Raw genomic sequence first — 54,943 nt, forward strand, 5'->3', positions numbered from 1 at the left:
AACAGCCAACGGCCGCTCGCGTGCAGCGTCATGCTCCACGGCGTGACTCCCCCGCAGGGGACGCGCTGGATCTCGGTGAGCAGGCCGGTCGGCCGGACGGCCGAGAAGACGACCAGGGCGTTGTCGCCGCGGTTGGACACGTAGACGTACCGGCCGTCGCGGCTGACGGCGAGTTCGGCGGCGCTCGTGGAGCCGGTGTGTTCCGGCGCGTTCGTCATCAGGAGCTGGCGCTCCGTCAGTGTCCCTGTGTGCGCGTCCCAGTCGAGGGCCCGCAGGTCGGCGGTGAGTTCGCTCAGGAGGTAGACCGTGTGTCCGTCCGGGTGGAAGACCAGGCGTCTGGGGCCCGAACCCGGTGTGGTGGCGAAGGAGCCGGGACCGTCCGCGCCGGTCGACAACCGGTGGGTCGGCGCGTCGTAGTCGTAGACGAAGACCCGGTCCGCGCCGAAGTCCGCGACGAGGGCGAATCCGCGGCTCGGGTCGACGACCACGTGGTGGGGGTGCGGTGCCGCCTGGCGTGGGTTGGGGCCGGAGCCGGTGTCCTGCACGCTGGAGACCACCTCCCCGAGCGCGCCGTCCGCGGTGAGCGAGACGGTCGCCGCCGCGCCCGCCGCGAAGTCGGCGACCAGGAGCGCCCCGCCGTCCGCGGTGGGCGCGATGTACGACAGTCCCCCGCTGCCGGTCGGAACGGGCTCCGTCTCGATCTGGCCGGTCTGCAGCAAGGCGCCTGTGGTGTCGTCGATGCCGAAGGAGCGTACGAATCCGCCCTGTTCGGCGCCGCCGACGTACAGGACCGGGCGGTGCGGGTGCACGGTGACCCAGCTGGAGCTGGTCTGCGCGACCGCTCCGAGCGGCGTCATGGTGCCGCTCTCGGGGTCGAACCGCACCGCGTGCACCTGGTTCTGGTTCCAGGTGCCGATGTACAGAAGGTCCTCGCACGGGCCGGGAGCCGCTGCGGCGGGGCTCGCGGACAACAGCGGTACGGTCGCGGCGGCCGATACGGCGGTGAGGGCGCCGAGCACGGCTCTTCGGGAGGGTCCGCGGCCGGCGTACGGCGGCGGGGGTGGGGTTTCGTTCATCAGGATCGTCCCGTTCCTGTGCGGAGGTATCAGTGCTTGGGCTGCGGTCGGCGGCGGGCCGCCAGGCCGAGGCGCTTGAGGGCGTACGAGTCGAGGGCGGTCAGCACGCCGTTGAGGGCCAGGGTGATCGCGACCAGGACGATCAGACCGGCGAACTCGGCGGCCGCGTCCAGGTTCTGGGCCGCGGTGAACAGCTCGTGTCCGACCCCCTCGGACGAGGCGATGAACTCGCCGCCGATCACGCCGAGGATCGCCAGCGGGCCCCCGGTCTTGAGTGCGGCGAAGAAGGGCGCGGCGAGGGTGGGCAGGGTGACGTAGCCGAGGACGTGGTGCCTGCGCCCGCCCATCACCTGGACGACTTCGACGAGTTCGCGCTCCCTGAGCCTGAGCCCGAGGTAGATGTTGTAGAAGACGACGAACGCGACGCCGGTCATGGCGATGGTGATCTTCGACCACTGGCCGATGCCGAAGAACAGCAGGAACAGCGGGGCGAGCGCGATCTTCGGTATGCCGTTGACGGCGGCGACCAGCGGTTCGAGGACCCTTCCCAGGATCGGGAAGGAGCCGAGGACCAGGCCCATCACCGTGCCGGCCAGGACGCCGAGGCCGAATCCGGCGAGAACCTCGACGGTGGTGACCTTGATGTCGGTCCAGCCGCTCGCCGAGCCGAGCATGTCGGTGAGCGCGTGGTAGACGTCGGTGGGCTTGCTGACCGCGTACTCGGGCACGACGGGCCCGCTCATCGCCTGCCACAGCACGAGCGCGACGAGGATCACCAGGATGCGCAGCGCGATGATCGAGCCGGTGCTCTCCAGCCGGGCGCGCGCCCTCCCGCGGGCGGGGGCCGCGCTGCCGGGGCCGGGGTCGGGCCTGGTCACAGCCTTGTCGGCGACGGTTGCCATGGTCTGCTCCCTTCCACGTGGGTGAGGCCGTGTCACGGCAGGTAGGTGTTGGTCCAGTTGTCGGCGGAGATGCTCGCGTCGGGCACCGCGCCGATCCCGTCCTTGACGAAGGCGAGGGTCTTCTTCCATCCCTCGTCGTCCTGCTGGGCGCTGACCGGCCACTGCACCTGGCCGACGGAGGCGCTCAGCACGTCGTCGGGGGTGCCCGGCAGGGTCGTGCGTGCCGCGGCGAGGATCTTGGCGTCGCCGGAGTCGTGGGAGCTGAGGTAGGCCGTCGCCTGCTGTACCGCGGTGGCGAATCCCTTCACCACCTTCGCGTCGGACTTCACGTAGCTCTTCTTCGCCACGACGACCTGCCCGTATCCGGCTTCGGCGTAGGACCACTCGGGGACCTTGGCCGGGTCGGCCACCACGACGCCGTCGCCCTGGTGCTGGACCTGGAGCGGGATCGGCTCGGAGGTGATGAACCAGTCGACCTCGCCCTTGGTGAGGGCGGCCTTGTCGGCGGCGGGGCTGGGCAGGGTGACCCACTTCACCTTGGCCGGGTCGATGTCGTGGGCCTTGAGGAAGATGCCCGCCTCGGCCTTGGTGTTGGCGGAGCTGACACCGGCCGTCGAGCTCGCAAGGGCCTGGGCCACCTGGTCCGCGGGGGTGTCCGCGGTCAGCTTGTGCTTCTTGGCGAACTCGTCGCTGACGACCACGCCGAGCGGGTTGCCGCCGCCGTTCGTGGCGACCGAGATCTCCGGGAGCTTCTTGGAGAGCGCGGCGAGGAACCCGGTCGGGCTGGAGTTGAGGAACTGCACCGAGCCGGACTCCAGGGCGGAGGTGCCGGTGGCGGCGGTCAGCGTCACGTACTTGATCTTTATCTTCTGCTTCGCGAAGTAGCCGTTCGCATCCGCCAGGCGGATGGACAGGTCGAAGACGTTGCCGCTGACGCCCACCGAGACGGTGGTCGTGCCGTCGGAGGCGACCGAGGTCGACCCGTTGTCGCCGCAGGCGCTCAACAGGGCGGCGCCGAGCAGCGCCGCGGTGGCGGGGGCGAGACGGCGGGCGGTGGTACGGCTTCTCATGGGAACTCCTTTGTTCACCTGGTCACCAGGCCTGTTGGGTGCTGAAGAAGCGGATCCAGAAATCGGTGCGTACGGGGTCCGCGATGCGGATCGGCCCGAACCGCGCGCCGAGTTCCATGACGGAGCCGGCGCCGGGGGCGAAGGCGGGCCAGCGGGGCAGGCCCTGGCCGCCCGGGTCGCCGGTGGCGGCGAAGTTGATCCAGTAGGAGGAGAGGACGCGGGCGATGTCGTGGTCCCGTTCGGTCCACGAGGCCCTGCCGTCGGCGGGGTTGCCGAAGACGTAGTCGATCTCGGAGCCGTGCGAGGCCCGTCGGGGGCCGCCGCCCGGCACCTGGGTGCGGTGGGTCCAGAAGTAGGTGTGCAGGCTGCCGGCGGTGTGGCGGCCCCAGTCCGTGCCCCACAGGTACGTCGACAGACGGGAGTTGTCGCGGGCGGCCCGGCTGCCGGCGTCGGCAGCCTCGTCGTCCGTGGTGGCCGGGTACAGCCGCAGGAACTCCTCGGCCAGGTCCCCGAACTTGCGCCGGGCCGCGGTGACATGCTGCTCCAGCGTCACGTGGACCGGCGGCGATCCCGGGCGGACCGTGCGCCGCCCGGCCCGCAGGGCCGCGACCATCGTCGGAGGCACGGCGCCGCTCTCGTCGAGGTTGTTCCCGGTGAGGTAGTCGACGTCGTTCTGTGTGCCCTTGGCGTACGTCTCGTCGTAGCCGGCGGGGATCACCCAGCCGTCGACGACGGGTCGGAAGAGGGGAGGGCCGGCCGGACCGCCGGTCTCGACGGTCGTGTCGACGGGGTGGTGTCCGTCGACCAGCTTCCTCCAGTGCAGGGCGCGCAGTGCGCGCGTGGTGGGCGCGCCGTGCGCCCGTGCGTAGCGTTCCCCCGCCGCCTCGGCGTCGGCCGGCAGCCGGTAGGAGGTGGAGAGGTAGCGCAGTTCGGGGTCTCGCGCGTAGCGGGCGTGGCTCTGCGCGATGGCCCGGTGGAACAGCCCCCCGGCGAGCGGGGAGAGGGCGAGGAAGTTGACCATGCCCGCTCCCGCGGACTGGCCGGCGACGGTGACCCGGTGGGGGTCCCCGCCGAAGCGCGCGATGTTGTCGCGGACCCAGCGCAGGGCGGCGACGCAGTCGAGCAGCCCGTAGTTGCCGGACGAGCCGTGTCCGGACTCCTCGCTCAGCTCGGTCGTGGCGAGGAAACCGAAGGCGCCCAGACGGTAGTTGAACGTGACGACGACCAGGCCGCGCCGGGCCAGGTCCTCACCGTCGTAGCGGGGATGTGCTCCCGTGCCCTCGCGGAAGCCGCCGCCGTAGATCCACACCAGGACCGGGCGGTGTTCCGCGGTGGAGGCGGCGCCCGTCCAGATGTTCAGGCTCAGGCAGTCCTCGCTCATGGGCACGTCGACCCCGGTCGCCGCCGCGTCGGTCGGCGACTGCGGGCACATCGGCCCGAAACGGTCGGCCCGGCGTACGCCCTCCCACCGCGGCGGTGGCTGCGGCGGCCGCCATCTCAGCTCGCCGACCGGCGGGGCCGCGTAGGGGATGCCGCGGAACACGGTGACGGACCGGTCCCGGCAGGGCACTCCCTCGACGGGGCCCGCCTCGGTGTGCACGGCATGGGGCATGTCGTCCTTTCCGCCCCGGCCGTGCGTCAGCTGACGGGCGGCTCCGGGGACTTGTCCAGCAGCAGCGCCCTGCGGGCGGAGCCGACGTGATGGCGCATCGCCGCGACGGCGGCGTCGGGGTTGCGCGTGAGGATGGCGAGGAAGATCGCCTGGTGCTCCTCCAGCGACCCGGATCGCGGGTGCTGTGCGGAGAGGTTGCGGTACTGCCGCATCACGAGCGGGTAGAGCAGGGTGTCGTAGGCGCGGGCCAGCGTCGCCTGGTGCGCCGCCTGTTTCACCTGCTGGTGGAAGCTGCGGTTGCCGCGCGAGTAGGAGGCCTGGTCGCCCCGCGCCTTCGCCTCCTCCATGTCCTGGAGGGTGCGGCGCATGCCCTCGATCTCGTCGGGTGTGGCCCGCTCCGCCGCCTTGCCGGCGAGCGCCGACTCCAGCGTCTCGCGGGCCTCCAGGATGTCCGCGGCCTCCTCGACGGAGAAGCTGCGGGTGCGCACGCCGCGGTTGACCTCGCTGGTGACGTAGCCCTCCTGCGTCAGGCGCGCCAGCGCGGAGCGCATGGTGCTGCGCGACACGTCGAACATCCGCGTCAGGTCGGCCTCGGTCAGCCGGGTGCCGGGCGGGATGCTCCCCGACATCAGCAGGGAGCGCAGCCCCTCGTAGGCGTGGCTCTGTCTGGTACCGGACGCTCTCGCCTCGGAGGGTGCACCGTCGCCGTCGTAGTCCACCGTGACCGCCTTTTCTGTTCGTGGGGTTGGCATCCGAGGCGGGAACCCTAACCGACTCCATGGCAGGTCAGCCTCTACCTGGTCAGAGAGGGGTAGAGGCGCCGCGCGGTTCCGGCGAAGATCTCCGCCCGGACCGCCTCGGGCAGGGGGGCCAGCACCGTGCGCGCCAGGTCCACGAGTTCGGGCAGGGTCTGCTCGGCGGCGGGGAGGTTGGATCCCCAGGCGATGCGCCCGGCGCCGAACGCGTCGACCACCGGGGTGAGGAACTCGACCGCCTCCTCCCCCGCGGCGTGCAGCGGTTCGAGGTTGCGGTGGGTGAGCTTGAGGTACAGGTTCGGGTGGGCGGCCAGCTCGGCGACCTCCTTGCCGGACCGGGCGGGCGAGCCGGCGATGTCGGGGTATCCGATGTGGTCCAGGAGCACCCGAACGCCGGGGAAGCGCTCCAGCACGTCGGCGAGTTGCCGGTTGGCCGGACCCAGGCGCATCTGGAGGCAGACGGTGACGCCGAGTTCGCCGGCCGCGCTCCAGAAGTCGTACGACTCCGGCGCGGCGAACCACTCGCCCTGGACGGGGACGGTGCTGCCGCTGGTGAACAGCCGTACGCCCGAAAGGCCCTGCCCGGTGACGGCGGTGGCCAGCCGGGCCGGGGCGTCGGGGGCCAGCGGGTCGAAGGTGCCGACCGCGATGAACCGGTCCGGGCGGGCGGCGCTCGCGTCCAGGACATAGGCGTTGTGGTAGCCGTAGGCGGTCGTGGCCTGGACGAGGACGGACCGCCCGATGCCCGCGAGGTCCATCTGTACGGCCATGTCCTCGGCCGTGACCGGGCGGGTCGTGGCCCAGGCGGAGGCCTTCCCGCCGATGGGCGACCAGGGGTAGCGGTCCTGGTCGGCGGCGATGATGTGGCAGTGGGTGTCGATGATGTCCACGGTGGGGGCTCCTGTCAGGCGTCGGGGTAGTCGCCGTCGGCGAACAGCGCGTGCGGGTCGGCCGGGGAGTCCGCGTCCAGCAGTCCCTGGCCGCGTGCGTAGCGCACGAGGGCGTGGAGGCTGGGCTCGTTGGCGGCCACGCCGTAGGGCACGGGGTCGCCGTCGACGAGGGCGGCCTGGCGGGCGAACCGGGGCAGCCGGGTCCAGCCCGGGTCGCCGGCCGTCTCGCGCCGCTTGGCCTCGGCGCACGCGGTGTACAGCACGGTCGGCAGGGCGGGGTCGCGGGCGACGAGGTCGGCGCGCAGGGCGATCAGGGAGTGCAGCGGGTAGACGCCGGTGCGCAGGTAGTGGTCGGCGGCGAGGATCTCGGCGTCCGGGAACAGCGGGTAGGGAGTGTCGGCGTCGCCCGGCCGCGGCTCGGCGGTCGCGGTCCAGCCGCTGCGCGGGGCGCCGGCCCGGCCGGTGCCCGCGTTGCCGGTGAACGCGGCGTCGATCTCGCCGGCCCGCAGCAGTTCGCCCAGTGAGCGGCCGTCGGTGACGCGCTCCACGTTGGCGGGGACCCGGCCCTCGACGTGGTCGTCGTCGTCCACCACCCAGGTGATCTTGTCGACGTCGACGCCGTACTCCTCGGTGAGCACGCCGCGCGCCCACACGCCGGTACTGACCGAGTAGGCGCGCACGCCCACGCGGCGGCCCTCCAGGTCGCGCGGCACGCGGATGCCGGAGCGGGCGCCGCACTGGATGTCCCCGTGGTGGAAGCGGCGGTTGAGGAAGACGGGGATCGCGGTGAGCGGGACCCCGGCCTGGCGGGCCATCAGGTAGGAGACCGGCGCCAGTTCGCACACGTCGAACTCGAGGTCGCGGATCATCCGCCGGTAGGCGCCGATGACCGGCCTGACCTGGATCTCCTCGATCGCGTAGGTGGCCGTGTCGGTCACCGGGGCGGGTAGGTCACGCGCGTGCGCGTACTCCCCGAGGACGGTGGAGAGCTTCTCCATTGCCTGCCTTTCGTGTTGTGGTGTTCGGTGGGGGCCGTCCTGGGGTGCGGGACGGCCTCCGGGTGACGGGTACTGCTGTCGGGCTACGGGGCGGTCAGCCGCCCAGGCGGGACGCCGGGACGCCCAGGGCCGCGCAGGTGCGGTCGACGATCTCCTCGAAGTCCACGGCGCGCGGGATGACCTCCTGCTCCAGGGCGTAGGCGGATGCCCTGGTGAAGGGGGCGCGCAGGCCCGCGAAGCCGGCCGGGTCGATCGCGGCGGTGGGTGCCGCGGCCGCCGCCGTACGCAGCGCGTCGAAGGCGGCGAGGATCGCGGGCGCGTGCTCGCGGGCCGCCGTCTCGCGCACGCCGAGGACGTGGTTGACGGGGGTGAAGCCGGTCCTTGCCGCCCAGGCGGCGGCCACCTCGCGGGCGTCGGCGATCGCGGTGCGGATACGGTCGTCGCCAGGCAGCTCGTTGCCCATGATCCCGAAGTCGATCCGTCCGTCGAGGAAGTCGGCGGGCAGCTTGGCGCCTTGGGGTGCCCGGGTGACCCAGGAGGGGTCGTCGAAGCCGTCGACGTGGGCGCCCTCATAGGTCCGCCAGTCGACCTTGCGCAGGTCGACGCCGTACTGCTCGGTGAGGAAGCCGCGCACCCACACGCCGGTGGTCTGGCTCCAGGCGCGTACGCCGACGCTGCGGCCCTCGATGTCGTCGACCGTGAGCCGGCCCAGGGTGACGAGGGTGTGGTGCTGGTCGCGGCCGAGGGCGGTGATCGGCAGCAGGAGCACCTCGCGGCCCTGCGCGATCGCCTGCAGCAGGGTGACGATGGCCAGTTCGCACAGGTCGGCGCCAGTGCCGTCGACGAAGCCGCGGGATGCCCTGTGGACCGGCTTGATGTCCAGCCGCTCGTACGGCGTCCCGGTCTCCGCCACGGCCGCCGCGGCCGCCTCGGCCAGGTCGTCGCGGCCCAGAACCACCTTCATCATTTGCTCCTCGGTCCGTCGTGGGGGTGGCGTGCGTGGTGCTGGCGCAGCAGGTCGGCGCCGTAGTCGCCGCCGTTGGGGGTGCGCACGATGGTGTGGATGTGCCGTCGGGTGGGGTGGTCGTTGGCGTACATCACGCCGGCCATGTGCTCGAACTCGACGAGGATCACCGGACTGTGCAGGCGGTAGTAGAAGACGCCGTCCGGGTCGCCGACCCACCCGAAGTAGGTGTCGCCCTCGTGGGCCAGGACCTCGTCCGTGCGGACCTTGGCGTGGCCGGGGCCCGCCCGGTCGGTGTAGAGGGCGATCAGGTCGAGGGCGGCGTGCCGCTGGTCACCGATGAGTTCGCTCAGGGGGAGGCCGGCGAAGTCCAGTTCCCAGTTGTCCCGGAAGGCGCCCACGAACAGCTCGTCCGGCAATTCGTCGGCGATCGTGGCCCGTTGCCGCTGGGGCACCGACAGTCCCGCGAACACCTCCTGTCCCGCGGCCTCTTCGGCACGGAAGGCGGTCGTTCCGGCGAACTTCCCGCCCTCCGCGAGAACGGGTTCTGCGCCCAGGAAGGTCGGGGTAAGGACCATGTGGTCCTCGACCAGGGCGCAGTTGACGTTCACGTGGTGGCCGTCGAGCTGCCAGCCGAAGGGGCCCTCGCCGAGCGGGTCGCCGTAGACGCTGAACCAGTACAGCCACTCGTTGAGCGCGTCGGTCTCGCCGCGGATCTCCCCGATGGTCAGGTTGAGCCGCATCAGGTCGACGACCTGCCGGAATCCGGCCCCGCTGAGGGACGCCCGGACCAGGTCGAGGGCCAACTGCCTTTTGACGTCGTCGAGTTCTTCCAGGCACAGGCCGTGGCGGAGGAAGTAGCGGGCACCGTTGTTCCAGTGGCGCCAGGTCACGTCCCGCATGGGGAAGCGCGCGTCGTGCAGTTCGTTCGGGGTGAGCGCCCTCAGGTAGGCCGCGGCCGCCTCGCGGATGCGGGTGGTGTCGACGCCGGTGCCGGTCAGCGGGTAGAGGCCGGGGACCGGTCCGTCGGAGGTGACCACTCCGCGCAGCGGCTCGTCGGCCGCCTCACGGCGCCAGTCGACCTTGGCGAGCAGTTCGGGTGTCCAGAGCTCCGGTTCGCGGGTGGGGGCCGAGGGGCGTATCCGCAACCGCGCGTCGTCCGTGCCGTCCATCGCTGCCGGCTCCTTTCTCGTGGGATGGGTCGCCGGTCCGCTCACGCGTCGAGGAACGCCACGTCCTTGTGGATGCGGTCCAGGTCGACGGGGGTGCGGACGAGTCCTTGTTCGAGGGCGTAGCGGGCCGCGATCTCCAGGCAGCGGGCGAGGGAGTCGCTGCAGCCGGCGGTGACCGCCCGGCCCGCCGGGGTGGCGGGGTCCCGCTCGCCGACTGTCTCGTCGATGCCCCGGGCGAGCGCCCGGAACAGGGCGGTGACCGCGTCGGGGCGGGAGCGCAGGACGTCGTCGCGGACGACCAGCAGATGGTTCGCGGGCACCGTGCCGTGCCGCTCGACCCATGCGGCGGCCGCTTCCTCCGCGTCCTCGATCACGGGCACCAGGGGGACGCCCTGGACACCGATGGCGCGCGGCCCGAGCACCGCCGCGTCCACGTCGGCGGCCCGCAGCAGGGCGGCGACGCCGCCGGCCGAGGACCGCCGGACGTTCGGCGGGTTCACGTAGGTGTCGACGTGCGCGTCCTCGGTCGTGACCCAGGTGACGTCCGACGCCTCGACGCCGTAGTCCTCGCGCAGGATGCCGCGCACCCACAGACCGGTGGTCTGGCCGTACGACCGCACCCCGATCCGGCGCCCGGCGAGCCGCCGCACGTCCAGCTCGGGCCCGTCGGGCAGCCGGGTCAGCGAGTGGTGGTGCGTGGCGCCGATCAGCACGGCCGGGAGCAGGGTGAGGGGGACGCCCGCGTCACGTGCCATCAGGTAGGTGGCGACGGGCATCTCGCAGACGTCGAACTCCAGCGCGCGCACCATCCGTGGGAACGCGGTGTGCAGCGGGGAGGCGGACAGGAAGCGGCAGTCGGCGCCCGCCACGGGGATCGTGCCGTCTCTCAGGACGCGGGTGTGGGGGTAGTCGCCGAGCAGGACGTCGAGCGTCTCGCCGGTCCGGACGTGCGGCTCTTCGTGGCCTTGGACGAGTGGCGTGTCGCGGTCCGCCGCAGGGGTGTTCACGGTCGCGGTCTCCTCGCTCCTGGCTCTGCTCATACGTCCTCGCCGTACCAGAGGCGCCGGTAGGGCGGGCTGAGCACCGTGCGGGTGATGCGGACGTCGATGACGGTGGGGCGGGGTTCGCGGACGTACTCGGCGAGTGCGGAACGCAGTTGGTCCGTGGTGCGCACGGTGGCGCCCGATCCGCCCAGGGCCACGGCCACGGCGCCGAGTTCCGGTGTCGGGATGACGGCGAGTTCGGGGTCGAGGTTCTTGGCCGCCGACTTGTGGTACTCGGCGCCGAGGCCCTCGTCGTTCATGACGACGACCAGCAGGGGCAGCCCGTAGCGGCAGGCGGTCTCGAACTCCGGAAGGTGCATGAGGAAGCTGGCGTCGCCCTCGACCACGAAGGAGGGCCGGCCGCCGTCCGCGACGATCTTCCCGATGGTCAGCAGCGGAGCCTGGCCGATGGCGCCGAACATCCCGTAGTTGGAGACGATCTCGCGGGAGCGCTGGAACAGCATGGTCCCGAAGTCCGTCTGGTGTCCGCTGCCGAGCACCAGGTCGATCTCGCCCGGGAGTTGCTCGTCGAGCACCGTGATCGCCTCGCGCGGGTCGATCAGTCCCGGCTCGCGGACGAGGTCGGCCGGATCGACGAGCGGTGCGGCCAGCCGGCCGCGGACCCCGGCGGTGTGGAAGCCCTCGATCCGTACGGAGCGGCTCGCGAGTTCCCGCTCCAGCGCCGCCAGCGCGGTCACCGCGTCGGAGCGGACGTAGACGTCGGCGGCGGCGCCGTTGCCCATGATCAAGTGCTCGGCGGAGTCGATCTGCACGTACGTGGCTTCGGGGAAGAGGTAACCGGCCTCGGTGGTGTAGTGGTTGAGGCTGGCGCCGACCGCGATCACGCAGTCGGCCTCCTGGAGCAGTTCCATCGCCACCCGGTTACCGAACAGCCCGGAGATGCCCACGTGGTGCTCGGTCCGCTCGCGCAGCCAGTTCTTCGCCTGGAGTGTGGTGGCGATCAGGGCGCCCGTACGCTCCTGAAGCCGCAGCACACCCTCGCCCGCGTCGGCCTGCCGGGCGCCGCGCCCCACGATGATCACGACACGCTTGCTCGCCTGCACCACGTCGGCGGCGCGTGCGATGCGCTCGGGATCGGGCAACGGCCGCTGCCGGTCGATCAGTTCGGTCGAGGGCACGTACGGCGTGTCGAGTACGTCGCCGAACTCGTGCGTCTGGATGTCCATCGGGGCGCTGATCATGACCGGGCGGGACTCGGTCCGGGCCAGGTGGAAGGCGCTCTGGACGACCTCCTGCGCCTGGTCGGCGCGGTCGAGGTGGAGGTAGGCGCACTCGATGGCGGCGGCGAAACGGCCCTGGTCGAGGTACTGGGCGGCGGCCTTGTCGCCCCAGGCGGTCTCGCCGCAGAACGCGACCAGCGGGGTGCGCGCCCGCGCCGCCACGATCATCGAGGTGGCGAGCTGGGAGACGCCGGGGCCGCTGGTCGTGGTGATGACGCCGGGCTGCCCGGCGGCCCGCGCCCAGCCGTCGGCCATGCCCAGGCCGGAGCCCTCGTGCCGCACCTCGTAGAGCCGCACACCGCGTTCGGCGAGGGCGTTCATCCAGTGCATGTTGGCGTCGCCCATCATGCCGAAGACGTCGCGGGTGCCTTCCGCGAGGAACGCCTCGGCCATGGCCTCGTAGACCTTCATCGGGTGGTCGCCTCCGGGTTCGCGCGGTGCGGGTGGTCCTTCAAGAGGTCCTGGAGGTGGTCTTCGAGGCGGGGGAACACGCGGAGCGCGTTGCCGTACTCGATGAGCCGGCGATCCGCGTCGGACAGGCCGGTGACGGAGTCGAGGATGCTCTTGGTGTCGTCGAAGTGGTGTCCGGTCTCCGGGTCGACGCCGCGGACGGCGCCGATCATCTCGGAGGCGAACAGGATGTTCCGGGCCGGGACGACGTCCGTCAGCAGCTGCATCCCGCGCGGGTGGTAGACGCAGGTGTCGAAGTGGACGTTGTTCAGGACCAGTTCCTCCAGCGGAGGGCGGCCCTGGTCCTGCATGACGCCCCGGTAGCGGCCCCAGTGGTAGGGGACGGCGCCGCCGCCGTGCGGGATGATGACCTGGAGGTCGGGGAAGTCCCGGAACAGGTCCGACTGGCACAGCTGCATGAACACGGCGGTGTCACCGGCCAGGTAGTGCGCGCAGGTGCCCTGCAGGGCGGGGTTGCGGGACATCGCGACGTGCAGCATGGCCGGGACGCGCAGCTCGACCAGCTTCTCGTACAGCGGGTAGTACACCTTGTCGGTGACCGGCGGCGCCTGCCAGTTGCCGTCGGAGGGGTCCGGGTTGAGCAGGGCCCCGACGAACCCCAACTCCCGGACGCAGCGCTCCAGTTCGGCGACGCTGTGGTGGACCGACGCCTCCAGTCCGGCACCGGGCGACTGGGGCAGTTGGCAGACGCCGACGAAGCGGCCGGGGAACAGGGCGCACACCCGGGCGATCAGGTCGTTGGTGACGTGGGACCAGTCCAGGCTGGTCCGCGCGTCGCCGTAGTGGTGGGCCATCTTCCCGGCGCCGGGCGAGAAGAGGGTGACGTCGGTGCCACGTTCGTCCTGGAGCTTGAGCTGACCCCGCTCGATGACGGCCCTGATGTCGTCGTCGCCGATGGTCAGTTCGTCGGGTGAGACGCGGGCGCCCGAGTCCTCGAAGGCGCGGATCTGTTTCTCCCGCCATCGGCCGAGGGCGGGTGGGGCGGTGGTGAAGTGACCGTGACAGTCGATGAGCATGGGGGTTCCTTGGTGGGAGGGCAGCAGGAAGCCGCACGGGTACACGGGGAGGGTTGAGCCTGCGGCTCGAGGAGGCCGGCCGGGACCTGCGCCGGCCGGAGGCGGCCGGGGCGGCTGAGGCGGACGCGCCGTCCGGGGCGGCCCGGGGACCGATGGTCAGGCGCGGCCCGGAGGACCGGCGGTCAGGCGCGGCCGGTGAGGGAACGCGCCAGGTCCAGGCCGGGGTAGGTGCGCACGGGGGCGGTCATCAGGAAGCGGTAGCCGTCGTCGAGCACCTGCTTGACGTTGTCGGCGGTGACGTGCGGGTGGCCCACCGGGACGCCCCGCTCGACGCAGGTGTCGAGGATCCGTCGCTTGCAGGCGAGCATCCGCGGATGGTCGTACTGGCGCGGGATGCCGAGTTCCTGGCTCATGTCGCCCTCGCCGACGATGACGAGCCCGATCCCCGGTACCTCGTCGAGGATGCGGGGCAGGTTCGCGATGCCCTGCTGGTCCTCGATCATGAGGGCCACGAGCACTTCGCCGTCCGGGTCCAGCGGCCAGACGTCACTGCGCTCGTAGTACTCCTGGTTGGAGATGCCCCAGAAGCGGGCGGCGGCGCTCGGGCTGTCGCCGCGCAGCCCGGCCGGCTCGTGCCGGGGCTCCCCCGGCAGCGACGGATACCGGCAGGCGGCCACGGCGTTGCGGGCCTCGTCGACGGTCGAGATGTGCGGCCACACGATACCGAACGCGCCCAGGTCGAGGGCCTGTTTGGCGTGCCACTGGGCCTTTTCGGCGCCGTTGACGGGGATCCGCACGATCGGGGTGATCGCGGGTCCCGGCTCGTCGGAGCTGCGGATCTGCCGCCGGTCGAGGAGGTACTGGAAGCTGTCGCGCAGCGCGATGGCGTCCCACGGTTTGTGTTCCGTCTCGAAGACGAGCGCGTCGTAGGAGGTGGTGGCGAAGTCGAGCGCGGCGGCGGGGTCGGCTGGGGAGAACGACGCGAAGACGTGCCGGCCCGCGCCGAGATGGGCGATGACCTTGTTGAGCCGGGCTGTCACGGACGGACTCCTCGGGAAGGGGTGGAGGTTGCCTTGCCGGGACGGGTCGGGGACGGGTCGCGGCCGAACAGGCGGGCCAGCCGCGCGCGGAGGCGCTGCCACAGTCCGGGGCGCTCGGCTGGGGCGGCGATGGGGGTTGCGTCGGCGGTGTCCGTGGGCGCGCAGCGTTCGACAAGCGCCGCCGAGAACTCGCGTGCCATCCTGGCCACCACGACACCGGCGCCCGACTCGATCAGCGGGGCGAGCTTGCCGGAGAGGTTCATCTCGCCGGTCATCGCCACCTGCGTGCCGCCGGTCACGGTGTCCTCGGTCACCCGGAAGACCGCGCCGCCGCTGAACCGGGTGGCGCCCTGGCCGTCCCTGCCGCGTGCGGTCAGCCGGCCTTCGCGCTCGTCCTGGTCCAGTTCCAGCGTGATGCGGGCGGCGAACTTGACCCTGATGCCGCCGAATCGGACGACGAGGACGCCGTCGAAGGATCCGTCGTCGTGGGACTCGCCGAGTTCGGCGCCGCCGACGCAGGACACGACGGCCGAGGGGTCGGAGATGATCTCCCAGACCCGTGCCGGCGGGCTCGGCACATCTATCTTTTCAGCGATGGATATCAAGGGGGACCTCTCTGGACGCTAGGCGGCGTCGGTCGCCTCGGCGTCGGACGTGAACAGGCTCCACAGGTCGTTGTAGAGCTCCGAGAACTCGGGCGATTCGACGAGGGAGCCGATGGTGCGGGGGCGTCCGAAGGGGACGGGGAGGGTACGGCGGACGGTGCCCGGCCCGTCCGACATCACGACCACCTCGTCGGCGAGGTAGAGGGCCTCGTTGAGGTCGTGGGTGACGAAGACGAGGGTGCCCTGCTGCTCCTGCCACAGGTTGAGGAGTTCCTGCTGGAGCTTGAGCCGGGTGATGGCGTCGAGGGGGCCGAAGGGCTCGTCCATCAGCACGATGGAGGGTTCGTAGATCAGTGCACGGGCGATCGCGCAGCGCTTGCGCATTCCGCCGGACAGTTCGCGCGGGTAGTGGTTCTCGAATCCGGTCAGCCCTACGACGTCGACCCAGTGCGCGATGCGTTCCTCGCGCTCCGCCTTGGGCACCTTGCGGAACTTGAGGGCCAGGCCGATGTTGGCCTTCACGGTGAGCCACGGCAGCAGGTCGGTCTGCTGGGTCACGTATGCGGCCTCCGAGTTGACGGCCCTCACCTCCTCGCCGCCGAAGTGGACCCGGCCCTCGGTCGGGAAGAGAAGGCCGGCGGCCAGATTGAGCAGGGTGCTCTTCCCGCAGCCGCTGGGGCCGATCACGGCGACGCATGTGCCGCGCTTGATGCGGAAGGACACGTCCGTGATGGCGGGGCGGTGGCTGCCCGGGAACTCCAGGGTCACGTTCTCGAAGCGGAGCGCTTCCGTCTCCGGGGCACGCTGTGTGGTCGACATCTTCGTCTCCTCGGCCCGCCCTTTGCGGAGGGCGGCCTGGCCCGTCGTTCGTGCGGTGGATGGGTGGCCGACGCGGTCGGCCCCGGTGGCGCTGCGCCGGGAGCCTGTGGGCGCGGCCGACTGAAGCCGCCTGTAGGCAGGCCCAGTTGAGCACGTTCTCGAAGTGGATTGTCCGACAAGAACTGCAGGGAACGTAACGCTCCCGAACCACTCCGGCAAGATGCCTGCAAGAAAAACCCGATGTGCGCCCCAACCTCAACCAACCCCACACTTAGGACTGTTGGACAATGTGATGCGCAGCCCGAGGGGCAACTCCGCAGATGAGAGCCGGGTTTGCGCGGTCGGCGGAAGACCGGCTGCCCGGCCGACCCACCTCTGGGCCGGCCGGGCAGGATTCGGATGCGGCGACCGGGGCGCCGGGCGTCAGCTCACGGGGAGAGCACGCTCTGCGGGAGATGGAGCGGCATCGAGTCCTCCCACTGGCTGTCGGTCAGCAGCTGCTTGCCGGAGCCGTCGGCGTTCATGGCCATGATCTGGCCGTAGGGCTGGAACGTGTTGTCGTACAGGGCCGCCTCCTCCAGGAACCCGTACATGCCGCTGCTCTAGAGGATGCGGCCGTCGTAACTCCACACTGTGTGGCCGTCGTTGGCGCCGCTGCTGGTCAGCACCTGCAGGTCGCCGCCGTCGGGCCGACGGCAAGGTCGGCCTGCGGTTCGTCAGATGGGTGTCGCTGCCCAGCCCCAGCGCGGACAGGACCGCCCTGATGGAGGGGCGGATCGACTGGTTCGTCACCTCGGAACCGCTGCCGTTGCAGATCCAGCATTCCGGTGACGGCATCGTGATGGCCAACTCCCGGACCGTGCCCGAATGGAGCGGCTCCTACGCCGGCTACGGGCAGGTGGTGGTCACCCGCTCGACCTATGCCAAGCAGAACTCCGACACCGTTTCAGGAACAGTCCGCGGCGTGCGCCCGGCGAGTCGATCGCTGGTTCGCCCTGCTTGACCAACTCGACGCGGAGCGATCCGGCAGCTCCTCCGACACCGCCTCACGGGTGTGCGCCCGGTGCCAGAATGGTGGGGCGGGAAGCGATGGGGAGTCGGGCGGGGCCGCTGGTGGCGGCGCGCCGGATTCCTCACGGACGAGGGGCGGGGGATGTCGGCTGAGTTGGTGGGCCAGGCGGTGACGGTGATCAGCGCGGCGACCACGGCGTACGGGGCTCGGGTGCTGACGCAGTCCGAGGAGCTTGCCGCGCAGGGGACGGTGCGGCTGGGGCAGCGGCTGGTGGCGCGGCTGCTACGGCGCGGGCGGCACACCGCCGTGGAGTCGGCGGTGCGTGATCTGGCGGAGGCGGCGCCCGAGGAGCGGGAAGACGCTCGAGCGGCCCTGCGGCTGCATCTCGGACGGGCACTGCGGGAGGACCCCGAGTTGCGGGCCGAGCTCGCCTCCCTGCTGGCCGGCGGGGCTCATGCGCAGGGCGCCGGTGCCGTCGTGGTGAGCGGGTCGAACGAGGGGATCGTCTCGACGGGCGACAACGCGATCAACATTCAGCGCCGCGACTGAGCACGATGACCGACGGCCTGGACATCGGCGTCAACAACGGTCTTGTCTCCACGGGTCCACATGCCTTCAACGTGCAGATCGGCAAAGTCACGGTCGCGCCGGTGCCGTCGACGCCGATCCGCGAGGTGACCCCGACGGCGGGACCGGTGGGCGTGCCGTGGCGGTCCCCGCTGTTCGTCGGCCGTGCGTCCGAACTGGCCCGGCTGGACGACCTGTTCGAGGACCGGACAGGCGGAGCGGTGCACGTCCTCCATGGCCTGGGCGGCACGGGCAAGTCGACTCTGGCCGCCCGGTACGCCCTCACGCGAGCCGGGCGGTTCACCCAGGTCCTGTGGCTGAGCGCGGCGAGCGTCACCGCCCTCGAGTCCGGGCTGACGGCCTTCGCCACGGCCCTGGAGCCGGCGTCGAGCCCCGGGGTTCCGGCCGAGACCCTGCGGGATCGCGCGCTCGGCTGGCTGCGCGAGCACGAGGGGTGGCTGCTGGTCCTGGACGACGTCAACCGGATCGACGACGTACGCGGCCTACTGGCCGGGGCGGTCAATGGCTGCGTGATCGTCACCAGCCGCCTCACCACCGGCTGGCACCACATCGGACAGGCCGACCGCCTCGGCCCGCCGGAGCCGGACGAGGCGAAGGAACTGCTGCTGGGCGTCCTCGGCCGAGAGGACGATGAACTCGCCGCCGAGGCCGATGAATTGTGTTTACGGCTGGGGCGACTGCCGCTCGCCATCGAACAGGCGGGCGCCTACATCGCCGAGTGCGGCATCGGCATCGGCGACTACCTCGAACTGCTCGGTCAAGCGCCGGCCGACACCTTCAAGGACGCCGCGGAGGGCACCGACTCCGAACGCACGATCGCCCGGGTCTGGCGGGTGACCCTCGACCGCCTGGCTCAGCGGCCGTGGGCGGCGCAGATCCTGCGCGTGCTGGCCTGGTACTCGTCCGAAGGCATCCCACGGCGCCTGCTGGACGGTATCGGCTCACCGCGCGAGGTACGGGAGGGCGTGCGCGCCCTCGCCGCATACAGCATGGTCGTGGCCGCGCCGGACGCCCTGACGGTCCATCCGCTGGTCCAGTTCGTCGCCCGCACGCCGGACCCGGATGACCCGCACCGCACGCCCGAGGACGTCGAGGCAGCCCGCACCCTCGCGATCGACCGGCTCGCGGCGGCGGCACCCGAGACGGAGGACCCCGCCGACTGGCCCGCATGGCGCACGCTTCTCCCGCACGTCGCCGCGATGGCGACGTACGTGCCGGTGGAGGCGGACACGGCGTCGCTGGCGCACCTCCTCGTCCTGACCGCGACCTTCCTCGAACGGCAGGGCGCGTACCAGACCGCTGCCGACCTCGGTTTCCGTGCCGTCAACAGCGCAGCGGCCGTCTTCGGTCGTGCCCACGGACGGACCCTCGCCGCCTTGGTCAACCTGACGAACGCGCTTCAGGGCGGCGGGGAGGCTCCCTTGGCGATCGAGCTCCTGGAGGAGATGCTCCCGCACTTCACGAGCAACCCGAACACACCATCGAATCCAGGCGACTTCAAGATGCTCTGCAGCGCGCGCAACAGCCTGGCGCACGCCTACCACGACGCGGGCGATCCCCACCGGGCGATCACGATCTACGAGGAGCTCGTCGCCGACATGGATCCCAAGGGACCGGCCGGCCCGCGGGCCCTGGCGATGATCCGCGGCAACCTGGGACACACCTGGCAGGACGTGGGAGAACCCGAGAAGGCGATCAGCATGATCGAAGGGGCACTTGGGGAACTCCGGCGTGCCGATGGCACCGCCGAGTACGAGGTGCTGGAGATGCGTGCGATGCTCCTGGACGCCCATCAAGCCGCCGGTCGCCACCACGAGGCGATCGCGGGCTTCCGAGCCGTACTTCCCGACCTGGAGCGGGTGCTCGGGCCGGACCACCCCACCACCCTCATGGCGGTCGGCAACGCCGCCGGCGCGTACGCCCGGGTGGGGAATCTGGTCCGTGCCGCGTCCTTGAACCGGCGTACCGTCGAAGGCTTCGCACGATCACTCGGCGCCGACCACCCGAACACGCTCCAGAGTCGCGAGAACCTCGCCCGTGTCTACGCGGCCGCCGGTAACCACGCACGGGCGCTCCCTCTGCTCACGGCGCTGCTCGCCGACCGGGAGCGGCTGCACGGCCGGGACGCCGTCGCCACGATCCTCGCCCGCCGGGATCTCGCCGCCGCGCACTACAACGCGCGCGACAAGCACCAGGCCCTCCCCCTCATGACGACGGCCGCAGGTGAGGCTCGGCGTGTGCTGGGCCGGGACCACCCCGTCACCTGCTCCCTCCAGAGGGAGCTCGACCGCATGGTGCCGCGCCAGGCCACCGTCACTCCGCTGCCGACGGATTGAGGGCGACGAGTTCGACCTCGAACCCGTCGGCGTTCTCCAGGTAGGCCGTGTAGTTCTGGTCGCCGCCGGCATGCGGGTGGCGGTCGGGGAACATCAGGCTCCAACCGTGGCGCGCAGCCTCGGAGACGAGCGCCTCCACCCCGTCGTGGTCGACGTGGAACGCCAGATGGTTCAGGCCGGGGCGGCACCGGTCGTGATGGTCGGCGGTGAGGGCGGGTGACTGTTCGAGGACGAGGTAGGTCGCCCCGAGCCGCCAGCTGCGTCCGTTGCTCCAGTTCTGGAACCGTGAGTAGCCGAGGGATTCCAGCAGCCACCCGAACGAGAGGGTGGCGCGGTGGAGATCGGGCACCCAGATCTCGACATGGTGGAGCATCCCGCCGGTCGGCCGTGTCATGGCGCTCCAGTTGCTGAACGCGCGCCTTCGCCATCGGCTCGGTGCCAGGGGAACGGAGCGAGGTCCGGTTCGACCCAGCCGGTGCGTGCCGTGTCGCCCGCCAGGGTCGAGGACCGGTAGAAGCGGGTGAGGAGCCGTTTGTCGAACAAGGCGGGGTTCCGCCCGGCGAAGGCGTCGAAGTCGCCCGCGTCCGACTGGTCGGCGTGGTGGCCCACCAGTTCGACCCAGGCCCGGCTGACGGTGGCGTTGTACTTCTGCGGGGCGCCCGCGTAGCGAGCCGTGCGCCGGATGCCGTCGCTGACGAGGTCGACCGCCGCACCGGTGCCGTAGCGCCGGACCGCCAGCCAGGTCAGATGGACGTGCTGGCGGTGCCCGAACCGCTCGGCGTTCGCCATCACCTCCCCCATCAAGGCGTCGAACGGCGAGGTCTGCCGGTCCGCGCCGTGTCCGGCGCGCAGGTGCCGTCGAAGACGCGTGAGCGGGGCGGTCAGCGTCCTGAGCAGGCCGTGGGGATGCGCCGCGCGACCGGGGCGCGGGCGGTGGTGGTCGTGCGGGGTCATGACGCCTCCGTGACGAGCGCGTCCAGAACGGCGTGGAAGCCGGCGATCGCCTCGGGCGGCAGGCCGTCCAGCGCGCGGTGCTCGATGTCGGTCAGGGTCCGGGTGATCAGGGCGGCCGCCGCGCGCCCGGAGTCGGTGAGTTCGACGAGCACCGAGCGGCGGTCCTCGGCGCGCGTGCCGCGGGTGATGTGGCCGCGGCGTTCCAGCCGGTCCAGCACGCTGGTCAGCGTCGTGGGCCGGGCACCGACGGCGGCCCCGAGCTGGGAGACCGTGCGGCCCCGGCCGTCGGCGAGGTTGGCCAGCGCGTTGATCTCGGAGGCGGTCAGGTCGAGGTCGACGAGTTCGGCGGCGATCAGGCGCAGGGTGGCGTGGGTGGCGCGCTGCAGGGCCAGCAGCGCGGGCCGTCGCGATGATACGGATTCGGACTTCACGATTTCGGATATTACGATATCGGAGTATTGAACGCAAGCAAGACGCAAGCCAGGCGCACGCAGGGCAGCCCGCGTGGGGATGGTCGTACGGGCGCCGGACGAGCGCGCACTTCCCTTCCGGCGCCGGGCGCCCTCCCCCGGACTGAGGTCGCTCAGCCCCCCGCGGCGCGGGACCACCGCTCCTCGATGACGGCCTGCTTCCGATCCAGCTCCGCATCCTTCCTGCGCTTGGTGACGGTCCCCGGAATCACCAGCGGGCGTCTGCCCACCCTGGTGACTCGAAGTTCGGTCCAGGTTCCGCTCCGCGACACGCGCTGCCGCCTCTCGACACCGGCGACCTCGCTCCAGGGAACCGATCGCCTGCGGACGAAGGTGCGGAACTCCAATCCCTCCGCGGTCAGGAGCACCCGGCCATAAATCAGGTTGATCCAACTGAGGACCACGGCCATGAAGAGGACCACGCAGGCACCGACCCACAACCGTGCACCCGACGCCGGCACGGTGAGGCCCGTCCACACCAACACCCCGGCGAAGACCAGCGCCGAGATACCGGCTCGCCACCAATACCTGCGACGGTCAGCGGAGTTGAAGCCGATCCAGATGTCCGGCATGGTCACGATGGTATTGACGTGCGCCTGAACAACGACCAGCCCGACTGGACAAGTTGCCCCGGCCCCGGCCTACTCCACGTACTCGACGCTCTGCATCATGCCCAGGTCCTCATGGTGGAGCTGATGGCAGTGGGCGATGGTTCGGCCGGTGAAGTCGTCGTAACGGACCAGGAAGGTGACCCGGTCTCCGGGCGTGCCGCCGGTCAGGCCGATCGTGTCGTGCCAGACGGGAGGATCCAGCCGTACGCCGTTGCGGTGGGTGAGCAGGATCGGATTGGTGTGCAGATGGAAGGGATGACCGTGCGCCGGCAGCGATTCGTCGGTGCGTACATTCCACCGCTCGACCGTGCCGAGGCGCAGGGTGTGGTTGGTGAAGGACGGGTCGAACAGGCCGTACGCCGGGTCGCGGGTGAGGTCGGCGCCGGGATCCGCCGCGGGGGTGGCACCGGTGCCCAGCATGCGGAAGGCGTTGGGGAACGCGCCGGCGAAGACGCCCGCGTCGGCGTGCAGGATCACTTCCCGGTCGGCGTCGGGGTCCGTGATGTCCCGCTCGTCGAGGAACGGTCTGCCCGCGGGCAGTACGGCGGGCAGGGCCATCGGCGGCACGACCGGATCGCCGGCGACCTCGACCGTCATCAGCGGACCGGGCAGCCCGGGGGCGCGCAGTTCGTACGTGCCGGGCACGCCGGCGCGGACCAGGACGTCGGCGCGGTTGCCCATCGCCAACTCCACCCGGTCCAGGGCGACGGGGCGGGGGAAGGTGATGCCGTCCTGGGCGATCTGATGCACGGTCGGGGCGCCGTCGCCGCCGGCGAGGGAAAGGCTCAGGGCGGTGAACCCGGTCGCGGCGACCAACCGCCACCGCTGCACCTCCCCCGGCCGCAGGCGCAGGGTGGGGTTGACCGTGCCGTTGACGGTGAAGGTGGACGGGACGCCCGCCGTCCAGCCGCCCGAGGTGAAGGCGGGCACCCTGCCGTCCTTGAGCTTGAGTTCGTTGATGCACACGACGATGTCGGCGGCCGCCTGGATCTCCGGGACCTCGTCGACGTCGCCCTCGACGACGATCACGCCCGCCATTCCGCCCACGATCTGCTCGGCCGTGGATCCGTGCAGGTGCGGGTGGTACCAGTAGGTGCCCGCCGGATGACCGTGCGGTACCTGGATGCTCGTCACGTACTGCGGCTCCGCGACACCGGCGGCCGCCTCCTCCGCGGTGCGCGGCGCGAACTCGCGCAGCACGTTGTCGGCATCCCCCGACGGACTGACGTGCAGGCCGTGGGTGTGCAGGTTGAAACTGTTCGCGTGGTGCGGTGTGTTGTGGCCTCCGCCTCCGCTGGAAGGTGCGTTCGGCGGCAGCCCGTTGACCTGCGTCAGCCGGAGCTGATGCCCGCCCCGTACCCGCAGCGTCGGCCCCGGGACGCTCCCGTTGTACGTCCGCGTGCGCACCGGCCCGTAGCCCGGCACGTCGATGTCCGTGAACCGCACGTCGAGCGTTCCCGCCAGGACCGGCGGTGCCGTCGAACCCGTCGCCTGGCCCGACAGCCACACCTCCGGCTGCGGAAAGGACGTGGCCGCGCGCCTCCCACTCGCCCTGCCCCGGGCCGTGCCCGTCATCGTCGCCAGCACCGAGGCGGGAACAGCCTTCAGGACCGAACGACGGCCGATCCAATGATCATCATGTCCCATAGCTGGGCAAACTAGCCCGTGAGGCGGCAAGACCCGTGGAGAACACGGCTTGCGGCCGCCGACGGTCGACGCCCCCTGAGGTGTGCCTCCCCGCGCGAGGCCGGGACCGCGTTCCGCGCAAGGGGCGTACGCCGGCGTGCCACCCAAAGGCCGTAAGCCCGCGTTAGCCTGACGCGATGCCAGCGAACACCAGCCTCGCCAGAGCCATCAGCGACACCACCACTCCACCCCTGCTCCCCCTCCCGGAACGTGTCGCCGAGCTTCTGTCGGAGCTGGGGAGTCCGCCCCGGCTGGCGGCCCACCTGCGCGCCGTCCACGACGTCGCCCATCAACTGGTCGCATGGGTCGAACAGCACTGCCCCGCGCTGGACTTCGACCGCGAGGCGGTGCTCTTCGGGGCGGCCACGCACGACATAGGCAAGACGGTGCACGTCGCCGAGCTCTCCGGGCCCGGGTCGGCGCACGAGAAGGCCGGGCAGGCCCTGCTGCTCGAGCACGGCGTCAGCCCGGAACTGGCGCGCTTCGCCGCGACCCACGCGTCATGGACGGACCCGGAGATCGGCCCGGACGACCTGTTGGTCAGCCTCGCCGACAAGATCTGGAAGAACAAGCGCGTTCCCGGCCTGGAGGACATCGTCGTGGCCCGGCTCAGCGAGGCGACCGGCCGTGCGGCATGGGAGGAGTTCATCGCGCTCGACGAGGTCCTCACCGGCATCGGCGAGACGGCCGACGAGCGCCTCGCCTTCCAGGCGTCCTTCCCTGTCCACGGCTGAGGACTCACCCCTTCCCCCCGCTTGACGTATGCCGATATGGGAATACGATCGTTGCCATGGCACGAGCAGCGACGACATCGGACGTCTTCAACGCGATAGCCGAGCCGCAGCGCCGGGACATCCTGGCGCTGCTGCGGGCGGGAGAGCGACCGGTGAACGACCTGGCCCGGACGTTGGGGATGACCCAGCCGGGGGCGTCCAAGCACCTGCGGGTGCTCCGGGAAGTGGGGCTGGTACAGGTCCGCGAGGCGGGCAAGCAGCGTCTCTACGGCCTGGACGCCCGCGGGCTGCGGCCGGTGCACGAGTGGGTCGGCGGATTCGAGCGGTTCTGGAACGAGAGTTTCGACCGGCTGGACTCCTATGTGCAGGACCTCAAGCAGACACGGCAGGAGGACTGACCGATGACAGGGGCAGGGCAGGAAACGCGCAGCGGGCCGACGACGGCCGACCGGGAGATCGTGATCTCCCGGGTGATCGACGCTCCGCGGGAGCTGGTGTTCGAGGCTTTCACCGAGGTCCGGCACCTGTCGAGATGGTGGGGTCCGGCCGGGTTCACCACCACCACGCGGTCCTTCGAGTTCCGCGAGGACGGGGAGTGGGTCTTCGTGCTGCACGGGCCGGACGGGACGGACTACGCCGAGTGGATCCGCTGGGTGCGGATCGCCCCGCCCGAACGGATCGAGCTGCTGCACGGCGAGGTGCGCGACGACCCGAACGCCTTCGAGTCGGTGATCACGTTCGAGCCGGACGGCGCGGCGACCCGGATCGTGATGCGCACCCTGTTCCCCACCAGGCGGCTGCGCGACGAGGCGGTCGAGAAGTACCACGCGGTCGAGGGCGGCGAGCAGACCCTGAGCAACCTGGCGGCCTACGTCGCCGAGACCCTGCGCAAGGAAGGCGAGAACTGATGGCCGGCAAGGTGTTCTTCAGCGTCTCGATGTCGCTGGACGGGTTCGTCGCGCCCGAGCCCGTACCCGTCGAGGACGAGCTGTTCGCGCCCGCCAGGCAGAACGACCCAGACGTCCGGCGCTGGATGGCGCAGTGGATGGAACTGCAGCAGTGGCTCCTCCCCCAGCGGTTCTTCCGGGAGAACGCGGGGCTGGGCGAGGGCGGCGAGGAAGGGCCCGACAACGACATCGCGCGGGAGACGTTCGAGCGCACCGGCGCGAGCGTCATGGGCAAGCGGATGTTCGACCTCGGCGAGCAGTCGTGGCCGGCGGAGGCGCCGTTCCACACCCCGGTCTTCGTCGTGACGCACACCAAGCGCGACCCGTGGGAGCGGCCCGGCGGCACCACGTTCCACTTCGTCGACGACGGCATCGAGCGCGCCCTCGACCGGGCCCGCGAGGCGGCGGGCGACCGCGACGTCCGCATCGCCGGCGGGGGCACGACGATCCTCCAGTACGTGAACGCCGGACTGGTCGACGAGTTCTCGGTCGCCGTGTCCCCGGTGCTGTTCGGTGCCGGCACCCGCCTGTTCGACGGCGTCGACGCGTCGAGGATCGCGCTGGAGCCGCTCCGCGCGGTGCCGACCCGGCGGGTGACCCATCTGACCTACGCGGTACGGCCACGCTAACCGCGCCACCTGGCGATCAGCGGGCCGCGGGGGTGGCCGAGGCGGACGTGCGCCCGCCGGTCAGGCGGCGCCAGACGCGGGTGAAGGGTCCTGGCAGATGCGCACACAAACCGCCGGACTGCGGAAATCCGACCGATGTCTCCTGACTCATCGCCGAAAAGAAGGACTGCCCCTGCGGGGTTTTCCGGGTGGTGCTCCATCGCACACCGGAGTGACGTGCGACAAGAGTGTGCACGAGTTCTCGCCCGAGTCCCCGGCGCTGCCATCTGTCGAGAATCCAGACGTCCAATATCAGCCCGGTACGACAGGCGGCGCATATACGGAAACGGAGCCGCCCTATGACGGCGCGCCGTGGGTCGAGGAGTATCAATTCGGTCGTGGAGCGGTGATCGGGGGACATATTCCGGCACAGTATGGGCGAGGACTGTAGATCCATGGCGCCACTTCGTTCCCACACGGCCGTGACACCTCCGAGGACCGCCATCGCTCCAATTTCCGGAACGATACTGGCCGTACGCCCCGGCGAATAGGGCGCTGCAATATCACTTTGTGTTCCCACACCGGTGTCTCACCCTTGGGCACGCCGTTTTGCGCGCCCTGCCTGCGGCCCGGTGCCGACACTCCGTCAAAAGCGGCGCAGGCTCCCCCGGTAAGCGACGCAGTCCTCGTACGCCGGGAGCAGGCCCCGCCTCTCGGCGTCGGCGAGCGTGGGCGCCTGCGCGTCCTTCGGGGACAGCAGCGGCTCGACGCCCGGCGGCCACTCGATGGCGAGGTCCGGGTCCAGCGGATGGACACCGTGCTCGCGCTCGGGGGCGTAGCCCTGCGAGCAGAGGTAGACCACCGTCGCCTCGTCCGTCAGGGCGAGGAACGCGTGGCCGAGCCCCTCGGACAGGTGGACGGCGGCATGGGTCCGGTCGTCGAGCCGGACCGCCTCCCACTGCCGGTACGTCGGTGAGCCGACGCGGATGTCGACGACGACGTCGAGTACCGCCCCGCGCACGCACGTGACGTACTTGGCCTGGCCCGGCGGCACGTCGGCGAAGTGGATGCCGCGCAGGGTGCCCCGCTTGGAGACGGAGCAGTTGGCCTGCGCCAGGTCGAGGTCGTGGCCGGTCGCCTCGCGGAATCCGGGGCCTTGGAACCACTCGTGGAAACTGCCGCGTTCGTCGGGGAAGACCTTCGGCTCCAGCACCCAAGCGCCTTCGATGCCCAGTGGTCGCACGTGTTGATCCTTACTCGTTCGGTCAGGTCACTTCTTCAGCGCGCGGCGGAGCCTGCCCGCCGCGCGGCGCAGGAACGTCGAGGCGACGAGGCGCGCGGCGGGGCTCCGCCGCCCGGGGCCCGTCGCCGCAAGGCCGGTGGCGGCATCGGCCGGGCGTCCGACCGTGGCCAGGCCGTCGGCGGAGACGTCGAGCGCCAGCGGAAGGCCGACCGGCGGGATGTCCCCGGCCGTGGGCAGGAGCAGCGCCAGCCGCCACGTGCCGCCCGCCAGCTCACCGATCGGCAGACCCACACTCAACCGAGCCCGGTCGACCGCGCCGACGGTCAGCCCGCCCCGGTCGGACTCACCGGCACTCAGCGTGCCGGGCAGATCGACGAGACGGCCGGTCGCGGCACGGGTGAGTCTCAGGCCCGCCCCGGTCTCTCCCTGGACGTGCACGGGGAGCGCGACAGTGAGGCTGTCCGGCCCGGTTGTCACCGTGACGTCGGCGGGCGCGAGTTCGGTGAACTCGTACGGGATCCTGCCGGTCTTCCCGCCGATGTCGAGCGAGAGGTTGCCGTGCGGATCGGTCCAGTACGGCACCACGACGCGGCCGGGCGGCCCGACGACGGCCGCAGCGCGCCCGCGCCCCGCCTCCTCGCGGCGCACCGAACCGAGGCGGGTCTCCTTGCTCCAGCCGCAGGAGCCGATGCGGATGAGGACATCCCAGACGCCCGCGTCCAGGGGGCCGCCGTTCGCGGCCGACAGCGGGTCGATCCGCGAGGTGGCGCGCAGCACCTGCCGGAAGCGCCCCGCCCCGCTGCCGCCCAGGGCCGCCGGACCGCCCGGACTCTCCAGGCCATGCGCCCCCTCCACGGCGACCTTCTCCCGAGTCAGCTCGACCGGCTGGAAGAACTCCGCGGCGGTCGCGCGCTCGCGCACCACGAGATCCACCCTGGATCTGGCCAACGGGGCCGAGGTGTCCGCGCCGAGCAGGGCGATGGCGTCCAGGCTGGTCCGCGGCAACGGCGGAACGAGCAGGTCCTGGTCGCCGTCGGCGCGGAAGGTGACGGGCTCGCCGCCCGAGGTGTACTCGGCGGTGAAGCGGATGGCCAGTCGCCCGTTCTCCCAGCCGAGGTGTTCCAGGACGGCGGTGGGCCTGATCCCCGCCTCCCACCGGGCGAACTCCTCGATGTCGGCGAGCCGGTCGGCCGCTATCAGGCCCGCCACGATCCGCTGCGTGGGCTGCAGACCGGCCGCGACGCCGGGTCCGAAGCGCTCCAGCACCACCTTGCGCATCTCGGCGAACAGCTCCCGGCGGTAGTCGTCGGGCAGCTTCAGCACGCGCTGTCCGCGCATCCGCTCGACCATCTCGTTGCGCAGCCAGCGGCGGAAGAGCCGGTCGCGCAGCGGGCCGGGCGCGGTGAACCTCTCGACGACGTCGAGGGCTTCACGGAGGTTCTGGAAATAGCCGACCGGGTCGAAGCGCTGGAAGCCCGCGTTCGAGGCGTCCTCGCGCTTGACGTGGTAGTAGCACAGGTAGTCGCTGAGGACGGCGACGTTCTCGGCGCGCAGGTAGGCCTCGGTGACGAAGACGTGGTCCTCCAGGCGGCGGCGCCCCTCCCGGTAGCGGAGTCCGTGCTCGTCCAGGAACGCCTTGCGGAACATCTTGTGCGGGGTGAGGCTGTCGATGAGCGGGGCGTTCTCGACGTTCGCGTGCGGGCGGTTCCTGCGGAACAGTTCGCGCGGGACCGGGCGGCCCTTGCCGGCCATCTTGCCCACGATCACGTCGGCGCCGTTCTTCACGCCGTAGTCGTACATGCGCTCCAGGGCCTCGTCGCCGAGCCAGTCGTCGTTGTCGACGAACTGGATGAACTCCCCCTGGGCGGCGGCGATGCCGACGTTGCGCGGCTTGCCGGACCAGCCGGACCCCTCCTGGTGGACGACGTGCATGTGGGGGTGTTCGGCGGCGAGCCGGTCGAGGCGTGCGGGCGTCTCGTCGGTGGAGCCGTCGTCGACGAAGATCGCCTCGTACTCGTCGTCCGGCAGGCTCTGGCGCAGCAGCGAGGCGATGCAGTCCTCGATGTACGGGCCCGGGTTGTAGACCGGGATCACCACACTCACTTTGATCGGCACGTGACGTCTCACTCCTCCGTTGCTCACTGATGTCGCGAGGACCCCCTCGGGCTCCGCGGTCGGCCCCGGAGCGTCGGCCGGGGGCTCTCGTGGCCGGTGGAAGGCGGGAGGGAACGGCCGTCGGCGGGGTTCCGGCGTCTCGCACGGCTCAACCTACTACATGTTGTAGAGTGCAGCTCCCGGGCCGCCCGGCGCCGGAGGACGCACTCCGCCGACCGGGCCGAGCGCCATCACATCAAAGTGACGCCATACCGGGCTCTTACTCGTAAGAAGTTCACAAAGCGCCCGTAAGGACGCGGCGCACCGTGACCCAGCAAACGGAGGCCGACTTGACAGGACCCAGCGTGCCGCGCATGAAAGCCCTTGTTCTCTCGGGCGGTTCGGGCACCCGCCTGCGCCCGATCACCCACACGTCGGCCAAGCAGTTGGTGCCCGTGGCCAACAAGCCCGTGCTGTTCTACGGACTGGAGGCCATCGCCGAGGCCGGCATCACGGACGTCGGCATCGTCGTCGGCGACACGGCCGATGAGATCCGGCAGGCCGTGGGGGACGGCTCGAAGCTCGGGATCGACGTCACGTACATCCCCCAGGACCAGCCGCTCGGCCTGGCCCACGCGGTGCTCATCGCACGGGAGTTCCTCGGTGACGACGACTTCGTGATGTATCTCGGCGACAACTTCGTCGTCGGCGGCATCACCGGCCTCGTCGACGCGTTCCGCGCGGAACGGCCCGACGCGCAGATCCTGTTGACCCGGGTGCCCGATCCGACGTCGTTCGGTGTCGCCGAACTCGACGCGCACGGACGGGTCAGGAGCCTGGAGGAGAAGCCGCGGCATCCGAAGAGCGACCTCGCGCTGGTGGGGGTGTATCTCTTCACCCCCGCCGTCCACGAGGCCGTCCGTGCCATCGAGCCCTCCTGGCGCGGCGAGTTGGAGATCACGCACGCCATCCAGTGGCTGATCGACCAGGGCAAGGACGTCCGCTCGACCACCGTCTGCGGCTACTGGAAGGACACCGGGAACGTCTCCGACATGCTGGAGGTCAACCGCTCCGTCCTGGAGACACTCCGGCCCGGCGTCGAGGGCACCGTCGACGAGTCCAGCGAGATCATCGGCCGCGTGCGGATCGAGGCCGGTGCCGAGGTCCGTGGATCGCGCATCGTCGGCCCCGCCGTCATCGGCCCCGGTTCGGTGATCCGCGACTCGTACATCGGCCCCTTCACCTCCATCTCCGAGGACTGCCGGATCGAGGACAGCGAGGTCGAGTACTCCATCGTGCTGCGCGAGTCCTCCATCACCGGCGTCCGACGGATCGAGACCTCGCTCATCGGCCGCAACGTCCAGGTCACCCCCGCGCCCCGCAACCCCGCGACCCACCGCCTCGTCCTCGGCGACCACAGCAAGGTGCAGATCTCCTCATGACCAGCAGCACGACCAGCACAATGACCAGCACAGCGACCAGCAGAATCCTGGTGACCGGCGGCGCCGGCTTCATCGGCTCCCACTACGTCCGCACCCTGCTCGGCCCTCAGGGTCCCGGCGACGTGACGATCACCGTCCTCGACAAGCTCACCTACGCGGGCAATCCGGCCAACCTCGACGCCGTACGCACCCACCCCGGCTTCGCGTTCGTCCAGGGCGACATCTGCGACCCCCGGCTGGTCGGGCAGCTGATGGCCGAGCACGACGAGGTCGTCCACTTCGCCGCCGAGTCGCACGTGGACCGATCCATCGACGGGGGCGCGGAGTTCGTCCGCACGAACGTCGTGGGCACGCACACCCTGATCGACGCCGCGCACCGGGCGGGCGTCAGGACGTTCGTCCACATCTCCACCGACGAGGTCTACGGCTCCATCGAGGCGGGATCCTGGCCGGAGACCGACCCGCTGCGGCCCAACTCGCCCTACTCCTCGGCCAAGGCGTCCAGCGATCTCATCGCGCTGTCGTACCACCGCACCCACGGCCTCGACGTGCGGGTGACCCGCTGCTCCAACAACTACGGGCACCACCACTTCCCCGAGAAGGTCGTCCCGCTGTTCGTCACCAACCTGCTGGACGGCAGGAAGGTCCCGCTCTACGGCGACGGCGGCAACGTCCGCGACTGGCTGCACATCGACGACCACGTCCAGGGCATCGAACTGGTGCGCACCAAGGGCCGGGCCGGCGAGGTCTACAACATCGGCGGCGGCACCGAGCTGTCCAACAAGGAACTCACCGCGCTGCTCCTCGAAGCCTGCGGCGCCGGCTGGGACAGCGTCGAACACGTCCAGGACCGTAAGGGCCACGACCGCCGCTACTCAGTGGACTGCACCAAGATCCGCACGGAACTGGGCTACGAACCCCGCAAGGACTTCGCCACCGGCCTCGCCGAGACCGTCGCCTGGTACCGGGACCACCGCGACTGGTGGGAGCCCCTGAAGGAGCGGGCGGCGCTGTGACCTCCACGTGGCTGATCACCGGCGCGGGCGGAATGCTCGCGCAGGACCTCCTGGCCCGGCTGGCGGCGGACGGCGAACGAACCGTCGGCCTGACCCGCGGGGACCTCGACGTCACGGACCCGCGGGCCGTGCACGCCGCCGTCGCGGAGCACCGGCCCGACGTGCTGGTCAACTGCGCCGCCTGGACGGCCGTCGACGACGCGGAGACCCGGGAGACCGAGGCCCGCCGGATCAACGCCGACGGCGCCCGCAACCTGGCGGCGGCCTGTGCCGGGACCGGCACCAGACTGCTCCAGGTCTCCACGGACTACGTCTTCGCGGGCGACGCCGCCTCGCCGTACGCCGAGGACGCCGCGACGGCCCCGCGGAGCGCCTACGGCCGCACCAAACTGGCCGGCGAGCAGGCGGTGCTGACCACGCTCCCCGATGCGGGATACGTGGTGCGCACGGCATGGCTGTACGGCGCGGGCGGCGGCAACTTCGTCCGTACGATGATCGCGCTGGAGCGCGTCAGGGAGACCCTCGACGTCGTCGACGACCAGCGCGGCCAGCCCACGTGGACCGCCGACCTCGCCGACCGCCTGCTGCGCCTCGGGCGCTCCGCGACGGCCGGTGCCGCCCCGGCCAGGATCTACCACGCCACCAGCGGCGGTGACACCACGTGGTACGGCCTCGCCCGGGAGGTCTTCCGGCTGCTCGGCGCGGACCCGGACCGGGTCCGCCCGACCACCGCCGCCGCCTACGCCCGCCCGGCGCCCCGGCCCGCCTACGGCGTCCTCGGCCACGACGGCTGGGCGGCCGCCGGGATCGAGCCGATCCGCGACTGGCGCGAGGCCCTGCGGGAGGCGTTCCCGGCACTGCTCGCCGCCGAGCGCCGGTGACCCGGCACGCCGGGTCCCGCGCGGTGCGGGCCGCGGCCACCTCCGTGGCCGGCCGCCGGGCCGGAACCGGTCAGGGGCCGGTTCAGCCCTGTGCGACACCGGTCAGGGTCCGCTCTCGCCCTGGGCGATCTCGACCCGGTGGTGGAAGTCGGCGATGCCGACCGTCCCGGCGGTGACGGACAGGAGTGTGCAGGCCACCAGGAGGCACGCGGTCCACCGTCCGGCACGCGGGCGCTCCTCCTGAGGTGCCAGGAGGGCGGCGACGCGCTGCGGCACGGGGCCGGTCGTCGCGGCGAGAGCGCCCTCCGGGCGGGTCGAGGGGGCGGCATGGCCGGCGAGAGCGGCGCGGGCGATGGCCGTGGCGAGCAGCCGCCGGTCGCCGACGGTCTCCGCGGCGGCCTCGTCGGCATCGCGCTCGGCGGCGAGGCGGACGGTGTCGCGCATCCCGCGCAGCGCGGGATGGCAGTGCGCGGCGAGTTCGGCCGCGGCCAGGAAGTAGTGGTGGCCGGCCCGGTTGTGCGCCCGCTCGTGGGCGAAGAGGGCCTCGCGTTCGGCGGGTGTCAGGCTGCGCAGCATCGCGGTGGTGACGACGATGCGGTGGGGCCGTCCGGGCAGGGCGTACGCGTCCGGGTGGGGTGATTCGACGACGCACAGGTCACCGGCTGCGGGCCGGCGGCCGGCCTGGGTGCGGGCGCTGCGCAGGGCGCGGGTCTGCCGCAGCGCCGTGCGGGCGAGGGTGAGCGCGCCGAGGGCGAGGACTCCGGTCGCCGCCGCGGCGGCGGGCAGGACGAGGTAGTCCGAGGGGGTGTGCAGGGGGTGGACCAGCTCGCCGAGGGCGGCCAGGGCGGGAATCTTGAGCAGTCCGGTCAGGACGAGGGCGCCGAGGGCGGCGACACAGGCCCCCGCCAGAGCGAGGGCCGAGGCGGTGAGGACGCGCAGCGCGCCGACGGGCGCGAGACGGGCGAGGGTCCGGCGGGCCAGCGGCGGCGCGAGGAAGGGCAGGATCAGCGGAAGCAGCAGCAGGGCCGTCATCGGCCGTCACCGTCCAGGAGCTGGCGCAGGACCTGTTCGTCGCCGCGGCTGAGCTGGGCGACGAAGCGGGCCAGGACCGTCTCCCGGTCGGCGTCCCGGTCGAGCTCGGTGTGCATGCGCCGGGCGGTCAGGCCCTGGGCGTCCTGCACGGGGACGTAGGCGTAGCCGCGCCCCTGCCGCTCGCGTCTGACGACGCCCTTCTCGTGCAGTCGGGCCAGTGCCGTCGCCACCGTGGTCCGCGCCAGGTCCCAGCCGAGTTCGCTCTGCACCCGGCCGGGCGTGAGCGGGGCCCCGGCCGCCCACAGCGCGGCCATGACGGCGGCTTCCAGCTCGCCCGCAGGCCGCCTCTCGTCCCGTGCGTCGGTCATGGGAACGTCCCTCACTCCACCGTCGTCTACAGTGACGTAGACCGTCTACAGGATTGTAGTCGCTCGTCGGGTGCCGCCGTTGCGCCGCGCCCGACGCTCACGAGGAACGACGAAAGGGCTCCCGACGATGACCACAGCCGTACACCTATCGTCGCAGCTCGCCGGAAACGTCCTGGACGCGCGCGCGCCGCTGCCGGCCTTGGGCGCGCTGGACGTGCCCTCGCCGCTGTCGGCCTTCGGCGTGCCGGGCGCGGGGGTGGTGACGCTCGCCGCGACCGGCCCGCCCTCCGGATCCCTCCGGCCGGACGACGCTCCCGGGACGCGCGCCGGGATCGCCCGCACCGCGTGGTGGGCCGCGGCGGCGAAGGCGGCCCGCGGATGATCCCCGCCCTCGACGGCTCGTCGGTCGACGGCCCGGCCTACACCGACGTGGTGGACCTGGCCCGGCACGCTCCCACCTGGCTCGACGACACCGTGTCGGCGTGGTCGACGTACGGTCTGGCCCTGTTCGCCGTCCTCATGGCCGTCGCCTGGTGGCGGGCCCGGCGGGCGAGCGGCGCCGCGTCGGTGACGGCCCTCGCCGTGCCGTTCGTCGTGGTCGTCGCCTACGGGGCGGACGCGGCGCTGAAGCTGCTGGTGCGCGAGGACCGACCCTGCCGCAGCCTGCGGGTGGTCACGCTGGAAGCCTGTCCGGCACCCGGCGACTGGTCCTTCCCCAGCAACCACGCGGCCGTCGCCGCCGCCGCGGCCGTCGCCCTGCTCTTCGTCTCCCGCCGCCTCGGCCGGGTCGCCCTGATCGCCGCCGGGGCGATGGCGGCCTCGCGGGTCTGGGTCGGCGCCCACTACCCCCACGACGTGCTCGCGGGAGTCCTGACCGGTGCCCTGACCGTGCTGCTCGTCATGCCGGTGGTGCGCAGGCACGCCGGGGCGCTGGCCGACCGGCTCGCCGCCACCCGGCTGCACAGGCTGCTGGCGGCGTCGTGAAACGCGGGGACGTCACCGAACTGGCCGGCAGCTGCGGCCTCGGCGCGTGGACGGCGTTCGCCGTGCTGACGATGGTCGAGGTGGGCCACGCCGGCGCGCCGCTGTTCGCCGACCACGACCTGTCGGCCTGGTCCGCCGGTCGTCGTCCGGACGTGGCGGTGGCATTCGCCCACGGGCTGACCGCCACCGCCACGGGTGTCGTCCCGTACGCCCTGGCGGCGCTCGCCGGGATCATCGCGGGCCGCACCCCGCGCCGACGCGCGCTCGCCGTCGCGCTCTGCCTGGCCTACCTCGGCACGGGCCGGCTCCTGGAGTACGCGGCGACGGCGTCGGTCGCCCGGCCGCGCCCACCGGCGGCGGGCTGGGACGCGCATGCCTCGGGCTGGGCGTTCCCGTCCGGCCCCGCCACCACGGCGGCCCTCACCGCGGGACTGCTGATATGCGCGGTCTGCGTGCGCCGCCCACGGGGCAGGATCCCGCTGGCCCTCGCCATCGGCGGATGGGGCGCGCTGGTCGGGCTGACCGGCGTCTACCTCGGCGTGCACTGGTTCACCGATGTCGTCGGCGGCTGGCTGTTCGCCCTCGGCTGGCTGGGCGTGTGCCTGTGCGCCGTCGTGAGGTGGCTGCCAGAGCCGTGGAACCCGGGCACGACGGAGCCGGACGCGAGGCACGCAGGAGCCGACGGCCTCCAAGCCTCCTGCTGAGCAGGGAAACAGAGAACTGTCGGGGTACTAGCAAGGATCTGCCGGTGGCTTTCATTGTGGTGTGCGAGGACGATCACGCCGTCCGTGACGTCCTCAAGCGCGCGCTCGAACACGACGGGCACTCGATCGCGGTCACCGCCACGGCGGACGGTCTGCTGCGGCGCCTCGATCCGGCCCCGCACCTGATCGTCCTGGATCTCGGACTCCCGGACGCCGACGGCCGCGATGTCTGCCTGGCGCTGCGGGCACGTGGCATCGACAGCCCGGTGCTGATGCTCACCGCGCTGGACGGCGTGCATCACAAGGTGGGCGGCTTCGAGGCGGGAGCCGACGACTACCTGACGAAGCCGTTCGACATCCCCGAACTGCTGGCGCGGGTCCGCGCCCTGCTGCGCAGGACGACCGCGACGACGCCGCCGAGAGGCGTCGTCCTCGATCCGGCGAGACATGTCGTGCTCCACGGTTCGACGAGCAAGAGTCTCACGCCGACCGAGTTCCGGCTGTTGGGCAGGCTCATCGCTTCGCCGGGCGACGCGGTGCGCCGGCACGCCCTTGTCGCCGCCGGCTGGCCGCACGGCGCTCATGTCAGCGACAACACCCTCGACTCGTACGTGCGTCGGCTGCGGACCAAGCTCGGGGCGCTGGGCGTGGCCGAACGCCTCGGGACCGTCCGCGGGGTGGGCTACCGATGGGAGTGACGGGCTTTCGCGAGCGGGTCGTCGCGCTCGCGGTGCTGATCGCGACGGCGGTGGTCGCGGTCCTGGTGGTGGTGTCGCACGTCTTGCTGAGCCAGGTGACCGACGCCGACGCGAGCGCTCTGGCGCACTCGCGTGCGGAGGCGGTGGCGGCGAACGTGGCCGAGCGCCACGGCCACGTCGTACTGATCGAGGGCGGCAACGAAGCGCTGGACACGGTCTCGTGGGTGTATGCCGACGGAACCCTCGTCGACGGGATCGTGCCGCACGGCGTGCTCGACCGGGTCGAGGCGCTGGCCGGCTCCGAGCGGTCCCGGACCACCACGGCCGGACGGTACCTTCTGCATGCCGAGCCGGTCCGGCTGGCGGGCCACCGCGTCGTGGCGGTCGTACGGGTGGATCTGACGCCGTACGAGACGTCGGAGCGGCGCAGCCTGACCCTCTCGCTCGTCCTGGGCGGCATCTCGATCCTGCTCGCGGGCGTCGTCGCGCATCTCGTGGTGCGCCGGGCGCTGCGGGTGGTGCACGAGATGGCCGCGCTCGCCGACGACTGGGGCGACCACGAACCCGGGCGCCGCTTCGACCTCGGCGTTCCCCGCGACGAGTTCGGGGAACTCGGACGAACCCTCGACCGGCTGCTCGACCGCGTGGACAACGCCCTCGCCGACGAGCGCCGGCTCACCGACGAGATCGCCCACGAGCTGCGGACGCCGCTGACGGTCCTGCGGGGCGAGGCGCAGTTGGCGCAGCTCTCCGGTCACCCGGTGACACCGGGCTCCGTGCTGACCGAGGTCGACCGCCTCGACACGGCCATCACGACGATTCTGGGGACGGCCCGGACCCGGATCGACGGCGCGACCCGCTGCGATCTCAGGGCGGCGGCGCGCCGGGCCATCGCGGGGCGCTCGGTCGAACTCGCCGTCCCGGACGACATCGACGTCGCCGTGGCGGCCGAACTCGTCGTGGCGGTGTTGTCGCCCCTGCTGGAGAACGGCTTGCGCCATACGCGTTCGCGCGTGTGGGTCACGGCGCGGGTCCGGCCCCAGGGGGTCGTCGTCGATGTCCTCGACGACGGTCCCGGGTTCGCTCCGGCGGAGGTGGACCAGGTCTTCGAGGCGGGCGTGACCAGCGGAGACGGGCACGGGCTGGGGCTGGCGGTGGTGCGGCGCCTCGCCGCGTCCGCGGGCCTGGCGGTCCGGGCGGTCGCGGACGGCCACGGCCGCGTCGAGGTGACCTTCCCCGCGCCGGAGGCGCTCGCGCAGTCAGGTTGTGTGCAGGTTGTCCGGGCCAACCTCGGCGCATGACAACGACGAGCGAGGCCCGCACGCGCCGCGGCGGGCGTCTGATGCTGAACAAGGTTCCCGAGGTCACCGTCTGGTTCTGGGTGATCAAGATCCTCTGCACCACCGTCGGGGAGAGCTTCGCCGACTGGATCAACATGAAGCTGGGCGTCGGCCTGGTGAACACGGCATGGATCTTCACCGGCGTGTTCGTGGTGGTCCTGGCCGTCCAGCTGCGGCTGAAGCGGTACGTCCCGTTCCCGTACTGGCTGACCGTGGTCGTCGTCAGTGTCACGGGCACGCTGTACACCGACATCCTGACCGACCAGCTCAACGTGGCACTGTGGATCAGCACCGCGGTGTTCTCGGTCCTGCTCGCCGTGGTCTTCGGCGTGTGGTGGCTGCGCGAGCGGACGCTTTCGATCCACGCGGTCACGACGCCGTCGCGTGAGTCGTTCTACTGGCTCACCGTTCTCGTCACCTTCGCGCTCGGCACCGCGACGGGCGACTGGACCCTCGAACTCACCGGCTGGAGCCCCGGCGTCTCGGTCCTGCTGCCGCTGGGCCTCATCGCGTCGGTCACGCTGTTCCGGAAGTTCGGCGCGAACCCCGTGCTGTCCTTCTGGCTCGCCTACATCCTGACCCGCCCGCTGGGCGCCAATATCGGCGACTGGCTCGCCTCCCCGAAGGTCGCCCAGCCGGGCGAACCGACCGGCCTCGCCCTGGGCACCTTCACCACCAGCCTGATCTTCCTCGGCCTGATCCTGGCCACCGTCCTCTACCTGACGGTGACGCGCTCCGACGTGACCGAGACCTACGAGGCCTCCCACACCCCGCAGGCCATCGCCGACCCGCGCAGGGAACGCGTCGCACTGGCGGGCTTCGCGCTGCTCGCCGTGGCGACCGGGGCCCTGCTGTTCTGGGCGCACGGCCGGCCGCACGTCGGACCTGCGCCGGAGGAGGACGCCACCTCCACGGTGCACCTCGCGCCCGGCGTCGCCGTACAGAAGTTCCCGTCCCCGAAGGTCGACGCGCTGCGGACGCTCGCCTCGACCGCACTGAAGGACGCGCGGTCGGGGAACGCGGCCGGGGCCCACAAGGCCGCGCAGTCGCTGCGCGACCTCTGGGACGCCGACCAGGCCTCGCTGCAGCCGCTGGACAACACCGGCTGGACGTTCCTGGACGCACAGATGGACCAGGTCCTGAAGACCTTCGGCATCGACCACTCGAACCCGCCGATGTCCCCGGCACACCAGGAGGCCGAACTCCGCACGCTCCTCACCGACATGAGCTGAGGGCCCCGCCGAGCCGACGGAGACTCCCCGGCGCCTCCGAGGCCGACCGGATCGCGCTCGCCCACGATCAGCCCCCGCCCCGCCCCCGTCGTCAGGGAACCAGAACCACCTTGCCGAGGTTGCGGCGGGACTCGATGATCGCGTGGGCGCGGGCCGCCTCGGCGAGCGGGATCTCGGCGAACACCCGGGGGGAGAGCGCGCCGTCGCGGTGGAGTTCCCAGAGCTCGTCGCGCCGGCGCGCGTACGTCTCCGGCTCGCCCCGGGCGACGGCCGCCATCTGGAAGCCGATGACGGAGGCGCTCCGGACGAGCAGTTCGTACGCGTCGACGGTGCCGCCGCCCGAACTGAAGGCGACCAGACGGCCGCCGGGGGCCAGGGCGCGCACCGCGGGCCCGAGGACTTCGCCGCCGACGCCGTCGAGGACGACATCGACCGGATCGCCCCAGGACGCGTCGTCGTACCGTACGACCTCGTCGGCCCCGAGCGCGCGGACGTACGCCTCCTTGGCGGCGCTGCCGACGGCCGCGACCACGCGGGAGGCGCCGTCCGCCTTCGCGTACTGCACGGCGAGGGTGCCGACCGCGCTGGCCGCGGCGGTGACCAGCACGGCGTCGCCTGGGCGGGGGCGCCCCGCCGCGTAGGCGCTGAGCGCCACCAGGCCGCTGCGGACGAGGGCCACGGCGTCGACGGCACTCGCCCGGTCGGGAACGGCCGAGGCCATCGCCTGGTGGACGACGGCCAGTTCGGCGTATCCGTGGGAGAAGCAGAGCCCGGTGACGCGGTCCCCCACGGCGAATCCGGTGACACCGTCGCCCAGGGCGACGACGGTGCCCGCCACCTCGCCGCCCAGCGACACGGGCGCGACCGCCTCCCGCACCTTCCGTACGAGCGGGAGCGTGACCCCGATCGCCTCGGTGCGCACGAGCAGCTCACCGGGGCCGGGGTCCGGGACGGGGGCCTCCTCGATGACGAGGGCTTCGGGGCCGCCATCGGGCTGGTGCCGGACGCGACGCATGAACACCTCCAGGTGGGACACGAGGAATGGAATCATTGGGAGTTCCAACGGATGCCAGCGTAGCGCCGAACCATTGGGAAGCCCAATGGTTTCTGGGATAGCCTGCACCCATGACCCGCGCCGAACCCTCGCGCGCCCTGACGCACATCCAGTCCCTGCCGAGCTGGCTCGCCGGCCGGGTGGCGGCGCGCGGCCGCGACCTGGTCGCCCACGCGATCGCCGAGGAGGGACTGAAGCTGACCCATCACGCCGTCCTTGCCGCGGTGTGCGAACACGGCCCCGTCGCCCAGGCGGACCTCGTGCGCCGACTGGGCTTCGACCCGAAGGACGTGGTCCTCCTGGTCAACCACCTGGAGAACGCCGGACTCGCCGTGCGCGCGCCCGACCCACGGGACCGCCGAAAGAACGCGGTGACCATCACGCCCGCGGGTGTACGGACCCTGCAACGGTGCGCGGAGCTGGCCGAGCGCGCCAACGCCGAGCTGCTGGCACCGCTCAGCGAGACGGAGGGCCGGCAGCTGATGGAGCTGATGAACCGGGTGTACGAGGCCTGACCGGCCTGGGCCTGTCTGGCAATTCCCCGGTCCGGCGCGACCCGCCGCGAGCCGCCGGGGCAGCGCGCGCACACGCGCCTGGCGCCCCGTCCGGCCTCGGCGGCGTCCTACTTGCTGACGGCGAAACGCATCAGCGCGTGCTCGTCCCCCTGCTTGATCTTGCCCGTCGTGTTGATCACCTCGAGCTTCCAACCGGAGCCGACCCTCATCGCCTTGGCCACGGCGCAGCCGTTGTCCTGCGTGAGCAGGCTCGGCCAGATGTCGGCGACCTGCTGGGAGCTGCCGCCGGTCGCGTCGTAGACCTTGAAGCTGATGTTGCGCGCCATCTGGAAGGAACTGCCCTTCTTGAACGCGGCGGCGACGAACACGATCGACGTGATGTTGGGCGGTATGCGGCCGAACTCGACGGTCACCGTCTCGTCGTCACCGTCACCGTGCCCGGTCTGGTTGTCACCACTGTGCAGGAGCGAGCCGTTGCCCATGGGGTCGAGCGAGTCGAGCCCTGCGAGGCGGACCGGGTCCCCGCCCTGCATGGCGATGGCGATCAGATCGAGGTCGGTGCCCTTCTTGCGACGCAGCTTTCCCATCATCCCGCCGCTGGCACCGGCCGTGGGATCCCAGGAGACCCCGAGGGACAGGTGGGTCACTCCGTCCAGGTCCGCCGGGCCGTCTTCCTTGGTGAGCGTGATCATATGTGGCCGATCCTCATGTCATGGGGACTACAACACCCAAAGTGTGCCTGGCCCCCTCGCGGTCCCGGGTGACGGGTCCTCGTGAACGCACACGACCGGTGCACGCACCCGTTCCACGCACCCGCTCCGGGCGAGACTGCCGGTCGGCCCGGGCGTCTGTCGATGCCCCGGTCCACCGCAACCGGCCGGACCACGTACGCACGCCGTCGGGTGCCGTACTAGGTACAAGTACCGATGTCGGGCGGGCGCCTGTGGCACAGAGTGAGGCAGGGCCGCCGACGTGACGTGCGCGGCCCACGACCACTGCGAGCCGAGGCGGCGCCATGAACTCCCCGAACCCGAACCCTCCTTCTCTCCCTCCCGGCTTCGGGTCCCCTCCGCTCCAGCCCGGCTTCGGACCTCCCGCGCCTCAGCCCGGGTTCGGGCCGCCGCTGCCGCTTCGGCGGTCGCCGGCCGAGGTGACGTTCGCCGTGGTGTCGGGGCTGCTGCTGGGGGCGTCCGCCCTCCTCAACGGGGCACTGCTCTTCCTGTTCTGCTTTCTCGGCGACGGCTGCGGGAACACGGACCACCCCCCGGCCTGCGACAGCGACGGCTGGGCGAGTGTGGCCTTCTTCGGTCCCTGGGTCTCGCTGGCGGTGGCCGGGACCGTCATGGCCCTCTGCCTTCGCTGGGCCCAGCGGCGGGGCCGTACACCATGGCTGGCCCTCCTCTCGGCCGCGCTCGTCCACGGCACCGGGCTGTGCCTCGTCTTCTACAGCTTCTGGGGATAGCCAGGGACCGGCCCGTCCGGCAGTTCAGCGGCGCAGGCAGACGAACTGGGGTGTCAGCCGCGTGACGCGGTGGGCGGGATCGGGGTCAGGAGGCCTCGGGCGTGGATCGAGGGGAGGGACAGGGTGCGGTAGCCGACGCTCTCGAACAGGACCGTGATCCTGTCGCCGTCCTCGCTCATCACCTCGCCCTCGCCCCATCTGCCGTGCCCGACCCGGGTGCCGGGCGGGAAGGCGCCGTCGGCCGGCGCGGGGGCCAGGGGGTCGGGGTCCGTGCCGGAGAGGACGTCTCCGGCACGGGTGGGCACCTCGGTCGCATGCCGTGTCCGGGCGCACATGTCGCAGCCGGCGCAGCCGTCCGCCGGCAGGGTCTCTCCGAAGTAGCCGAGCAGGTGGCGCCGGCGGCAGCCGCTCGTCTCCGCGTACGCCCGCATCATCTCCACCCGGGACCGTTCGAGACTGACCCGGGCGGAAGCGATGCGCAGGGCCTCGTGGACGCAGGCGTCCCGGGACGCGCCGGGCACGGCCCGGACACCTCCGCGCTGCCGCACGCGCACCGCCCCCGCCTCCTCCAGCAGGTGCAGCAGCGACGTGAGCGGCGTCGGGGACAGCCCGGTGCGCTCGCGCAGAGCGGTCGCCGTGACCGCTCCCCGGTGCTCGCGGACCGCGTCGATCAGGTCTCCCAGCACCTCGGGATCAGGGGGCGTTCCGGTCCGGAACCGCTGCACACCGAGGTCCTCGGGCCGGTACGCGAGGATCGCCCGCGCCGGTTCGCCGTCGCGGCCCGCCCGGCCGATCTCCTGGTAGTACGTGTCGAGGGAACCCGGCACCGACGCGTGCAGCACGAAGCGGATGTCGGGCTTGTCGATGCCCATGCCGAACGCGGAGGTCGCGACGACCACGTCGAGCGCGCCGTCCCGGAAGCGGTCGTGCGTGCGCGAACGCTCCCCCGCCGACAGCCCCGCGTGATACGGGGCGCTGTCGAAACCCAGCGCGGCCAGTTCCTTCGCGTACTCCTCGGCCTCGCGCCGCGTCCCCGCGTAGACGATGCCGGGCTTGGCCTCGGCCGCCGCCCGTTCCACCACCCACCGGCGCTTGTGCGCGTTCTCCCGGTGCCGTACGACCTCCAGCGAGATGTTGCGGCGGTCGAACCCCGCCACCACCTCGTACGGCTCGTTCATCCCGAGCCGCTCCACGACGTCCGCCCGGACCGGGGGCGCCGCGCTGGCCGTGAGCGCGAGGAGCGGGGGCCCGCCGATGCGTGCGCGGACATGGCGCAGGGACAGGTAGTCGGGGCGGAAGTCGTACCCCCACGTGGACACGCAGTGGGCCTCGTCGACCACCAGGAGCGCGGGCGCGGCCGCCGCTATCCGCGCGATCACCTCGTCCTTCGCGAGCTGCTCGGGCGAGACGAACAGGAAGTCCAGCCGGCCCGCGCGCACGCGGTCCCACACGGCCTCGTTGTCCCGCGCGCCCTGCGCGGAGTTGACGGCGGAGGCGCCGCGCCCCTCGATCCGCGCGAGATGGGCGACCTGGTCGCGCTGGAGTGCGATCAGCGGCGAGACCACGACGGTCGGTCCCGTCAGCAGCACGCCCGGCACCTGGTACACGGCGGACTTCCCCGCGCCCGTCGGCATCACCACGACGGTGTCGCGCCCCTGCATCACCGCCGTCATGGCGTCGAGTTGGGACGGCCGCAGCCGCTCCCAGCCGAACACCTCACCGGCGCACCGCCGCAGGCGCTTCTTGAGGGACCTGGTCCTGAAGTATCCGGCCCTGACGTATCCAGCCCTGACGTGTCCGGCCCTGACGCGCATGGCACTCCTGACGCTGCTCTCCGGCGGGTTCGGGCGCTCGTATACCCCCGGCGGCACGGATCACGGCCCTCCGGCGACAGCGCGGTGCCGCGTCCTCGGGGCGCGGACCGATTTTCGAGCCGGGCCGGATGAGTTGGCCGTGACGGGGCACCCGATCGCCATCAGCACACCACTACGCCAGGAGGCCCCTCGTGATCGCACTCGGCATCATCCTGCTTGTCGTCGGTTTCCTCACCGGCGTATCGATCCTGTGGACCCTCGGCGTCATTCTGGCCGTGGTCGGCGCCGTCTTCTGGCTCATGGGATCCACGGGCCACGCGGTCGCCGGCCGACGCCACTACTGGTGACCGGCCGCCGTCCTCGACGGCCCTCACCGGCCTTGTCCGTCGTCGGACCCGGCGGCGGAGCAGGGCTCCCGACGCACCGTCGAGCGCGAACGGCACGCGGCCGGAGGGGAGTCGGACGCGTGCCGCGTTCGCGGCACTATCGTTCCTGCGGGGTCACCCGGTCCCGTGCGCGGTGACGCGACGCCGAACCGGGCCCGGCAGGGCGACACGCGCTGACACGGTGGCCGACGCCGACTCCGGGACCGTCGACAGCGGGATCCGCCAGGCCTCAGCGGCGGCCTTACGCTCCGCCGAGGCGTCCGGCACGGCTGCCCTTCGCTCCGCCCGCGTGTCCGTCACGGCCGCCAGCGGTGCCCGCAGGTCCGCCCCCGCCTCCTGCTCCAAGGGTGGTTCCGGCACGGCCTCGCCCTCTCTTCGTCCCTACCTCTCCCGAGCCGCTGCGATGCCGTCCGCGAGCAGAGCGACCAGCTGGGCGGCGAAGCCGTCCGGCACCGGCCTGCGCCGCACCAGCAGCCGGATCCACAGGGCGCCGGCCACCGCGTCGACCAGCAGCGCAGGATCGAGGTCGGCGGGCAGTTCGCCGCGTTCCACGGCCCGGGTGAACAGCGGCTGGTGGCGGCCCAGCCGGTCCTCCAGGAACTGGGTCACCAACTCACGCATGGCCGGATGGCGTACGGCGCCCACCAGCGCGGCCTCCACCACCGCCCGCGCCTCCGGCTCGCCGAGCAATCCCTCGACGCCTACGGCCAGTTCGGTCAGGTCGCCGGTCAGGCTCCCCGTGTCGGGCAGGTCGAAGGCGAGCGTCCCGGAGTGCAGCAGGGCGTCGCGCAGCAGCTCCGACTTGGACGGCCACCAGCGGTAGATGGTGGTCTTGTTGACCCCCGAACGCAGAGCGACCCCCTCGATGGTGAAGGCGTCGTAGCCCTGTCCGGCCAGCAGCTCCAGGCTCGCCGCGAAGATCTCCTCCTTGCGGCGGGGGCCGCTCCGCTCCCCGGTCCGCGCCTGCGCCGCTCCGCCACCCACCACTGTCGCCTCCACACCGGCCGCCACTACAAGAGACACCAACGCAACGTTGTGTTGCATCCATCCTATCCAGACCCTAGGATTGCAACGCACCGTTGCGTTGCAATCTCTGATCGGGTGGCGGTACCTGCGCACCCGCTCGGCACCCAGAGGGAACCGCATGCTCCTCGTCACCCTCGTCGCCGTCCCGCCCGGCGCCCTCCCGGCCCACCTCGACACGATCGGACGGCTCCTGCCGGCCCGCCATGTCGTCGAGGGCATCAGGTCCCTGATGTTCTACGGCTCCGGCACCCGGCAGGTGACGACCGCCTGGACGGCCCTGACGGCGGACCTGCTGACCGAGGCCGACGGCGTCGTCGTCGCCGCCCCGGTCCACCAGGCCCTGCGCACCGGGCTCCGTTCCCTCGGCGCGGCCGCCATCGTGCCCGGCTGCTTCCTGACCGAACGGGCCGCCCGCTCCCTGGACGTCCCCCGGTACGTCGGCGCCCGTGAGCAACTCGACCGCGGGACGGCGCTGTTGCGGCGCGCCACGGCACGGCTTCCCCGGCCGCAGGCGGCCGGAGCGCGGAGGCTGCCGTGACCCCGCCGGGACCGCGTCCCTTCGACGGCGGCGCGGCGGGCGCCGCCGTGGTGATGGTGCACGGCATCCGCGTCTCCTCCGCCATGTGGCTCCCGCACATCCGGCGGCTCTCGCCCGACTTCCGGGTGAGCGCCCCCGACCTGCCCGGCCACGGCACTCTGCGCGCCCGTACGTTCACCCTCGACGCGGCCGTGGCGGCGCTGGACGCCGCGGTCGCCGAGGCGCACGACGCGACCGGCCGCCGTCCCCTGGTGGTCGGCATGTCCCTGGGCGGCTTCGTGGCCGTGGCCCACGCGGCCGCCCGCCCCGAACGGGTGCGCGGGCTGCTGGTGTGCGGTTCGACCGCGCGGGCGCGGGGCTGGAAGGCGCTCGCCTACACGACCGCGGCCCGCATCGACGAGCGCCGGGGCGAGGTGCGCAGCGCCGAGGCGAACGCCCGGCTCTTCCGCCGCCACACCACGCCCGAGTGCGCCGAGGCCGTGATCTCCGGCGGCTTCGCCCGGCGCGCGTTCGGCGAGGCCGTGGGCGAACTGCGCCGCACGGACGTCCTGGGCCTCGCCGCCCGGCTGCGCACCCCGACCCGCTTCGTCAACGGCCGCCGCGACCTTCTCTTCCGCCTGGAGGAGCGGACTTTTGTCGAGGCCGTACGCGCCGCCGGCACCCCCGTCCGGCTCTCCCACGCCCCCGGCGACCACCTCTTCCCGCTCCAGGATCCGGACGCCTTCGCCGACCTGGTCCGCGCGGTCCACTCCCGGTTGCCCGAGGCCTGACGGCCGCCGCGGGCGACCGGCGTTCCCGCGGCGTGATGTCTGGCATCGCCAGAAACGCTTATGAGGGGGGCGGCGCACGAACCTACGGTGAAGGCACTCGCGAACCAGGCGAGTCGCCGCCCCACCCTCTGCGAAGGAGTCACCCATGGCCTACGTCGTGACGGCGATCTGGACCGCCCGGCCGGGACAGGAGGAGGTCGTCCGGGACGCCGTCGAGAAGCTCACGCCGCCCTCGCGCCAGGAGCCGGGCAATCGCTTCTACCAGGCGTACGAGAGCCCCGAGGAGCCGGGCGTCTTCCGCCTGTTCGAGGTCTACGACGACGAGGCGGCGTACGCGGCGCACGGCGCGTCCGAGCACTTCGCCGAGTACGGCCACGGCCAGGCGATCCCCGCGCTCGCGAACCGGGAGCGGGCGTTCTACGAGACGATCGGCTGAGCTCCGATGAGGCTCGCCGCATTCCGACGCCGTACCGAGCCGCCCGGTGCGCGCCACGTCGGGCTGGTGGTGGACGACGGTCCGACATGGCGGATCCATCCGTTCGAACCCGGCACCGAGATGGTGTCCCTGCTCGCCGCGGACGGCGCGACCAGGGCGGCGGCGGCCGACACGGCCGCCCGGAGGGACGGGATCGGCGCGCGGGACCTGGTGCTGCTGCCGCCGGTCCGGCCGGTGGCGATGCGGGACTTCCTCACCTTCGAGGCCCATGTCGACGGCATGGAGCGCGGCCACGGCAACCCCGGCCCGCCGCAGGAGTGGTACGAGGCCCCGGTGTTCCTGTTCATGGCGCCGCACGCCGCGACCGGGCCGTACGACGACATCGCCATGCCGCCGGACACCGCGCGTCTCGACTTCGAGCTGGAGATCGCGGCCGTGATCTGCCGCGACGTCCGCAACGCCGACGCCGAGCAGGCCAGAGCGGCCATCGGCGGCTACTGCGTGATGAACGACTGGTCGGCCCGCGACATCCAGAGCCGGGAGATGAAGCTGAAGCTCGGCCCGTCCAAGGGCAAGGACTTCGCGACGACGATCGGCCCCTGGATCGTCACACCCGACGAACTGGACGGCTGCCGCGACGCGGACGGCTTCCTGGACCTCGGCATGACCGTCGCGGTCAACGGCGTGCGCGTCGGCTCCGACCGGTCCGGCCACATGGGCTGGTCGTTCGAGCACCTGGTGGCGCACGCGTCGCGGGCCTCGTGGGTGAAGGCCGGCGAGGTCCTCGCCTCCGGCACCTGCGCCTCCGGCTCGCTCGCCGAGTCCTGGGGACGCAACGGCGTGCTCGAGCCCCCGCCGCTGCGGGTCGGGGACGTGGTGGAGCTGTCGATCGACCGCCTCGGCACCGTCCGCAACGAGATCGTCCAATCCGCCGAGGACGTCCCTCCCCCGGTCCCGCCGGCCCGGCGCCGCGCACGTCAGGAGAGCTGATCCACCATGGCCTTCCCCACCGACCGCGAGGTCGTCACCCGCAATCCGGCCACGGGTGAGGTGCTCGCCCGCTATCCGACGCACGACCGGGCGGCCGTCGAGGAGGCGCTGGCCCGGACCCACGCCGCCGCCCTCGTCTGGCAGGGCACCGCGCCGGCGCAACGCCTCACGCTGCTGCGCGACATCGGCAAGCTGCTGCGCGAACGCCGCGACGACTACGCGGCGTTGATCACCGCCGAGATGGGCAAACCGGTCTCCGAGTCCCTCGCCGAGATCGACAAGTGCGCCTGGAACTGCGAGGTCGTCGCCGAGAAGGCCCCCGAGTGGCTCGCCGACCACCCGGTCGAGGCGGGCCGGTCACGCTCGTGGCTGTCGTACGAGCCGCTCGGGGTCGTGTTCGCGGTCATGCCGTGGAACTACCCCTTCTGGCAGGTGATCCGGTGCGCCGCGGGCGCCGTCGCGGCGGGCAACGCGGTGCTGCTCAAGCACGGCCCGGACGTCACCGGGGCCGCGCTCGCCCTGGAGGCACTGTTCGCCGACGCGGGCGCGCCCGCCGGCCTGCTGCGGTCCGTGGTGGTCGCGGCGGCGGACGTGGCGGAGGTCGGCGAACTGATCGTGCGCGACCCGCGGATCGCCGCGGTGACCCTGACCGGCAGCGAGCGGGCGGGGGCGGCGGTCGCCGCGGTCGCCGGTGCCGCGATCAAGCCCTCGGTGCTCGAACTCGGCGGCTCCGACCCATTCGTCGTCCTCGCCGACGCCGACGTCGAGGCCGCCGCAACCGCCGCGGTCACGGCACGCTTCGGAAACGTCGGCGAGAGCTGCGTCGCGGCCAAGCGGTTCATCGTCGACGAGGCGGTCGCCGACGCGTTCGTGGCCGCCTTCGTCGACCGGGTGGGGCTGCTGAAGGTCGGCGACCCGGCCCTGCCCTCCACCACGCTCGGCCCGATGGCGCGGCCGGACCTGCGCGCGGAACTGCTGCGCCAGATCCGGGAGACGGTGCGGCAGGGCGCCACGCTGGTGACCGGCGGCGAGGCGCTGGAGGGACCCGGCTACTTCGTCGCGCCGACCGTGCTCGACCATGTCGTGCCGGGCATGACCGCGTTCGTCGAGGAGACGTTCGGGCCCGCGGCCGCGATCGTCCGGGCCCGCGACGACGACCACGCGGTCGAACTGGCCAACGACACGGCGTTCGGGCTCGGTTGTGCCGTGTGGGGCGCGACCGAGCACGCGCTGGCGGTGGGCCGTCGGATCCGGTCGGGCGCGCTGTTCGTCAACTCCGCCGTGGCCTCCGATCCGCGGCTGCCGATCGGCGGCACCGGCCGCAGCGGCTACGGGCGGGAGCTCTCGGCCGAGGGCGTCCGCGCGTTCACCAACGTCCGTACGGTGGTGGTGGCGTGAGCGGCCCGGCCACCGATGCCCGCGGGCCGTAACGGGGGTTGCCCCGCGCCCGGCAGGTCGGGCAACGGCCGTCTCAGGGACGGGGCTTCAGCACTTCCAGGGCGCCGGTCTCGGTGTCGTAGCTGCGCAGCGTGGTGAGCCGGACCGGCAACGGCGGTGCCGGGAGCAGTTCGGGGATGCGCCGGTCGGCGAAGGCACCGGCCCGCCGGGTCCGGCCGAGGGTGACGTGCGGGCTCCAGCGCGCGGGGGCGTGGAAGGGGTTGAGGGTCTCCGGCGGGCTGTCCGAGACCACCGCGTCCCACACCCGGCGGTGCACGTCGGCGAGGGCGGGGTCGAGTTCGAGGGCCCAGGCCAGCACCGAGGTGGGCCGCTCGAAGCGGACCACTCCGGTGATCCGCACCGGCAGCGGCAGTACGGCGGCCACCTCGGCGAGTTCCCATCGGATCGGGGCGGTCAGCTCCGGGCAGGCGGCCAGGGTGAGGTGGGGGCTGTTGGTCGGTGAGCGGTGACGGGCCTGACTGGGCAGCCCCGCGTCCGCGAGCCGCCGCCAGGCCTCCCGGACCACCAGGTCCGCCGCCTCGTCCAACAAGATCTCGACCGTGCGCACCGGCGCAGCCTACCCGTGTCACCTGCGGGAACGGGCGCTCTCTTCGGCGCCCGAGTCCCGCTCCGCCCGGTCAGGCCGCGCCGGGCTCACGCGGCGTCACCCGTACGCGGGAGCTCGTCGGGCCGTTCCCCGCGGCCCCTGTGGGCGCATCCGCGTGAGCCGTCGGGCGTTGCCCGCGCCCCTGGGCGCCTCCGCGGGAGCCCGCGGTCACGAGACCTGCCGATAGGCCCGTCTGCTGCCGATGGCGTCCGCGGCCGGGGTCCCGGCCGTCAGCAGCCCGAGCTCGTCCGCGAGCCGGTCGACGAAGGCGTTCACCGCGTCGGTCGCCCGGCCTTCCACCGTGGCGAGGTCGGCGAAGCAGCCGGCCAACGCCCCGTCGCCCGCCGCCCAGGCCGCTCGACTCGCCTGGTAGTCGGCCCAGTTGCGCCGGTACGCCATACGCGCCCGGTCCAGGGTCGCCTCGTCGGTCTCCGCTTGCCGCAGGTGCCCGATCGTGCGCCGGGTCGCCTGCCACCTGGCCAGGTAGTGCTGGACCGAGGCCGGTCCGAACGGGCCCGAGCGCGCCCGTTCGACCTTCGGTGCCCCCGGCCCCGCGGGCCAGGGCGAGCACAGGTCGGTCAGGACGGACGTCAGCCGTTCCCGGTCGAGGCGTCCGGTGCGCTCGCACTCCTCGACGGCCACCTGCGCGGCACGCCGCTGTCTGGCACCCGCCGACGGATGCGCGAGCTCCTCGACGACGGCGCGGGCCGTCTCCCGGCTCCTGACGGCGGTCAGCCGGCCGGCGGAACGGGCGTACGTACGCAGGGCCCGGCGCGCCTGCGCGAACGGCACCACGTCGTCGTCGATCAGCCAGACGTACAGCACGACACGGACCAGGGAGCGCTGGCCGACCCGTCCCGGCACCGGGCGTTCGCGCGCGGCCAGAAGGCGGGTGAAGAGGTCACGCTGCGACGGTGGGAAGACCCGTGGTTCCGTGCCGTTCGCGGCGGCTGGACGCGGTCTGGGGCGGTCGAGCAGTCCTTGCTCGACCCAGTCGGCCACCATCCGCGTGCCCGCCCTCGCCACCCCGCGAGCATGCGCGTCGGCGACGAGGTCGTCCGATGTGCCCTCGCTCCATTCCCGGCCCCGGTCTTCGTTCACGGCGCCGAAGCTACCGCCTGCTCGCGGACATTCGAGCATCCTGACGCCGTCCGTCACTCGCCAGGCTGAAATCACGCCCCACGCCGTGTCCCCGCCGCGACGGCGTCGATCGACCTCGTCACTCGACCCTGCTGAAGCGGCGCGCGGCCCAGAGCAGCGCGGTCACGCCGGCCACCAGCAGCACGGCGCCCTCCAGGAACGGCGAAGGCTGCCGGCCGGACCACTCGATGCCCACGACGTCCGCCTGGCCGGGCACACGGAGCGCGATGCTGCGGCGCAGCAGGTCGACGCCGTAGGCGAGCGGGTTGGCGGCGGTCAGGGCGCGGGTCCACCCCGGCATGTTCTCCAGGGGGAAGAAGCCGCCGGAGAGGAACAGCAGGGGCATCATCACGAGGCCGAGCAGCATCTGGAAGGTCTCGGGCCGGCTCAGGCTCACGGCGAGCAGCAGGGTCAGCGCGGTGATGGTGAAGGAGGCGAGCATCATGCAGGCGATCAGCAGGGCCGCCAGGAGCGGGTCGTAGGGCACGCCGACCGCGCCGCCCAGACCGAGCAGGACGGCGCCCTGGATCGTGGAGACGAGGGTGCCGCCGGCGCAGCTGCCGAGGAGCAGGGTGGGGCGGCTGACCGGGGCCATCAGGAGTTCGCGCAGGTAGCCGCTCTGCCGGTCGGTGATCAGCCGGATTCCGACAACGATGGCCGGGGCCTGGACCGTCATGATCAGAATGCCCGGGAAGAGGTACGTCCGGTAGCCGACGCCCAGCGCGGAGTGCGGGATCAGCGCGGCCAGACCACCCCCCAGGAGGAACAGGTAGAGCACCGGCTGGAGCAGCATCAGGGCGGTGTGCGTGGGCTGGGCGCGCAGGCGCAGCAGATCGCGGTGGACCAGGGCGTGGACGGCGCGCAGTTCGTGGCGCAGGAGAGGCAGGAGCCCGCGGCGGGCGCCGGCCGGGAGGCCGGGGGCTTCGCGGGTACCGGGTGCGTCCGCGGCCGGCAGGGCGGGGGCGGTCACGGGGCCTCCTCGGTTGCGGACGCGGGTGGGTCCGCGAGCGGGACGGTCGGGGTCCGGGGGGCCGCGGCGGCGTGGATGCTGCGGCCGGTGTGGTGGAAGAAGACGTCGTCGAGGGTCGGCGGGGCCGCGGACGCGGCGTGCACCGCGACGCCGTGGGCTGCCAGCGCCGCGCACAGGCGGGGAATCCACGCGCTGCCGTCGGGCAGCCGCACGGAGACTCCCTCGGTGTCGAGGGTGACGGTGCGGCCGGGCGGCACGGTCCGGGCCACGACCTGTCGGGCCGCGGCGTCGTCGCCGGTGCGCAGCGCCACCCGGTCGTCCCCGATCGCGGCCTTCATCGCCGCGGGGGTGCCCTGGGCGACGAGCCGGCCGTGGTCGATGATGCCGAGGCGGTCGCAGTGCTCCGCCTCCTCCAGGTAGTGGGTGGTGACGAAGAGGGTGCTGCCCTGCCGGTCGCGCAGGACGCGCAGGTGCTCCCAGACCTGGGCACGGGCGTGCGGGTCGAGTCCGGTGGTCGGTTCGTCGAGGAACAGCACGCGGGGCGCGTGCAGCAGACCGCGGGCGAGCTCCAGCCGGCGGCGCATACCGCCGGACAGGGTCCGGACCAGGGAGCGGCGGCGGTCGGCCAGGGCGACCGTCTCGAGCGTCTCGGTGACGCGTCGGCGGGTGTGGCGGCGGCTCAGTCCGTAGAGGCGGGCGTGGATGTACAGGTTCTGTTCGGCCGTCAGGTCCGGGTCCAGGGCGCTGTGCTGGAAGAGCATCCCGACCCGGCTCCGTACCTGGTCGGGGCGGCCGAGTACGTCGGCGCCCGCGACCGTGGCCCGTCCCGCGGTGGGGCGGGTCAGGGCGCACAGCAGCGCGAGGGTGGTGGACTTGCCCGCGCCGTTGGGGCCGAGGAAGGCGAAGGTCTCGCCTTCGAGTACGTCGAGGTCCAGGCCGCGGACGGCATGGGTGCTGGTTCCGTCGGCACCCGGGTAGCTCTTGACCAGGCCGCGCGTGCTGATGGCGTACGCCGGCCGGGCGCGGGCCGGGCGCGGGCCGGGGGTCGTGCGGCTGCGGGAGTCGTCACCGGCGGTCGGCTGCATGGTCGGCTCCTCGTCCAGGGATGTCTCGCGCGGGCCGGCCGCCCGCGGCGGGGTTGGCCTCCGGCCGGTGACCGCCACGAGCGGTCACCGGCCGGAGGGGTTCGGCTAGGCGCAGCTGACGCCCACACAGACGGTGTTGAGCAGCGTCAGCAGGCCGACGCACGCGCACGTCCCGCTGAACTGCGCCCCGTCGAAGTCGACCGGGTCCGTCTCCGGAAGGGCGTGCAGGTGGGCCAGCAGTTCGAGGGCCTGGTTCTCCATGACATTCTCCTTCTCTGTGCGGTGGCGACAGGGGTTCCTGTCGCTCAGCCCGGCTGCTGGACCATCCAGTGCCGGGAGTCTTGGTGGCGGGTCCTCAGGAGGAACGCCAGGATTCCCGCGGCCCCGTCGCTCCAGCTGGTCGAGACGTCCCCGTAGTCGTTGGGGAAGACGACGTGGCCGGCGCGGTGGGCCCGTTCGGTGACGATGAGGCGGGCGAGGTCGTGGGCCATCGCGCGGTAGGCGGTGTTCCCGGTGACGTCGGCCATGTCGAGGAGGAAGTCCCCGTTTCCGGCGAGCCCGTGGCACTGGGTGAGGCCGGCGCGTGAGGCGCGCTCCACGACGGCGTGGGCGGCGCCGTGGGCGAGGTCGGCGTAGCGGCGGTCGCCGGTCGTCCGCCAGAGCCGGATCAGGAACGAGCCGATTCCGGCGGAGCCGTGGCACCAGTACGGCGCCGTCGGCACGTCCGTGGCCTGCGCGGGCCACTGGACCGCCGGGCCGACCGTCACGGCGTGGGCCACCACGTGCTCCCCCGCCGCGACGGCCAGCTCCAGGTGGTCCACGCGCTGGGAGACGGCCGCGGCGGCCAGCAGGAAGCAGCCGATGCCCGAGCTTCCGTGCGCGAACCCCAGATAGCGTTTGCCGGCCTCCTCGGATACGGCTTCCGCGGGGACGGGCCAGCTCACCCCGGACGGTTCGGGCCGCGCGGCGGCGGCCAGCCGGTCGGCGGCGTCGACGACCAGCTCGGCCAGGCGCGGGTCACCGGTGCGGTGCCACAGGTGGGCGGCGGCCAGTCCGCTGCCCGCGCAGCCATGGGTGATGTCGTGACTGGGCGTCGCCTCCAGGGGCGCCAGCGCCAGGGCCAGGGCATGGTCCGTGAGCGTACGGTCGTCGATGGCGCGTCCCGCGTCGTACAGGGCCCACGCGATGCCGCGGCCGCCGAAGTGCAGGCCCGGACGGATGGAGCGGGTGTCGGTACGAGCGGCGATCCAGGTGCCGGCGGTGGAGATCAGTTCGGGCAGGCGCGGGTCGCCGGTGAGCTCGAAGTACCGTGTCAGGACCGCCAGTACACCCGCCGCTCCCTGCTGCACGGTGCAGGGGTCGGTCTCTCCGGCCTGGGTGGACACGGGCCACAGCCGCCCGCCGCCGACCGGGGTCATCGAGTCGACCAGGTGTTCCACGATCCCGTCCACGGCGGCCTGCGTCGGGTGGGCGGGGGGTGCGTCGGTGGCCGATACGGCAGTCGGCGCCGACGACGCTGCTCGACGCCGCGGGTGCTCCGGGGCCGGCTCCCGCAGGGCCTCGGCCGCCCTGGCGGGGTCCCAGCGTTCGCCGGGAGCGTCCCGCATCAGCCCGAGGACGATCTCCGGCAGGCGGCCCGTCAGGTGCGAGGACGCGGTACACGCGCTCAGCCAGTCGGCGAACCGCTGCTCGGCGGGCCTGTCGGCCGGCTCCTCGGGCAGCAGGTTCGGCACCTTCCCGGCGAGCACGAAGCACATCGTGGCGCCGAGGCTGTAGTAGTCGGCCGTCGGGGAGACGGGAGCGTCCACCAGGCGCTCGGGTGCGCTGAAGCCCGGGGTCCCCACGCGTGTCGGGAGCGCGATGTCGCCCTCCAGCACGGCGAGTTCCAGGTCGATGAGGCGCAGTTGCCCGTCGGGGCGGACCATGACGTTGCCGGGCGTGAAGTCCCTCAGCACGCAGCCGCAGGCGTGGGCCGCCGCGACCAGCTCCACCAGACGCCGGGCCTGGGCGAGCGCGTCGGCCCGGTAGCGTTCGCTGCCGACGTCGCGGAAGCGTTCGG

General features: G+C 72.3%; 59 protein-coding genes (2 of these 59 only partly in view). 24 read left to right on the plus strand and 35 right to left on the minus strand.

What is annotated here, in order from left to right; all coding sequences use genetic code 11:
• From WN71_RS31510 to WN71_RS42350, 16 genes are all read right to left on the minus strand, one after another.
• Positions 1-1,076, minus strand: the 5' portion of a protein-coding gene (locus tag WN71_RS31510; protein WP_063777677.1) for a lactonase family protein. It extends 157 nt beyond the left edge of the window; only the first 1,076 of its 1,233 coding nucleotides appear in the window; it begins with the start codon at positions 1,074-1,076; the stop codon falls past the left edge of the window.
• A 29-nt stretch (positions 1,077-1,105) separates the two neighbouring features.
• Complete coding sequence (locus WN71_RS31515) at positions 1,106-1,978, minus strand: ABC transporter permease (protein ID WP_240529830.1); 873 nt, start codon at positions 1,976-1,978, stop codon at positions 1,106-1,108.
• Positions 1,979-2,010: 32 nt separating this feature from the next.
• On the minus strand, positions 2,011-3,048 hold the full coding sequence (locus WN71_RS31520) for an ABC transporter substrate-binding protein (protein WP_046583846.1): 1,038 nt from the start codon (positions 3,046-3,048) through the stop codon (positions 2,011-2,013).
• A 22-nt stretch (positions 3,049-3,070) separates the two neighbouring features.
• Complete coding sequence (locus WN71_RS31525; RefSeq protein ID WP_046583845.1) at positions 3,071-4,660, minus strand: carboxylesterase/lipase family protein; 1,590 nt, start codon at positions 4,658-4,660, stop codon at positions 3,071-3,073.
• Positions 4,661-4,686: 26 nt separating this feature from the next.
• Positions 4,687-5,379, minus strand: a complete 693-nt coding sequence (locus WN71_RS31530; RefSeq protein ID WP_046583844.1) for a GntR family transcriptional regulator — start codon at positions 5,377-5,379, stop codon at positions 4,687-4,689.
• Between the two features lie 74 nt (positions 5,380-5,453).
• Entirely contained in the window at positions 5,454-6,305 is an 852-nt protein-coding gene (locus tag WN71_RS31535; RefSeq protein WP_046583843.1) for an amidohydrolase family protein, read from the minus strand.
• Positions 6,306-6,319: 14 nt separating this feature from the next.
• Complete coding sequence (locus WN71_RS31540) at positions 6,320-7,303, minus strand: ABC transporter substrate-binding protein (protein ID WP_046583842.1); 984 nt, start codon at positions 7,301-7,303, stop codon at positions 6,320-6,322.
• Positions 7,304-7,397: 94 nt separating this feature from the next.
• A complete protein-coding gene (locus WN71_RS31545; protein ID WP_240529831.1) occupies positions 7,398-8,270 on the minus strand; it encodes a hypothetical protein in 873 nt (290 codons plus the stop codon).
• Positions 8,267-9,439: a DUF3500 domain-containing protein gene (locus tag WN71_RS31550; RefSeq protein WP_052742935.1), complete on the minus strand. Its 1,173-nt coding sequence runs from the start codon at positions 9,437-9,439 to the stop codon at positions 8,267-8,269. Before WN71_RS31550 ends, WN71_RS31545 begins: the two co-directional genes overlap by 4 nt.
• A 41-nt stretch (positions 9,440-9,480) precedes the next feature.
• Positions 9,481-10,479 carry an ABC transporter substrate-binding protein gene (locus WN71_RS31555; protein ID WP_143074893.1) on the minus strand — a complete coding sequence of 333 codons (999 nt, stop codon included), beginning with the start codon at positions 10,477-10,479 and terminating at the stop codon, positions 9,481-9,483.
• A complete protein-coding gene (locus WN71_RS31560) occupies positions 10,476-12,134 on the minus strand; it encodes a thiamine pyrophosphate-binding protein (protein WP_046583840.1) in 1,659 nt (552 codons plus the stop codon). Before WN71_RS31560 ends, WN71_RS31555 begins: the two co-directional genes overlap by 4 nt.
• The gene (locus WN71_RS31565) at positions 12,131-13,210 is read right to left on the minus strand and encodes an amidohydrolase family protein (RefSeq protein ID WP_046583839.1); all 1,080 of its coding nucleotides are present in this window, start codon (positions 13,208-13,210) and stop codon (positions 12,131-12,133) included. The genes WN71_RS31560 and WN71_RS31565 overlap by 4 nt, the downstream gene beginning before the upstream one ends.
• A gap of 182 nt (positions 13,211-13,392) precedes the next feature.
• Entirely contained in the window at positions 13,393-14,250 is an 858-nt protein-coding gene (locus WN71_RS31570; protein WP_046583838.1) for an HpcH/HpaI aldolase family protein, read from the minus strand.
• Positions 14,247-14,855, minus strand: coding sequence for an SRPBCC domain-containing protein (locus WN71_RS31575; RefSeq protein ID WP_046583837.1), 609 nt, complete (start codon positions 14,853-14,855; stop codon positions 14,247-14,249). The genes WN71_RS31570 and WN71_RS31575 overlap by 4 nt, the downstream gene beginning before the upstream one ends.
• An 18-nt stretch (positions 14,856-14,873) precedes the next feature.
• Positions 14,874-15,674, minus strand: a complete 801-nt coding sequence (locus tag WN71_RS31580) for an ABC transporter ATP-binding protein (RefSeq protein WP_052742933.1) — start codon at positions 15,672-15,674, stop codon at positions 14,874-14,876.
• Positions 15,675-16,102: 428 nt separating this feature from the next.
• A complete protein-coding gene (locus tag WN71_RS42350) occupies positions 16,103-16,267 on the minus strand; it encodes a hypothetical protein (protein ID WP_206300192.1) in 165 nt (54 codons plus the stop codon).
• 170 nt (positions 16,268-16,437) lie between these two features.
• Between WN71_RS42350 and WN71_RS31585 the strand changes: the two genes are divergently transcribed.
• The 3 genes from WN71_RS31585 to fxsT all read left to right on the plus strand — a co-directional run bounded on the left by WN71_RS31585 (position 16,438) and on the right by fxsT (position 19,610).
• Positions 16,438-16,677: a substrate-binding domain-containing protein gene (locus tag WN71_RS31585; RefSeq protein WP_071369898.1), complete on the plus strand. Its 240-nt coding sequence runs from the start codon at positions 16,438-16,440 to the stop codon at positions 16,675-16,677.
• Between the two features lie 150 nt (positions 16,678-16,827).
• On the plus strand, positions 16,828-17,235 hold the full coding sequence (locus WN71_RS31590) for a hypothetical protein (RefSeq protein ID WP_046583835.1): 408 nt from the start codon (positions 16,828-16,830) through the stop codon (positions 17,233-17,235).
• Between the two features lie 5 nt (positions 17,236-17,240).
• Entirely contained in the window at positions 17,241-19,610 is a 2,370-nt protein-coding gene (gene fxsT / locus WN71_RS31595; RefSeq protein WP_052742932.1) for an FxSxx-COOH system tetratricopeptide repeat protein, read from the plus strand.
• Here fxsT and WN71_RS31600 read toward each other — a convergent pair.
• From WN71_RS31600 to WN71_RS31620, 5 genes are all read right to left on the minus strand, one after another.
• Positions 19,588-20,004: a VOC family protein gene (locus tag WN71_RS31600; RefSeq protein WP_046583834.1), complete on the minus strand. Its 417-nt coding sequence runs from the start codon at positions 20,002-20,004 to the stop codon at positions 19,588-19,590. The two genes, fxsT and WN71_RS31600, sit on opposite strands and share 23 nt — an antisense overlap.
• A complete protein-coding gene (locus WN71_RS31605) occupies positions 20,001-20,564 on the minus strand; it encodes a hypothetical protein (protein WP_206300193.1) in 564 nt (187 codons plus the stop codon). Before WN71_RS31605 ends, WN71_RS31600 begins: the two co-directional genes overlap by 4 nt.
• The gene (locus WN71_RS31610; protein ID WP_046583833.1) at positions 20,561-20,995 is read right to left on the minus strand and encodes a MarR family winged helix-turn-helix transcriptional regulator; all 435 of its coding nucleotides are present in this window, start codon (positions 20,993-20,995) and stop codon (positions 20,561-20,563) included. Before WN71_RS31610 ends, WN71_RS31605 begins: the two co-directional genes overlap by 4 nt.
• A 152-nt stretch (positions 20,996-21,147) precedes the next feature.
• Positions 21,148-21,606, minus strand: a complete 459-nt coding sequence (locus WN71_RS31615; RefSeq protein ID WP_046583925.1) for a PH domain-containing protein — start codon at positions 21,604-21,606, stop codon at positions 21,148-21,150.
• A 69-nt stretch (positions 21,607-21,675) separates the two neighbouring features.
• Positions 21,676-23,292: a multicopper oxidase family protein gene (locus WN71_RS31620; protein ID WP_079178255.1), complete on the minus strand. Its 1,617-nt coding sequence runs from the start codon at positions 23,290-23,292 to the stop codon at positions 21,676-21,678.
• A 176-nt stretch (positions 23,293-23,468) separates the two neighbouring features.
• Between WN71_RS31620 and WN71_RS31625 the strand changes: the two genes are divergently transcribed.
• The 4 genes from WN71_RS31625 to WN71_RS31640 are packed head-to-tail and all read left to right on the plus strand — an operon-like array spanning position 23,469 to position 25,641.
• The gene (locus WN71_RS31625) at positions 23,469-24,065 is read left to right on the plus strand and encodes an HD domain-containing protein (protein ID WP_046583831.1); all 597 of its coding nucleotides are present in this window, start codon (positions 23,469-23,471) and stop codon (positions 24,063-24,065) included.
• A 56-nt stretch (positions 24,066-24,121) separates the two neighbouring features.
• Positions 24,122-24,463, plus strand: coding sequence for an ArsR/SmtB family transcription factor (locus WN71_RS31630; protein ID WP_046583830.1), 342 nt, complete (start codon positions 24,122-24,124; stop codon positions 24,461-24,463).
• Between the two features lie 3 nt (positions 24,464-24,466).
• Positions 24,467-24,973, plus strand: a complete 507-nt coding sequence (locus tag WN71_RS31635) for an SRPBCC family protein (protein ID WP_046583829.1) — start codon at positions 24,467-24,469, stop codon at positions 24,971-24,973.
• A complete protein-coding gene (locus WN71_RS31640; RefSeq protein ID WP_046583828.1) occupies positions 24,973-25,641 on the plus strand; it encodes a dihydrofolate reductase family protein in 669 nt (222 codons plus the stop codon). Before WN71_RS31635 ends, WN71_RS31640 begins: the two co-directional genes overlap by 1 nt.
• Positions 25,642-26,266: 625 nt before the next feature.
• Here WN71_RS31640 and rfbC read toward each other — a convergent pair.
• Positions 26,267-26,863, minus strand: a complete 597-nt coding sequence (rfbC, locus tag WN71_RS31645; protein ID WP_046583827.1) for a dTDP-4-dehydrorhamnose 3,5-epimerase — start codon at positions 26,861-26,863, stop codon at positions 26,267-26,269.
• 27 nt (positions 26,864-26,890) lie between these two features.
• Positions 26,891-28,978, minus strand: a complete 2,088-nt coding sequence (locus WN71_RS31650) for a glycosyltransferase family 2 protein (RefSeq protein WP_046583826.1) — start codon at positions 28,976-28,978, stop codon at positions 26,891-26,893.
• A 353-nt stretch (positions 28,979-29,331) separates the two neighbouring features.
• On the opposite strand from WN71_RS31650, the gene WN71_RS31655 reads away from it, so the two are divergent.
• From WN71_RS31655 to rfbD, 3 genes are read left to right on the plus strand one after another with little or no spacing between them, the layout of a single operon-like run.
• Complete coding sequence (locus WN71_RS31655) at positions 29,332-30,399, plus strand: glucose-1-phosphate thymidylyltransferase (RefSeq protein ID WP_046583825.1); 1,068 nt, start codon at positions 29,332-29,334, stop codon at positions 30,397-30,399.
• Positions 30,396-31,415, plus strand: coding sequence for a dTDP-glucose 4,6-dehydratase (gene rfbB, locus WN71_RS31660; protein WP_420856546.1), 1,020 nt, complete (start codon positions 30,396-30,398; stop codon positions 31,413-31,415). Before WN71_RS31655 ends, rfbB begins: the two co-directional genes overlap by 4 nt.
• Positions 31,416-31,447: 32 nt before the next feature.
• On the plus strand, positions 31,448-32,296 hold the full coding sequence (gene rfbD, locus WN71_RS31665) for a dTDP-4-dehydrorhamnose reductase (protein WP_420856548.1): 849 nt from the start codon (positions 31,448-31,450) through the stop codon (positions 32,294-32,296).
• Between the two features lie 102 nt (positions 32,297-32,398).
• Here the strand turns inward: rfbD and WN71_RS31670 are convergent, their stop codons facing one another.
• Complete coding sequence (locus WN71_RS31670; protein WP_046583822.1) at positions 32,399-33,328, minus strand: M48 family metalloprotease; 930 nt, start codon at positions 33,326-33,328, stop codon at positions 32,399-32,401.
• Positions 33,325-33,696 carry a BlaI/MecI/CopY family transcriptional regulator gene (locus WN71_RS31675; protein ID WP_046583821.1) on the minus strand — a complete coding sequence of 124 codons (372 nt, stop codon included), beginning with the start codon at positions 33,694-33,696 and terminating at the stop codon, positions 33,325-33,327. Before WN71_RS31675 ends, WN71_RS31670 begins: the two co-directional genes overlap by 4 nt.
• A 127-nt stretch (positions 33,697-33,823) precedes the next feature.
• On the opposite strand from WN71_RS31675, the gene WN71_RS31680 reads away from it, so the two are divergent.
• From WN71_RS31680 to WN71_RS31705, 6 genes are read left to right on the plus strand one after another with little or no spacing between them, the layout of a single operon-like run.
• Positions 33,824-34,078: a hypothetical protein gene (locus WN71_RS31680; protein WP_046583820.1), complete on the plus strand. Its 255-nt coding sequence runs from the start codon at positions 33,824-33,826 to the stop codon at positions 34,076-34,078.
• The gene (locus WN71_RS31685) at positions 34,075-34,680 is read left to right on the plus strand and encodes a phosphatase PAP2 family protein (protein WP_046583924.1); all 606 of its coding nucleotides are present in this window, start codon (positions 34,075-34,077) and stop codon (positions 34,678-34,680) included. Before WN71_RS31680 ends, WN71_RS31685 begins: the two co-directional genes overlap by 4 nt.
• On the plus strand, positions 34,677-35,384 hold the full coding sequence (locus WN71_RS31690; protein ID WP_046583819.1) for a phosphatase PAP2 family protein: 708 nt from the start codon (positions 34,677-34,679) through the stop codon (positions 35,382-35,384). Before WN71_RS31685 ends, WN71_RS31690 begins: the two co-directional genes overlap by 4 nt.
• A gap of 44 nt (positions 35,385-35,428) precedes the next feature.
• A complete protein-coding gene (locus WN71_RS31695) occupies positions 35,429-36,082 on the plus strand; it encodes a response regulator transcription factor (RefSeq protein WP_046583818.1) in 654 nt (217 codons plus the stop codon).
• Positions 36,073-37,383, plus strand: coding sequence for a sensor histidine kinase (locus tag WN71_RS31700; protein ID WP_046583817.1), 1,311 nt, complete (start codon positions 36,073-36,075; stop codon positions 37,381-37,383). Before WN71_RS31695 ends, WN71_RS31700 begins: the two co-directional genes overlap by 10 nt.
• Positions 37,380-38,654, plus strand: coding sequence for a COG4705 family protein (locus WN71_RS31705; protein WP_046583816.1), 1,275 nt, complete (start codon positions 37,380-37,382; stop codon positions 38,652-38,654). The genes WN71_RS31700 and WN71_RS31705 overlap by 4 nt, the downstream gene beginning before the upstream one ends.
• A 91-nt stretch (positions 38,655-38,745) precedes the next feature.
• On the opposite strand, the gene WN71_RS31710 is transcribed toward WN71_RS31705, so the two are convergent.
• Positions 38,746-39,669 (minus strand): quinone oxidoreductase family protein, encoded by a 924-nt coding sequence (locus WN71_RS31710; protein WP_046583923.1) that lies wholly within the window; start codon positions 39,667-39,669, stop codon positions 38,746-38,748.
• Between the two features lie 110 nt (positions 39,670-39,779).
• Here WN71_RS31710 and WN71_RS31715 point away from each other — a divergent pair, with 110 nt between their 5' ends.
• Complete coding sequence (locus tag WN71_RS31715; protein ID WP_046583815.1) at positions 39,780-40,223, plus strand: MarR family winged helix-turn-helix transcriptional regulator; 444 nt, start codon at positions 39,780-39,782, stop codon at positions 40,221-40,223.
• Positions 40,224-40,330: 107 nt separating this feature from the next.
• Here the strand turns inward: WN71_RS31715 and WN71_RS31720 are convergent, their stop codons facing one another.
• Positions 40,331-40,915 carry a TerD family protein gene (locus tag WN71_RS31720; protein WP_046583814.1) on the minus strand — a complete coding sequence of 195 codons (585 nt, stop codon included), beginning with the start codon at positions 40,913-40,915 and terminating at the stop codon, positions 40,331-40,333.
• A gap of 458 nt (positions 40,916-41,373) precedes the next feature.
• Here WN71_RS31720 and WN71_RS31725 point away from each other — a divergent pair, with 458 nt between their 5' ends.
• Positions 41,374-41,685 (plus strand): hypothetical protein, encoded by a 312-nt coding sequence (locus WN71_RS31725; protein ID WP_046583813.1) that lies wholly within the window; start codon positions 41,374-41,376, stop codon positions 41,683-41,685.
• A 53-nt stretch (positions 41,686-41,738) separates the two neighbouring features.
• Here the strand turns inward: WN71_RS31725 and WN71_RS31730 are convergent, their stop codons facing one another.
• Complete coding sequence (locus WN71_RS31730; RefSeq protein ID WP_046583812.1) at positions 41,739-43,499, minus strand: RecQ family ATP-dependent DNA helicase; 1,761 nt, start codon at positions 43,497-43,499, stop codon at positions 41,739-41,741.
• Positions 43,500-43,690: 191 nt separating this feature from the next.
• Between WN71_RS31730 and WN71_RS41590 the strand changes: the two genes are divergently transcribed.
• Positions 43,691-43,846: a DUF6131 family protein gene (locus WN71_RS41590; protein WP_143074894.1), complete on the plus strand. Its 156-nt coding sequence runs from the start codon at positions 43,691-43,693 to the stop codon at positions 43,844-43,846.
• A gap of 420 nt (positions 43,847-44,266) precedes the next feature.
• Here the strand turns inward: WN71_RS41590 and WN71_RS31740 are convergent, their stop codons facing one another.
• Positions 44,267-44,929, minus strand: coding sequence for a TetR/AcrR family transcriptional regulator (locus WN71_RS31740; protein WP_079178256.1), 663 nt, complete (start codon positions 44,927-44,929; stop codon positions 44,267-44,269).
• 100 nt (positions 44,930-45,029) lie between these two features.
• On the opposite strand from WN71_RS31740, the gene WN71_RS31745 reads away from it, so the two are divergent.
• The 5 genes from WN71_RS31745 to WN71_RS31765 all read left to right on the plus strand — a co-directional run bounded on the left by WN71_RS31745 (position 45,030) and on the right by WN71_RS31765 (position 49,043).
• A complete protein-coding gene (locus tag WN71_RS31745; protein WP_046583809.1) occupies positions 45,030-45,449 on the plus strand; it encodes a hypothetical protein in 420 nt (139 codons plus the stop codon).
• Positions 45,446-46,219 (plus strand): alpha/beta fold hydrolase, encoded by a 774-nt coding sequence (locus tag WN71_RS31750; RefSeq protein WP_052742930.1) that lies wholly within the window; start codon positions 45,446-45,448, stop codon positions 46,217-46,219. Before WN71_RS31745 ends, WN71_RS31750 begins: the two co-directional genes overlap by 4 nt.
• 145 nt (positions 46,220-46,364) lie before the next feature.
• Positions 46,365-46,655 (plus strand): putative quinol monooxygenase, encoded by a 291-nt coding sequence (locus WN71_RS31755; protein WP_046583808.1) that lies wholly within the window; start codon positions 46,365-46,367, stop codon positions 46,653-46,655.
• A 6-nt stretch (positions 46,656-46,661) separates the two neighbouring features.
• Positions 46,662-47,645 carry a fumarylacetoacetate hydrolase family protein gene (locus tag WN71_RS31760; protein WP_046583807.1) on the plus strand — a complete coding sequence of 328 codons (984 nt, stop codon included), beginning with the start codon at positions 46,662-46,664 and terminating at the stop codon, positions 47,643-47,645.
• Between the two features lie 6 nt (positions 47,646-47,651).
• Positions 47,652-49,043, plus strand: coding sequence for an aldehyde dehydrogenase family protein (locus tag WN71_RS31765; RefSeq protein WP_046583806.1), 1,392 nt, complete (start codon positions 47,652-47,654; stop codon positions 49,041-49,043).
• Positions 49,044-49,116: 73 nt separating this feature from the next.
• On the opposite strand, the gene WN71_RS31770 is transcribed toward WN71_RS31765, so the two are convergent.
• The 6 genes from WN71_RS31770 to lanL form a co-directional block, all read right to left on the minus strand.
• On the minus strand, positions 49,117-49,650 hold the full coding sequence (locus tag WN71_RS31770; RefSeq protein ID WP_046583805.1) for a 2'-5' RNA ligase family protein: 534 nt from the start codon (positions 49,648-49,650) through the stop codon (positions 49,117-49,119).
• Positions 49,651-49,857: 207 nt separating this feature from the next.
• Entirely contained in the window at positions 49,858-50,790 is a 933-nt protein-coding gene (locus WN71_RS31775; protein ID WP_143074895.1) for a hypothetical protein, read from the minus strand.
• 118 nt (positions 50,791-50,908) lie between these two features.
• Complete coding sequence (locus WN71_RS31780; protein WP_079178257.1) at positions 50,909-51,799, minus strand: ABC transporter permease; 891 nt, start codon at positions 51,797-51,799, stop codon at positions 50,909-50,911.
• On the minus strand, positions 51,796-52,884 hold the full coding sequence (locus tag WN71_RS31785; RefSeq protein ID WP_046583803.1) for an ABC transporter ATP-binding protein: 1,089 nt from the start codon (positions 52,882-52,884) through the stop codon (positions 51,796-51,798). Before WN71_RS31785 ends, WN71_RS31780 begins: the two co-directional genes overlap by 4 nt.
• A gap of 105 nt (positions 52,885-52,989) precedes the next feature.
• The gene (locus WN71_RS42045; RefSeq protein WP_167382975.1) at positions 52,990-53,145 is read right to left on the minus strand and encodes a VenA family class IV lanthipeptide; all 156 of its coding nucleotides are present in this window, start codon (positions 53,143-53,145) and stop codon (positions 52,990-52,992) included.
• A 44-nt stretch (positions 53,146-53,189) separates the two neighbouring features.
• Positions 53,190-54,943: the 3' portion of a class IV lanthionine synthetase LanL gene (gene lanL, locus WN71_RS31790; protein ID WP_046583802.1), read on the minus strand. Its footprint extends 937 nt past the window's final position; the window shows 1,754 of its 2,691 coding nt (coding positions 938-2,691); its start codon lies off the right edge, out of view; the stop codon is at positions 53,190-53,192.

The sequence above is a fragment of the Streptomyces mangrovisoli genome (genome assembly GCF_000974985.2).
Taxonomy (GTDB): Bacteria; Actinomycetota; Actinomycetes; order Streptomycetales; family Streptomycetaceae; genus Streptomyces; species Streptomyces mangrovisoli.

What these genes read in the sequence shown, in the direction of transcription:
- WN71_RS31515 (WP_240529830.1), bottom strand. Translation starts at nt 1,978, where the DNA reads ATGGCAACCGTCGCCGACAAGGCTGTGACCAGGCCCGACCCCGGCCCC.
- WN71_RS31520 (WP_046583846.1), bottom strand. Translation starts at nt 3,048, where the DNA reads ATGAGAAGCCGTACCACCGCCCGCCGTCTCGCCCCCGCCACCGCGGCG.
- WN71_RS31525 (WP_046583845.1), bottom strand. Translation starts at nt 4,660, where the DNA reads ATGCCCCATGCCGTGCACACCGAGGCGGGCCCCGTCGAGGGAGTGCCC.
- WN71_RS31540 (WP_046583842.1), bottom strand. Translation starts at nt 7,303, where the DNA reads ATGGAGAAGCTCTCCACCGTCCTCGGGGAGTACGCGCACGCGCGTGAC.
- WN71_RS31545 (WP_240529831.1), bottom strand. Translation starts at nt 8,270, where the DNA reads ATGATGAAGGTGGTTCTGGGCCGCGACGACCTGGCCGAGGCGGCCGCG.
- WN71_RS31550 (WP_052742935.1), bottom strand. Translation starts at nt 9,439, where the DNA reads ATGGACGGCACGGACGACGCGCGGTTGCGGATACGCCCCTCGGCCCCC.
- WN71_RS31555 (WP_143074893.1), bottom strand. Translation starts at nt 10,479, where the DNA reads ATGAGCAGAGCCAGGAGCGAGGAGACCGCGACCGTGAACACCCCTGCG.
- WN71_RS31560 (WP_046583840.1), bottom strand. Translation starts at nt 12,134, where the DNA reads ATGAAGGTCTACGAGGCCATGGCCGAGGCGTTCCTCGCGGAAGGCACC.
- WN71_RS31565 (WP_046583839.1), bottom strand. Translation starts at nt 13,210, where the DNA reads ATGCTCATCGACTGTCACGGTCACTTCACCACCGCCCCACCCGCCCTC.
- WN71_RS31580 (WP_052742933.1), bottom strand. Translation starts at nt 15,674, where the DNA reads ATGTCGACCACACAGCGTGCCCCGGAGACGGAAGCGCTCCGCTTCGAG.
- WN71_RS42350 (WP_206300192.1), bottom strand. Translation starts at nt 16,267, where the DNA reads ATGTACGGGTTCCTGGAGGAGGCGGCCCTGTACGACAACACGTTCCAG.
- WN71_RS31585 (WP_071369898.1), top strand. Translation starts at nt 16,438, where the DNA reads ATGGAGGGGCGGATCGACTGGTTCGTCACCTCGGAACCGCTGCCGTTG.
- WN71_RS31590 (WP_046583835.1), top strand. Translation starts at nt 16,828, where the DNA reads ATGTCGGCTGAGTTGGTGGGCCAGGCGGTGACGGTGATCAGCGCGGCG.
- fxsT (WP_052742932.1), top strand. Translation starts at nt 17,241, where the DNA reads ATGACCGACGGCCTGGACATCGGCGTCAACAACGGTCTTGTCTCCACG.
- WN71_RS31600 (WP_046583834.1), bottom strand. Translation starts at nt 20,004, where the DNA reads ATGACACGGCCGACCGGCGGGATGCTCCACCATGTCGAGATCTGGGTG.
- WN71_RS31605 (WP_206300193.1), bottom strand. Translation starts at nt 20,564, where the DNA reads ATGACCCCGCACGACCACCACCGCCCGCGCCCCGGTCGCGCGGCGCAT.
- WN71_RS31615 (WP_046583925.1), bottom strand. Translation starts at nt 21,606, where the DNA reads ATGCCGGACATCTGGATCGGCTTCAACTCCGCTGACCGTCGCAGGTAT.
- WN71_RS31620 (WP_079178255.1), bottom strand. Translation starts at nt 23,292, where the DNA reads ATGGGACATGATGATCATTGGATCGGCCGTCGTTCGGTCCTGAAGGCT.
- WN71_RS31625 (WP_046583831.1), top strand. Translation starts at nt 23,469, where the DNA reads ATGCCAGCGAACACCAGCCTCGCCAGAGCCATCAGCGACACCACCACT.
- WN71_RS31630 (WP_046583830.1), top strand. Translation starts at nt 24,122, where the DNA reads ATGGCACGAGCAGCGACGACATCGGACGTCTTCAACGCGATAGCCGAG.
- WN71_RS31635 (WP_046583829.1), top strand. Translation starts at nt 24,467, where the DNA reads ATGACAGGGGCAGGGCAGGAAACGCGCAGCGGGCCGACGACGGCCGAC.
- WN71_RS31640 (WP_046583828.1), top strand. Translation starts at nt 24,973, where the DNA reads ATGGCCGGCAAGGTGTTCTTCAGCGTCTCGATGTCGCTGGACGGGTTC.
- WN71_RS31655 (WP_046583825.1), top strand. Translation starts at nt 29,332, where the DNA reads ATGAAAGCCCTTGTTCTCTCGGGCGGTTCGGGCACCCGCCTGCGCCCG.
- rfbB (WP_420856546.1), top strand. Translation starts at nt 30,396, where the DNA reads ATGACCAGCAGCACGACCAGCACAATGACCAGCACAGCGACCAGCAGA.
- rfbD (WP_420856548.1), top strand. Translation starts at nt 31,448, where the DNA reads ATGCTCGCGCAGGACCTCCTGGCCCGGCTGGCGGCGGACGGCGAACGA.
- WN71_RS31670 (WP_046583822.1), bottom strand. Translation starts at nt 33,328, where the DNA reads ATGACGGCCCTGCTGCTGCTTCCGCTGATCCTGCCCTTCCTCGCGCCG.
- WN71_RS31675 (WP_046583821.1), bottom strand. Translation starts at nt 33,696, where the DNA reads ATGACCGACGCACGGGACGAGAGGCGGCCTGCGGGCGAGCTGGAAGCC.
- WN71_RS31680 (WP_046583820.1), top strand. Translation starts at nt 33,824, where the DNA reads ATGACCACAGCCGTACACCTATCGTCGCAGCTCGCCGGAAACGTCCTG.
- WN71_RS31685 (WP_046583924.1), top strand. Translation starts at nt 34,075, where the DNA reads ATGATCCCCGCCCTCGACGGCTCGTCGGTCGACGGCCCGGCCTACACC.
- WN71_RS31700 (WP_046583817.1), top strand. Translation starts at nt 36,073, where the DNA reads ATGGGAGTGACGGGCTTTCGCGAGCGGGTCGTCGCGCTCGCGGTGCTG.
- WN71_RS31705 (WP_046583816.1), top strand. Translation starts at nt 37,380, where the DNA reads ATGACAACGACGAGCGAGGCCCGCACGCGCCGCGGCGGGCGTCTGATG.
- WN71_RS31710 (WP_046583923.1), bottom strand. Translation starts at nt 39,669, where the DNA reads ATGCGTCGCGTCCGGCACCAGCCCGATGGCGGCCCCGAAGCCCTCGTC.
- WN71_RS31715 (WP_046583815.1), top strand. Translation starts at nt 39,780, where the DNA reads ATGACCCGCGCCGAACCCTCGCGCGCCCTGACGCACATCCAGTCCCTG.
- WN71_RS31720 (WP_046583814.1), bottom strand. Translation starts at nt 40,915, where the DNA reads ATGATCACGCTCACCAAGGAAGACGGCCCGGCGGACCTGGACGGAGTG.
- WN71_RS31730 (WP_046583812.1), bottom strand. Translation starts at nt 43,499, where the DNA reads ATGCGCGTCAGGGCCGGACACGTCAGGGCTGGATACGTCAGGGCCGGA.
- WN71_RS31740 (WP_079178256.1), bottom strand. Translation starts at nt 44,929, where the DNA reads ATGCAACACAACGTTGCGTTGGTGTCTCTTGTAGTGGCGGCCGGTGTG.
- WN71_RS31745 (WP_046583809.1), top strand. Translation starts at nt 45,030, where the DNA reads ATGCTCCTCGTCACCCTCGTCGCCGTCCCGCCCGGCGCCCTCCCGGCC.
- WN71_RS31755 (WP_046583808.1), top strand. Translation starts at nt 46,365, where the DNA reads ATGGCCTACGTCGTGACGGCGATCTGGACCGCCCGGCCGGGACAGGAG.
- WN71_RS31760 (WP_046583807.1), top strand. Translation starts at nt 46,662, where the DNA reads ATGAGGCTCGCCGCATTCCGACGCCGTACCGAGCCGCCCGGTGCGCGC.
- WN71_RS31765 (WP_046583806.1), top strand. Translation starts at nt 47,652, where the DNA reads ATGGCCTTCCCCACCGACCGCGAGGTCGTCACCCGCAATCCGGCCACG.
- WN71_RS31785 (WP_046583803.1), bottom strand. Translation starts at nt 52,884, where the DNA reads ATGCAGCCGACCGCCGGTGACGACTCCCGCAGCCGCACGACCCCCGGC.
- WN71_RS42045 (WP_167382975.1), bottom strand. Translation starts at nt 53,145, where the DNA reads ATGGAGAACCAGGCCCTCGAACTGCTGGCCCACCTGCACGCCCTTCCG.